Origin of the sequence: Mycobacterium sp. 852002-51057_SCH5723018, from assembly GCF_001667035.1 — a bacterium.
In the GTDB taxonomy this organism is placed as follows: Bacteria; Actinomycetota; Actinomycetes; order Mycobacteriales; family Mycobacteriaceae; genus Mycobacterium.
In genome coordinates this window covers 1-56,033 of sequence record NZ_LZIR01000113.1, presented here as the reverse complement: position 1 = coordinate 56,033, position 56,033 = coordinate 1, and the positions used below count along the sequence as shown (strand labels likewise).

Here is a 56,033-nt window from a genome sequence, read left to right as displayed (position 1 = left end):
TATGTTCTTCGCTCTCCGGTGCTGATAGCTTCATCGTCGGTGAAGCGCACAACCCTGCTGGTACCCGACGATGGCCTGCCACGCGGTGTTTGCGGTGCCGCCGATCCCCATTTCGCCAACGTCGTCAGCATCTTCTCGCGGCTGTTTCCCGGCCGCCGGTTTGGCGGGGGAGCCCTGTGCGTCTACATCGACGGCGCGCCCGTCGTCGACGTCTGGACGGGCTGGTCGGACCGGGCCGGCACCGAACGTTGGGCCGCCGACACCGCCGCGATGGTGTTCTCCGCGACCAAGGGTCTCGCCTCGACGGTGATTCATCGGCTGGCCGACCGGGGCCTGTTGTCCTACGACGATCCGGTCGCCGACTACTGGCCGGCCTTCGCCGCCAACGGGAAGGCCGACATCACGGTTCGCGACGTGCTGCGGCATCGATCGGGGTTGTCGCACCTGCGCGGCGTCACCAAGGCGGAGTTGATGGACCACCTGGTCATGGAGGAACGCCTGGCCGCCGCGCCCGTCGACCATCTGCGCGGCGTGCAGGCCTATCACGCGCTGACTTACGGGTGGCTGCTCTCCGGCCTGGCCCGGGCGGTGACCGGAAAAGGCATGCGCGAGCTGATCCGCCAGGAGGTCGCGCGCCCGCTCAACACCGACGGCTTACACCTGGGCCGCCCGCCCCAAGGCGCACCCACCAGGACCGCGCAGGTCCTGATGCCGCAGGGCAGACTGCGCGCCCCGGTGTTCAACTTCATCGCACCGAAACTGGCCGGCCTACCCTTCTCCGGCGCCTTGGGCGCGATGTACTTCCCCGGCATCATCTCTTTGATCAAGGGCGACACCGGATTCCTGGACGGTGAGGTGCCCGCGGCCAACGGGGTGGTGACCGGGCGCGGCCTGGCCAAGATGTACGCCGTGCTGGCCAACGACGGCCGCATCGACGGCAAGAAATATCTGTCCAAGGAGTTGGTGCGCGGACTGACCGGGGAGCCGCGACGGAAGTGGCCCGACGCAAACATGGTGGTACCCATGCCATTCCACTTGGGTTACCACGAAACGCCGGTTCCCGGCCTGCTGGCCGGGTTCGGTCATGTCGGCCTGGGCGGAACCCTGGGGTGGGCCGATCCCGCATCGGGCAGCGCGTTTGCCTTTGTGCACAACCGGCTGTTGACGCCGCTGCTGTTCGACATGGGGTCGTTCGCGGGCCTGGCCGGTCCGCTGCGCAACGCCATCGAGAACGCCCGCCACCACGGCCCGCTGCAGGTGCCCCAGCTCGGCGCGCCCTACGCCAAGCCCGCCCGTCGACAGGCGGCGGTGGCGGCGGGCGACCGTTAGTTTTGCGGCGCTACACCTTTGCGTGGCCGCGCGGAAGCGTTAGCGGCAGATCGGTATAGGTGACGATGCCCGGCGGCGCGGCGACGACGGCCGGGATCGCGTTGATGGCCGGCATCGCCGTCATGATGTGGCCGAGCGCCATGAAGTCGGCGATCGTCTCGGCCTGGAAGTACGGCGGCGGCAGGAAGCCGACCTTGGTTGTCACCGTTGGCTGCCCGTCGACCTGGATGACCCAGCCGTCCTGGTCGATCTTCCAGTCGGGCTCGAGTGTCTGTCCCTTGCGCCAGCGGACGTTGAGGTCGATCAACGTCTTGCCGCCGACGATGCCCTGCCAGCTCGCGTAGACGCCCGCCACGCATCCCGCGGGTATGGTCCAGGACCCGAGGTCGAGATCGGCTGTGGTTTGGGCGTATTCGGCCACGCAGCGCACGTCGTCGAGCTCGACGCCCAGGGCGTCGGCAACCAGGCGGACCGCCTCGCCGAAGATGGCCGTGCCGTGCTCGGTCATCGCCTGCAGGTCGGGGTGGTCGATCGGCTGGCCGAAGCCCACCGGCTTCTCGGTGGCCGGCGAATCGTAGAACGTGGTGTCGGCGGCTTCGATGACGCTGACCTTGTCGACCCGGTTGCATACCATCGCCGACACGATGGCCAGCAGCTCGGCGAAGCCGGGGCTGACGCCGGATCCGAAGATCGTCGAGCCGCCTTTTTGGCAGGCTTCGACGATCCGGTCCCGACCCTCGCCGAGGTTGGCCCCGGTGATGAACGACGCCGTCGTCACCACGTTGACGCCGGCCGACAGGATGCGGACCAGCTCGTCGCTGTCGATCCACATGGGGTTGTAGACCACGCAGTCGGGCTTTTGGGCAAGCAGCGCGTCGACGTCGTTGGTGGCCGCTACGCCCAGCGGCGCTATGCCGACCAGTTCGCCGGCGTCGCGGCCGACCTTCTCCGGCGACCAGGCATAGCAGCCCACCAGCTCGAGCGCGGGATTGCCGGCGATGGACTGCAGCGAGCTCTTGCCGACGTTTCCGGTGTTCCATTGAACGACCCGATAGTTATTTGGCACTCGCTCAGCATAGGGAATGACGGACGCCGGGCGACAGTGGATTCGCGGGTTGCCGCGAACGTCAGTAGTCGGATTCGGCGGCCAGAACCTCGGCCAGGAAGGCGTCGTCGGCCGGCCGGTCCAACCGGGCCCGCGCCCATCGGCGAGCCCGCTCGCGCGTTTCGCGGGCCTCCGACACCTCGGCGCCGACGATCACCGAGGTCGCCGACCAATCGTGGTCCCAGGCCGCCGATTCGGTGACCGGCCGCTGGCCGTCGACGAGGGGCAGGGTCGCGCGGCCTTCGGCGTCCATCGCGCCGCTGCCGGTGATGGCTCCGGACCGAAGCCGCACGTCGATGCCGCTGGCCAGGGCCGGTCCGATGACGGCCGCGCGCACGACGGCGACCACCGACGCAGCGGCGGACTCGACGCTCCAGTCGACGGTGTTTTCGCCTGCGTCGAAGATGCCGGGAGGCACCGCGGCCCAGTTGATGGAGGCGACGCCCCGGGCGATCGGCACCGCACCGCGCGGGCCCGTTCCGGCGCCGGCTGCTAGCGCGTAGTCGTCGCGACGCCCGCTCGGCATCGCGACGATTGACCCCGAATCGTCCAGGGCCGCATGCAGTTCCGGCCATCCACGGTCGTCGATGCCGACGTCGTCGGCGAGCCCGGCGCCGGCGCGCACCAGATCGAGCACCCGCGGATCGCCATCGCTCACGTGGTTGATCAGGGCCGGGGCGTGCGGTGTCAGCAGCTCGACAACATCGGAATCCAACGTGTCATCCAGGAAGTAGGCCTGGGCGCCGGACGTCAGCAAGGCGACCTCGACGTCGAGCAGCGCGCGGTCCAGCCCGGCGATGCCGTCCTGGCGGCTGGCGGGCCACCAGCGCCGCAGCCAGTGGCCGACGGCCAGCCTGCGCAGCGGCTCCAGCGATCCGGGGACGATGTCGACGCCGGCGAGCTCGATGGTGTGCGCTTCGTTTGCCTTGGGAGCGCCCGGCCCTAGGGCCGACGTGACGGCGACGTGCCCGGATTCGCCCAGGACGCGCCAAAGCCAGTCGGCGCGCGACAAATCGGTGAAGGTGATCCGCGTCGCCGCATCGGCGGGTGGATCGTCGATGGTCCAGGACAGCAGCGCGCCACTGACCTCCAGCACCGCGACGAGCGGTGGCTCGACGGTGATGGGCCCGGTGCTACTCCAAAGGCCGGTATCGGCAACCAATCTCACCCGGCCACCTGCAATTCCAGCATCGCCTTGATCCGTTGCCGGTGATCCAGGCTCACCGACCGGGCGACCCCCTCCAGCAGGGACCGGACCTCGTCGACGTCGTCGCAGGGCTCCTGCCAGACGTCGCGGCCGTGCAGGCGCGCCCACAGCCGGCTCAGGTACGGCTGTGCGTAGGCGGTGAGGTCGTCGACCACTTGCCGTTGGCGCGGATGGATTGGGCCGCCCTCGGCCAGATAGCGCCGGGCGTGCAGCACGTATGCCTCCTTGCGCAGCCGGGCCTGGATTTGCGCAGCCAACGCGTAGCGGTTGGCGACGGTCGGGTCCAGCGGTGACAGCTCGACCGCCACCTCGATGCCGGCCACCAGCGTGGCCTGTTTGTCTTCGGACAGCAGCCCCCACGGCGCGCAGGCCCGGTCGACTTCCTCCTCGCACAGCAGCGGGATATCGGGCAACGCGTCGCGGTCCAGCGCGCGCCGCAGCGTCGCACGCACCCGGTCAACCACGCTGCGGTCGAGCGGACGATCGCTGTCCGTGCCACCGGAGATCTTCGGCGCACGTTGCGGCTCAACCGAACTCAGGCCGAGCGCGACGATCGACCAGGGCAGCTCGGCGGTTTCGATGCGGGCCAGAGCGCCCAGGTTGTACGGTGTCGCATCGGCGATCACGGCCTTCCACGTTCGCTGCCGGGCTTCCGACGCGCGATGGCTGCTGGCGGGCCCGAGCACCGTGCCGAGCTCGGCCATGAACGGGCCGCTGACGGCTTCGTCCGGCCGCACGTCGCCCCAGCTGCGGTCGAGCTGATCGGCGAGCCCGGCGACGACGTCGGGGTCCGCCACGTATCGGTGCAGCACCTCGATCGCGGTGCGGTCGCGGCCCTGGTGAATATCGGCGAGCACCGCCGCCGCGGTCTCGCGATCCTGCGGCGCCGGTGGGCCTTTCGTCACGGCAAGCTCGAAGCACACCGGGAAGTACAGTTCCTGCGCGTTCCCGCTGCGAATCCGCTGTCTGCGGCGCTCGAGCTTCAGCGTCTCGAACCACGTCGCGGCGGAACGCAATTCGTGCGCATTTGCGACGATAAGTTCGTGCATTGCGGCCGCCGTTTCGGCTGCGACGACGGGCGCCGAATACTGCGGGTTGGATCGCAGCCGCAGCACCAACGGGTCGATGATGCGTTTGACGGTGCGGCTGAGCGGGCCGCCGTCGTCGCTGCTGAGCACCTCGACGCCGGGGCCGATCGCCCGCCACGCCGCCTCGATCACCGACCGGCGTGGGTGGCCCACGACGGCGACGGTCGCGACCTGCGAATCCGCGCTCATCTGGACAGGATAGGGGCATTGGAAAAATATCGGCAGCCGAAAAGTTGGGTTCGGTAGCCGGCCGGGGACGAGAGCCTGGTGGCATGAAGAAGCTAATCGGGCAGCTGTCGCGGGCCGGCCGGTCCGCGTTGAACCGGCGTCGGAACGCGGTGGGACGTACCGTCGGGGTCGGCACCGTCCGCACGGCCGCCGAGCGTCAGATTTTCATCGAGGTCGTGGCGGTATCGGGTGAGACGTTCATCGGCAAGTTGGCGCCCTGTGACGGCGAGACAGACGTGGCGATGCTGCGCCCGGGCCTGGTCGTCCTGGTGGCGTTCGATCCCGCTGCCCGCGAAGAGCTTTCGCTGCCCGACGATGTGCTCGCCGTCCACGCGTCCTGGCTGGCGTCGGTCTGAGCGCTACCTGGCGCCGTCCACGGCGAAAGTAACGAGCGCGCCCCAATATAGCGGGCTCGCGGTGACGTCGCCATCGCGCCAGCGCCGCATCTGCGCTCGCTGCCATCGATTCACCGCGCACCCCGCGTCGGCGGCTTCGTGCGCGCGATCCACGGCGATGACGAGATCGGCCATCGGGTCGGGCGGCGCGTCGGTCGCCGCCGCGAACTGCCGGTAGGCCGCCGTGGTGGGCAGCGACCACAAGGTCGCGGTCACCACCTGCGCGCCGCCCAGAATCATCGCTGCCACCAGACCGGTCGCCTCGTCGAACCGATAGTCCCCGCCCGATCCGCAGGCCAGCAGGGCCGCCCGCGGCGGCATCGGCAATTGCAGCGACATCAGGTCCGACGCGGTCAACGGGCGGTGCTCCCCGATCGCGTCCGCACCTCCCGGGATCGTCGCCGGGCAGGCCAGGTGAAGGGCCGCCCCGTCGGCCGAATGGCCCTCTGCCGAGCTGGCGTGTCCGACGTACATCAGCCGGCTCGGCTTTTGTGCGAGGAGCTTGGCCAGCCAGATGCGATCGGCGTCCTGGCGGCGGAACAACTCAACCGCCGCGTTGACACGGGGCAGCACCGGGCGGCCCTGCATCAGCTCGGCGAAGTGTTGCGCCAGTGGGTTTTCCGGTAAGGGCCGGCCGAGCACCGAGCCGAGCGCGGAGTCGGGCCGCTGGCCGGGCACCCGGGGGTCGAGGACGAGCGCGGGCGGGCCGTCGCACCTGTCATCCCAGCCGGCCGGCGCCCTCGGCGAATGGACGATGTTGGGCGGCACCGCCATCAGCACGTCGACCAATTCCATCAACCGATGGCCATCGGTGTGGTCGTTGATATCCGTTAGTTGCCAGGGGATCCGGGCGGCCGTCCTACCGCTCGTCGTGATGGCCTCCTGGCGGGCGCGCACTAATTCTTCTTTGCTTGGCCCCGACTTCGGCACTGCCAGCAACCCCCACGGGACGCGTGCGAGCCGAGCGCTGGGGGACACGAACAGCGTTGCACGCGGTGATGTTACGCACTCCTGCAGCAGCTGCCATCCAACTGGACCGATCAGCAGCACGCCCAGGATGTAGGCGAGCGTGAGTTCGGTATTGGCGGCCGCGAAAGGTCCCGTGGCCAGCGCCCGCTCGATGGCGTCGCGCCGGCTCTCGGTGCCGTGCGGCTCGGGTAAGGCGTCGGTCAGCTCTTGCAAGGCCGCGAGCAGGATCGGTTCCTCCACCACCCAGGTGGCGGTCCTCGACGGCTGACCGACGATCCGCAGGCTGCCGTAGGTGGCGATCCCGACGTCGGCGAACCGCAGGACCAGGGTAAGCCGGGCCGGCTCGCTCATGGCCAAGTCGACCAGGCCGGCTCTGCGGCGGTGACGTCGCGGCCGTAGCGCTGCAAAGCCAGTGCGCGATAGTGACTCATGATCGGCGGGCTGTCGGGCTGCATCTGTAACGGTGGCAATGGCCCGAGCCGCGTCAGGGAGGGGCCGGCACCCGCCGACGGCCCGGCCGCGGCCAGCGCCGTGACCGGTTCCGCGTTGGTGTCGATGAGCACGGTGGAGGTACCCGTGGACGCCCATTCGCCGATCTGAGGCCGCTGCGTATCCTTGTCGAAAGTACCTCGTGCGCTGTGGTATTCGACCAACTCGCTGACCAGTGGGGTATTCTCCCATTCCCAGGCGACGGCGAAGGCGCCGGCCAGCATGGGTGCCGAAATGCTTGTCGCCCACCGTGATCTCGCTTCAGCGTCGGCGATCGAATACCGCACCGAGTCGACCGCCAGCGCGGCCGGCACCTTGAGCTCGGCGGCCTGTTCGAGCTTGGCCATACCGCGCCAGTACTGCGGCGTGCCGACCTCCCCGTGCAGGATGCCGAGTCCTTCGGCCTGGCGCGCCTCGGTTTCCTGCAGCGTCTCGTCGGGATCGCCCGAACTGTCAAACCCTAGGTCCGCCAAGGCGTCGGCGCGCCAGACGGTGCCAAGGTGATTGTCGAGCCGCGCGTACTGCAGCCAGCTGCTGCGTGGCGAGGAATCGAGTAGTTCCCGAGCCTGGGCGATCAGCTCGACCGCGTCGTCGAAGCGGCTCCAAAAAATTGCAACCCAGCTGCGCTGCAACAAGATACGGTGCAGGTGCAATGGCTTTCCCAAGTCACGCCAGTGCCGCTCGGCGTGCTCCCAGCACTCGTCGGCGGCCTCCAGTGCACCGGATGCCAGGCGGGTGAGCCCCATGTACAGCCAGCAGCGTGCCACGTCGTGCGCCCGGTCGTATCGAGCGATGACGGGATAGGCCGCCGAGGTCAGTTGCTCGGTTGTCGCATGGTCACCCACCAACCAGGAAGCTGCCGCGCGCTCCAATTGCGTTCTGGCGGCGGCCAGCTCCCATTTATTCGCCTGTGCGCGGGCCTCCGCGCGGCGCAACCAGGGCTCGGCTTCGGACAATCGGCCGGTCTCCACGCAGAACCTGCCGTATGCGGTGGCCGCTTCTACCAAGAGGTGGTCGGCGAACGGGCTGCCGTTTCGGTGATGGTCCATTCCGTCGAGCACCCGCTCCCACAGCGGAACCGATTCCATGTGCAAGTCGTCGTCGCAAAGCGCGGCGGCGCACAGTGTTTCGGCATAGGTGCGCAGGTATGCGTGTTCGTCGGCGAGCTCTGCGTCGTCCTCTTCACCGCGTCCGTCACACAACGCCGCCAGCTTCACCGCGGCATCCTCGTGATCACCCAAGGCCGCGGCCAGCCCGGCCTCCAGGAACTGCGCTCGTCGCGTATAGCGGCGGATCATGTGCGCTACCTCGGCGCCGGAAATGCGCACCTGTTCGGCGGCTTGCGGCATCGTGCCGGCGGCGATCGCCGAATAGCTGGCCAGGCAGTCGCGGATGCGCCGGATGGACTCGCGCACCCCGTCATTCGCGCCGCGGGCGAGGTAGATCTCGCCGAGCTGCGCAAGCACCTCCAGCATCAAGTCGTCTCGATCTTCGCGCTCGATTGCCGGCACCAGGGACAGCAGCAAGTCCCGAGCCCGCATTTCGTCGGCGGCAAACGCCAACCGGCGGGCGTTCTCCAATTCGCCGGGGATCGACACGGCTGCATCATAAGTCCGCCCCCGGGGACGTGGCGAGCAGCCGCGGCCCGGAGCGGCGGACGCGTGGGTGAGGGGGCGTCCGCCGCCCGGCGTCCGGTCGATCAGCCGCACGTCACCTTGATGTTGAAATCTTTGGTGACCATTCCGGCCATCGGGTTCTTCATGTCGGCGCCCTGAGCCTGACCGGTGATGGTGTAGGTCTTGCCGTCCACCGCCACGTTGGCCGAGCCGACCTTCCCGCCCATGCCGTTCGCGACCGATAAGGCGTTGCCGTCGACAACCATCGCCAGCGACTCGACCTTCGGGGTGGGCTCGTCGGTCATCACGACGGCGAGCGCCTGCCGGCCACCGGCGGCCGATCCGCTGCCGATGTCGATCTTGCCGCCGGTCCGGACGCAGGTCACCGAGGCCGGGTCCAGGCCCGCCAGGTCGGCGCCTGCCACCTTTACTTGCGCCCCGCCGCCGTTGGCGACGCTGGGCGCCCCGCTCGACGCCGGGCCGGCCGTGTGGCCGCCGCTAGAGCAGCCCACCAGCACCGATGCGGCGCCCAGGGTTCCAATCGCAGCCGCGAGAAGACGTTTCACAGCAGTTCCTTCCGTCATGCGCCGCCCCAGTGGCGTCGCCATGGCGCAAGTACAGACGTGTCCGGCCGCTACCGATCCCAATTTCGGCGTCGACCCGGTAGGCTGCGTCGACATCGGCCCAGGAAGGGAGATGCGCGATGACAGGCGTGACGTGGTTGGAAAAGCCTGAGGCCCACGACTTTCCAGCGGCCGCCGACTACCTTGCTTTGCTCGCGAACGCGAAGTCCGTCGCCAAGTTGACGAAGAAGTTGAAGACCGGCGCGATCAAGTACAAGAAGGCCAAAGACATTCTGCGGGCGGCGCAGCTGAGCCTGTTGCCCGTCGACAACCCTCACGTCGCGGCGGATCTGTCCAAGATCGAAAAGGGCCAACCGCTGTCCCCGATCCTGCTGGTGCGCGGCGACTTCACCACGGGTGTCCCGCTGCAGGTCGCCGACGGCTACCACCGGGTGTGCGCGAGCTATCACACCGATGAGAACACCGACATCCCCGTCGTTATCGTGTCATCGTGATTGAGATCGAGTCCGTCGCGCCGGTGCGGGTGCTGACCCTTTCGTCGGGGCGCGTCAACGCCCTCGACGTCGAGCTGCTGGAAGAGCTGGCGGGCGCGCTCGGCGAGCTGCGGCACTCCGGCGGAGACGCACTCGTTGTGACCGGCACCGGGAAGGTATTCAGCGCCGGGGTCGACCTCAACCGGGTGGTCGACGGCGGCGCGGACTACACCGACCGCCTGGTCCCGGCGCTATCCGAGGCGCTCGAGGCGATGTTCTGCTACCCGGGGCCGACAGTGGCCGCGATCAACGGCGCCGCCATCGCGGGCGGGTGCGTCCTGGCCTGCGCCTGCGACCGCCGGCTGATCAGCCCCGAGGCGCAGATCGGGGCGTCCGAGGTCCGCGTCGGGGTGCCGTTCCCGGTCGCCGCGCTCGAGGTGATGCGCTACGCGTGCGGAGACCGCGCCGAGGACGCATTGCTCGGCGGCCGCGTGTACCGGGGGGCCGACGCCGTCGCCAACGGGCTGGCCCACCGCGTCGTCGCCGAGGATCTCATCGAGGCGGCGGTGGCGGAGGCGTCCGAGCTCGGCGAGATCCCCGTCGACGCCTACCGCCACACGAAGGCCCAGCTGCGGGCCCCCACTCTGGCGCGGATGCGCGAGGCCGGCCCGGTCGACGCCGAGGTCCGCCAGCTGTGGGGCGCCGACGAGACCCAGCAGCGCCTCGCGACGTACGTCGAGGGCCTGCGGCGCCGCTGAGGCTGGCTTATTCGTCGAGCGCGACGCCGCCGCGGGTGCGCCTGCGCCGCATCCGGTGCGAGCCCTTGCCCGTCGGTCGGCGGTTGCGCAGGCCGCCCCCAGCCTCTTCGGCGGCCTTGGTGTCTTGCTCCTCGGGGGTTTGCTCAGCTTCCTTGGCGACCGGTTCGGCTTCCGCCACGGGCTCGACGGCGGTTTCGGTAGGTTCTTCCTCCTGCTCCGGCTCTTGGGCTTCTTCGGTCTCCGGTTCGCCGGCGTCTTCGGACTCTTCGGCCTCGGCGGCTTCGGTGTCCTCGGCTTCGGTGGCTTCGGCGTCTTCGGCTTCGGCGTCTTCGGTCTCTTCGGCGGTTGCCTCGTCGGCGTTCTTGCGGCGCAGACGTCGCCGCTTGGGCTTCTTGGCCTTGATCGGTTTCGGCGGTGGCGGCGGCAACTCGGCGACAAACGACAGATAAAACGCGAAGAAACCGAGCACACCGATCGCGGCGGCGGCGCCGTAAATCGCAAACAACCAGCGGCCGGCGGCATCCAGGCTGAACCAGATCTCGCTGATCGCGGTGCCGACGATCAGCACGCCGGCCAGCACGTGCGCCACGATTGACCAGACCCTGATGGTCAGCGCCAGCTGCGGCGTGCCCAGCTCCGGCTTGCGGGTGCGCAGCTGGGTGAACACCACCGGCAGCGCGGCCAGCCCCACCAGCGCACCTGTAACGATCCGAAGCGTCGTCCCCAACGAATGCGTGGTGTCGCCCATCAGCTCAGGCCAGCGGGGCAGCACGAAAAAGAAGTACAGGAAGCCGGCAGCGATCGAAAACAGCGCGTGCCACGGTATGGCGACCTTGCGCCCCATACGCCTCCTCATGCTGCTGGTGAGCCTCGTTGGCTGGTAAGCCAGCCTAAAGGCCGGTCACAGCGATTCCAAACAACCCCCGTGCGTGGTCGCGCCCCAACCGAGTACGACCGATGGCGGAGGATGCGGGATTTGAACCCGCGAGGGCTATTAACCCAACCCGCGTTCCAGGCGAGCGCCATAGGCCACTAGGCGAATCCTCCGTGGGCCATCGTAACCGAGTGCGCGGTGCCCTCTGAAAGGCCGCGGCTAGTCGCTTCCGGCCAGGTATTAGACTCGCCGCAGGACCCCGCGCGGCGTCTATCCTGTGAACTCCCCCAGGGCCGGAAGGCAGCAAGGGTCAATGGGCTCTGTCGGGTGCGCGGGGTCCCCTATGTTCGATGAGTGGCGACCCGCTTCGCCCGGCTGCGCCGCGCTTGCGGTCGCCACTTGTCCCCACCCCGGTTGGACGGCGAAAGGGCCCGCAATAGCTATGGTGTCGTTCGATTCCCTCAGCCCTGCGGAGCTCGCCGCCGCGCACGCCCGCAACCAGCAGGATTACGCGGAGCTGCAGGCCAAGAAGCTGTCTTTGGACCTGACCCGCGGCAAACCGTCTCCGGAGCAGCTCGACCTGTCCAGCCAGCTGCTCAGCCTGCCCGGCGACGACTACCGCGACGCCGAGGGCACCGACACCCGCAATTACGGCGGCCTGCACGGCCTGCCGGAACTGCGCGCCATCTTCGGGGAGCTGCTCGGCATCCCGGTGCAAAACCTGATCGCCGGTAACAACTCCAGCCTGGAGTTGATGCACGATCTCGTCGCCTTCTCGCTGCTGTACGGCGGGGTGGACTCGCCGCGGCCTTGGATCAAGGAGCAGGACGGCATCAAGTTCTTGTGCCCCGTCCCCGGCTACGACCGGCACTTCGCCATCACCGAGACGATGGGCATCGAGATGATCCCGGTCCCGATGCTGCACGACGGCCCCGACGTCGACCTGATCGAGGAGCTCGTCGCCGTCGACTCCGCGATCAAGGGGATGTGGACGGTGCCGGTGTTCGGCAACCCCACCGGCATCACCTACTCCTGGGAGACGGTCCGCCGGCTCGTCCAGATGCGGACCGCGGCGCCCGACTTCCGGCTGTTCTGGGACAACGCGTACGCGGTGCACACCCTGACCCACGACTTCATCCGCCAGGTCGACGTGCTCGGGCTGGCGGCCAAGGCCGGCAACCCACACCGGCCCTACGTCTTCGCGTCCACCTCCAAGATCACCTTCGCCGGCGCCGGGGTCAGCTTCCTGGGTGGATCGCTGGGAAACATCGCCTGGTATCTGCAATACGCGGGCAAGAAGTCGATCGGCCCCGACAAGGTCAACCAGCTGCGGCACCTGCGCTTCTTCGGCGACGCCGACGGGGTGCGCCTGCAGATGCTGCGCCACCAGCAGATCCTTGCGCCGAAGTTCGCCTTGGCTCTGGAAATCCTGGACAAGCGGCTGAGCGATTCCAAGATCGCCTCGTGGACCGACCCCAAGGGCGGCTACTTCATCAGCCTCGACGTACTGCCCGGCACGGCACGGCGTACCGTCGCGCTGGCCAAAGACGCCGGGATCGCCGTGACCGAGGCCGGCGCGTCGTTCCCGTACCGGAAAGACCCGGACGACAAGAACATCCGCATCGCGCCCACCTTCCCGTCGCTGCCGGACCTGCGCGACGCGGTTGACGGGCTGGCGACGTGCGCGCTGCTGGCGGCGTCCGAGTCGCTGCTCGTCGCCGCGGCATCCAGTGTGAGCTGACGGCGACGACACGCCGAGCGAGTCGACCGTAGGTTCACACCGAAAGCCACTGATGCACACCCGATGCCAGCCGCGCTCCAGTCGGCCGGCGCCGGTAGCCTGCTGACCGTGGCCCTCTACCGCAAATATCGACCGGCAACCTTCGCCGAAGTGGTGGGTCAGGAGCACGTCACCGAGCCGCTGTCGATTGCCCTGGAAGCCGGCCGGATCAACCACGCGTACCTGTTCTCCGGGCCGCGCGGCTGCGGAAAGACCTCGTCGGCGCGCATTTTGGCCCGGTCGCTCAACTGCGCGCAGGGGCCGACGGCCACGCCCTGCGGGGTTTGCGAGTCTTGCGTGGCGCTGGCGCCGAACGCGCCCGGCAGCATCGACGTGGTGGAGCTCGACGCGGCCAGCCACGGCGGCGTGGACGACACGCGTGAGCTGCGTGACCGCGCCTTCTACGCTCCGGCGCAGTCGCGCTACCGGGTGTTCATCGTCGACGAGGCGCACATGGTGACCACCGCCGGCTTCAACGCGCTGCTCAAGATCGTGGAGGAGCCGCCCGAGCACCTCATCTTCATCTTCGCCACCACCGAGCCGGAGAAGGTGCTGCCGACGATCCGTTCGCGCACCCATCACTACCCGTTCCGGCTCTTGCCGCCGAAGACCATGCGAGCGTTGATCGGGCGGATCTGCGAGCAGGAGAGCGTCCTCGTCGACGATGCGGTGTACCCGCTGGTGATCCGCGCCGGCGGCGGTTCGCCGCGCGACACCCTGTCGGTGCTCGATCAGCTGGTGGCCGGCGCCGAGGACAACCACGTCACCTACCAGAGGGCACTGGGGCTGCTGGGCGCCACCGACGTCGCGCTGATCGACGACGCCGTCGATGCGCTGGCGGCCGGGGATGCCGCCGCGTTGTTCGGCGCGGTCGAATCGGTAATCGACGCCGGTCATGACCCACGCCGCTTCGCCACCGACCTAATGGACCGGTTCCGCGATCTCATTGTGCTGCAAGCGGTTCCGGACGCGGCCAGCCGTGGCGTGGTGGACGGGCCGGAGGACGTGCTGGACCGGATGCGCGACCAGGCGGCCCGCATCGGCCCGGCGACGCTGACCCGGTATGCCGAGGTGGTGCAGGCCGGGCTGGGCGAGATGCGAGGTGCGACGGCGCCGCGCCTCCTGCTCGAAGTGGTCTGCGCGCGACTGCTTTTGCCATCGGCCAGCGACGCCGAGTCGGCGCTTCTGCAGCGGGTCGAGCGGATCGAGACCCGGATGGGCATGTCCATCCCCGCCGCCGAGAGCGCGGCGCCGCCGCCTCAGCCCGCGGCCGCGCCCGTCCGGCCCCGCAGGCCGGCCCCTCGAGCCGCCGAAGAGCCCACCCCCAAGCCCGAGCCGCAGCCCAAGCCTCCGCCTGAGCCGGCTCCGGCGCCGCAGCCCGAACCCGAAATCGCTTCCGCCCCTGGCGAACTCAACGCCGCCGCGGTGCGTACCATGTGGCCGACGGTGCGCGACAAGGTGCGCCAGCGCAGTCGCACCACAGAGGTGATGCTGGCCGGCGCGACCGTTCGCGCGCTCGAGGGCAACACGCTGGTGTTGACCCACGCGTCGGCTCCGCTGGCCAAGCGGCTCTGCGAACAGCGCAACGCCGACGTCATCGCCGAGGCGCTCAAGGACGCGCTGGGGGTGAGCTGGCGGGTCCGCTGTGAGGCCGGTGATGGGGAGCCCGCATCAAACCCGTTGCCCCCCAAGGTGGAAGAGGTCGCCCCCGCTGCAGATCCCGTGGAATCCGCCGGGCGGGACGACGACGAGGAACACATGCTCGCCGAGGCGGGCCGCAGCGAGCCGTCGGCACCGCGACGCGATCCCGAAGAGGTCGCGCTCGAGTTGCTGCAGAACGAGCTGGGCGCGCGCCGGATCGACGGGGGCTAGTGGGGACCGTAAGCGCGGCGTAGCCGGGCGGCGTAGCCGGGCGCAACGGGTCGCCACCATCGAACTAAGCCTCAGGGTTGCCACCATGGGCGCAGCGGCAGGTCGTCGTCGCCGCGGGCGTCGACATTGGCCGCCAGCACGTGGTGCAGCTGAAGGTTGTTCTGTTCGAAGGCGACTCGTGAGGCCGCCATGTAGAGGCCCCACACTTTGGCGGTCGCCAGGCCCACCTCTTCAACCGCGTCGTCCCAGTGCTCGACCAGATTGCGGCACCAATCGCGCAGGGTCATCGCGTAGTGGTGCCGGAAGTTCTCCTCGTGCAACACCTCGAAACCGGCGTCCTGGACGTCGGTGATGATGCGCCCCGAGCCGGTCAGCTCGCCGTCCGGGAAGACGTAGCGGTCGGTGAATCCGCCGGCGAAAGACGTCGATTTGTTGTCGTGGCGGGTGATGCAGTGATTGAGCAGCAGCCCGCCGGTGCGCAGCTTCGACTTCAAGAAACCGAAGTAGGCCGGGTAGTTCTTGACACCGATGTGCTCGGTCAGCCCGATGGACGACACCGCGTCGAACCCGGCCTCGCCCACGTCGCGGTAGTCGGAGTGGCGCACTTCGGCCAGCTCCGCCAGCCCCTCGTCCTCGATTGCCTTTTGCGCCCACTTGGCCTGCTCGGCCGACAGCGTGGCGCCGATCGCGCGCACACCGCGGCGGGCGGCGTAGCGCACCATGCCGCCCCAGCCGCAGCCCACGTCGAGCAACCGGTTGCCCGGCTGCAGCCGCAGCTTCTCGAAAATCAGCCGGTACTTGTTGTCCTGCGCTTCTTCCAGCGTCGCCTCGGCGTGCGGATAGACCGCGCAGGTGTAAGTCATCGACGGGCCGAGCACCCACTCGTAGAAGGTGTTGGAGACGTCGTAGTGGTGGTGGATGGCCTCGGCGTCGCGGGTCTTGCTATGCATCACGCCGGCGGCGACCAGCACCCACCGCGGTGGGGCTTCCTCCGGCGGCGGGGCGACGGGCAACAGACATTCGACCCCGATGGAACGGACTATGTTGGCCAGCACCCGCGCCGGCGGCCGCTTGAATTGGACCCGGTCGGTCAACGTCTTGAGCAGGTCGTACGGGTCGCCGGGGTGCACGCCATACGTCTGCAGGTCACCGGAGACGTAGGCGCGGGCGAGGCCCAGCTCACCCGGGGCCGTGGCCAGGTAGGTGGCGCCCCGGGGCGTGCGAAGGTCCAGGCCCAGCCTGGCCTCCTCGCTGCCCGCGGTGCTGCCGTCGTACGCGGTGAACTTCAGCGGATGACGCCCGGTCGCGGCGAAGATCTCCAGGATCTCCGCCATGGTGAATTTGGCCCCAAGGTGGTGGCTGGTGGGGTCGGGCTCCTTGGTCTCGCTAGTCGCTGTCATCGCCGTTGCACCGCCTTTGCGTAGAGGTCGAGGAGACGAGCGTCGGGATCGTACGTCTTCTTGACCGTCTTGTAGGCCTCGCCTCCGTAGAGTTCGTCGAACTCCTCGCGGGTGTAGAAGGAGTCGGAGTACAGCGACTTGTGCCCGTCGAGCGCGCTGACCTTCGCCTCGATGGCCCGGTTGGTCGCGCCTTGGGTGGGGCCGGCCGGCACCGACGACCAGAACCCGAGGTTGACGTAGGTGTGATCCGGTCGCATCGGATACAGCGGCCAGCCGTCGTGGTCGCGTAGCCGCAGCGGGCACAGCCAGATCGGCGTGATGGGCACGTTGTCGAGGAACCACTCCAGGAATTCGACGCTGCGCTCAACCGGCACCTCGACGTCCTGCACCACCCGCTCGCGCGGGGGGCGGCCGTTGCGTTTCTCGATCCGGTCGGCGATGCCGAAGCGCTGGTCGAGGGCGACCAGTTTCCAATAGAAGCTGCTGCGCCGGTAGCGGCGCGGCCACCAGCGCCGCACCCGCGGGTTTTGCACGCCGAACGCACGCGAGCACCAAAACCAGTCGGTGTCCCAGCGCCAGAGATAGTCGTGAATCGTCAGCCGGTCGTCCTTGGTGGCTTCCACACCAGCGCAGTCGTGCCGAATCGATTGGTAGTAAATGTCTTTTCCGGTGTAATCACTGACCGGCCCCGGAGTGGTGGTGCGCCGGCCGACGCAGAGATAGCTTTCGTCGGCGCTGAAAACCACGCCATCCAGATAGTCCACCGGGGTGCCGCCCTGCCCGCCGGTGTCGATGATGCGTTCCATGGCCGCGACCATGTCGGGAAGCGAGCGGAATCGGATGTGCCGCAGCGCCACGAACGGCGCGACGGGCTCCAGCTCGATCCGCAGCCTGGTCGAATATCCCAGCGTCCCATAGGAATTGGGGAAGGCGCGGAACAGATCGGGGTGCCGGCTGCGGGATGCGGTGAGCAATTCGCCAGCGCCGGTGAGGATGTCCATCTCCAGCACCGACTCGTGGGGCAACCCGTTGCGAAACGACGCCGACTCGATGCCCAGGCCGCTGACCGCCCCGCCGAGGGTGATGGTCTTCAATTGCGGGACTACCAGTGGCGAAAGGCCGTACGGCAGGGTCGCGGCCACCAGGTCCTGATAGGTGCACATGCCGGCCACGTCGGCGGTGCGGGTTTCGGGATCGACACCAAGCACGCCGGTCAGCCCGGACGTGTCCAGCCCGTGCGCATCGCGTTTGCTGCGGGCGCGGAACAGGTTTGAGGTGGGCTTGGCGAGCCGGACGGCGGATGTCGCCGGGATGGATCGATAACTCGCCATCAACCGGTCGACGCCCGCTGTGTGAGCCGAGAGTGCAGATCCAGGGACAGGCACCACATATACCCTAGTCTTCGACCACAGCCCGTGCACCCGTGCGCGGTCGTCATCACAGGACACCAAAAGACATACGAGGGGGTAGCGCCTGATGGGACAGGTCAGCGCAGACAGCACCATCTTGATCAATGCCGAACCGTCGGCCACCCTTGCCGCGGTCGCGGACTACCAGAACGTGCGCCCGAAGATCCTCTCCCCGCAGTACAGCGAGTATCAGGTGCTGCAGGGCGGCCAGGGAGCGGGCACGGTCGCCAAGTGGAAGCTGCAGGCGACCAAATCACGGGTGCGTGACGTGCAGGTCAACGTCGATGTCGCCGGGCACACCGTCATCGAGAAGGACGCGAACTCGTCGATGATCATCAACTGGACGGTGGCCCCCGCCGGACCGGGATCCAGCGTAACGGTCAAGACCACCTGGGACGGCGCGGGCGGCGTCAAGGGCTTCTTCGAAAAGACCTTTGCGCCCTTGGGGCTGAAGAGGATTCAGGGCGAGGTGCTCGCCAATCTGAAGAAAGAACTAGAGAAGAGCTAGCGCGCTTGGCCCTGGGTGGCCAGGAAGCCCGCGACGCCGCGCACCATCGCATCGGCGTACTTCTGCCGGCCCTCGGGTGACTCCAACAGCGCGGAATCCGCGGGATTCTTCATGTTGCCGCACTCGACCAGAATCGACGGATACTGCGCCAAGTTCAGGCCGGTCAGATCCGAGCGACCGTACAGGCCGTCCTGGCCGATGTAGTTAGAAGGTGGAATACCCGAGGCCTGCAACTGGTCGCGCATGATGCGGGCGTACTGCACCGAGGGTCCGGCCTGCACTTGGTTGAGCGGCGGGGCCGAGTAATTGACGTGGAACCCGCGGCCGGACGGCGGGCCGCCGTCGGCGTGGATGCTCAGGACCGCGTTGGGGCGCAACGAGTTGGCCATGTTGGCGCGCGCATCGACGCACGGTGCCAGCGCAGTGTCGTTGCTGCGCGACATGGCCGTCCGGACGCCCAGCGCGTTCAACCCGGCGCGAACCCGCAGCGCGGTGTCCCAGTTGAACGTGTGCTCCTGATAGCCGGCGTTCGTCGAGGTTCCGCTGGTCTGGCAGTCCTTGGTGCCGCCACGACCGGTGGGCACCTGATGGGTGATGGAAGCGTCGTTGGAGCCGTTGTGGCCGGGGTCGATGAAAACGACCATGCCGGCGATATTGGACGGGACTGCGGTCGCGGTCGGGATGATCGCCGCCGACGCAGCAATCAGCACACCGACCGCCAGTTTGATTCCGACACGCCTGCTCACTCGTACGTCCACGGCGCAAAGGTAGCGTCGCGCGGTCTACGCTGGGTGTTTCGAATCGCCCGACATCCACAGGCGAAACCAACTCGAGACCAAGATGCGAGGGGATTGTCATGCAACCCGGAGGCGATATGTCGCAGCTGCTCGCCCAGGCGCAGCAGATGCAGCAAAAGCTGCTGGAAGCCCAGCAACAGCTGGCGAACGCCGAGGTGCACGGGCAAGCCGGCGGGGGCCTGGTCGAGGTCGTGGTCAAAGGCAGCGGCGAGGTGGTCGCGGTGAAGATCGACCCGAAGGTCGTCGACCCCGGCGACATCGAGACCCTGCAGGACCTGATCGTCGGCGCCATGGGTGACGCTTCCAGCCAGGTCACCAAGATGGCGCAGGAGCGGCTGGGCGCCCTGGCCGGAGGGATGGGCGTGCCGGCGAAACCGCCGGCGCCGCCGACCGCGCCGCCGACTCAGATGGGGCTGTAGACGCCACACCGACATGTTTGAGGGACCGGTCCAGGATCTGATCGACGAGCTCGGCAAGCTGCCGGGCATCGGGCCTAAAAGCGCGCAGCGGATCGCCTTCCACCTGTTGTCGGTGGAGCCGCCGGAGATCGACCGGCTGACCGCGGTGCTGGCGAAGGTCCGCGAAGGGGTTCGGTTCTGCGCGGTGTGCGGCAACGTCTCCGACGACGAGCGTTGCCGCATCTGCTCGGACCCGCGCCGCGACGGCTCTTTGGTGTGCGTGGTCGAGGAGCCCAAGGACGTCCAGGCCGTCGAGCGCACCCGCGAGTTCCGCGGCCGCTACCACGTGCTGGGCGGCGCGCTTGATCCGCTGTCCGGGGTGGGCCCCGATCAGCTGCGGATCCGCGAGCTGCTGACCCGCATCGGTGAGCGCGTCGACGACGTCGACATCACCGAGGTGATCATCGCCACCGACCCCAACACCGAGGGCGAGGCGACCGCCACCTACCTGGTCCGGATGCTGCGCGACATCCCCGGCCTGACCGTGACGCGGATCGCGTCGGGCCTGCCGATGGGCGGTGACTTGGAGTTCGCCGACGAGCTGACGCTAGGCCGCGCGCTCACCGGCCGCCGGGCGATGGTCTGACGCGGGCATTTACCTGGTGACGACGGCGAAGTTGTCGCTGGTGTTCCACGCCGCTTCGAAGGTGGCGATGGAAACCTGTTCATCGCGGCCGGCTTTGACGCCGCTGTCGTTGAGGTGCACCACACCGGCGCCGGCGTCGATGCCGGTGACGACCACGAAGTGATTTTCCTCGGCGCGGTTGCCGCCTTCGTCCCAGAGGATCTTGTTGTTGACTCCGGCAATCACCTTGCGCCCTTGGTCCAGGTCGTGCTCCAGCGCGTCGATAGTCGTATGGACCGACGCGGCCTGGACGCCGTAGTGCGCGAGTAATACCGCCAGGTCTCCGTTGCTGGTTCTGCTGCCGGGGCGATAGATCGGTCCGGGGTGGCTGCCGCTCGGGATGTTTTCAGCCGCGGCGTTGACCGCGTCCTCGCTGGGCTGGCGGCCGGTGATCTCGCCGACCACGTCGGCCACCGCCATCTCGCCGCAGTCGCGATCCTGTTGCTGGTAGCGCCAATAGTTCGCGGCGGCGGCCGGGTTGCCGTGCATCCCGCCGCTGCGCGGAGAGGGCGCGGCGTCGGCCGCACCCGCGAACCCAACCGCCGCGCCGGCGGCCGCGCTCAACACGGCCGCGAGCCCGACGATCCGCGCCGCGCGGGCGACCGTGGTGCATCTGAGGGTCATGGCCCAAACGCTGGCCGAGCGCCCTGCAAGGATCCTTGGCGAATTCTTGGAGCGCAGCTGGGCAGGCCACCAGACATAACGTATTGCGACGCGCGCCGGCGTGTCGTCGCAGCCGTTTATGTGTCGAGCGACGGGTGGCGCAGCTGGCCGCGGTCAGCGGGCCGCCAGCCGCTCGCGGCGCAACAACTCCACCTCGGGCAGCTCGAGCGGCGGCAGCTCACCCACCACCTTGCTCAGCAGCAGGTCGGCCAGCTCCGGGTTGCGGGCCAGGCAGGGTCCGTGCATGTAGGTCGCGACCACGCTGCCCTGCACCACGCCGTCGAAGCCGTCACCGACCCGGTTGCCCGCGCCCTTGATTACGGCGGCCAGCGGCGACGCCGCGGGACCCAGGACGGTGCCGCCGCGGTGGTTTTCGAAGCCGGTGAGCCGCTGGGTCAGTCCGGCCAGCACCGGCTTGCCGACCAGCTCGCCGATGGTGCGTACCTCCTGCGGCGAGGTTGTCGCGTCCAGCATGCCGACGCCGTCGACCCGTTCCCCCGCCGACGTCTCATACCAGTGCCCCAGCACCTGGACCGCCGCGCAGATCGCTAGCACGGGCGCGCCGCGGTCCGCCGCGCGCTGCAGGCCGGGATAGCGAAGCAGGTGGCGGGTGGCCAGCCGCTGCGCGTAGTCCTCGGCGCCGCCCAGGGTGTACAGGTCCAAGGACTCCGGCACTGGGTCGGCCAGCGTGATCTCGATGATCTCGGCGGCGATGCCGCGCAGTCGCAGCCGTTGGCGCAGCACCAGCGCGTTGCCGCCGTCGCCGTAGGTGCCCATCACGTCGGGCAGCACCAGCCCGACCCGCACGACAGATGTAGAAGTGTCGCTAGCCATGGCGCGCCAACGCTCGCTGCAGCTGGAGGAACGCGGTGTAGTTGGCGACGACCTCGACCCGCCCCGGCGGGCAGGACTTGATGGCCGCCACGGTGTCGTGTACCAGGGTGTGCTCGACGCCGGCATACCCGAGGCGCACCGCCAGGTCGGTTCCGCGTTCCCCGGCGGCGACGACTGTCCCTTTGAAGTCCTTCCCTACGTGCTCGAATTGCACATCCCACAGCCAGGACAAGTCCTCGCCGTCGGGGACCTGCCCGTTGACCGAGATGACCACCCCGGCCGCGTGCTTGTCGACCATCGCCAGCGCCTCCTGCCAGCCGGCCGGGTTCTTGGCCAGCAGCACCCGCGCCTCGTGCGCGCCGACGCGGAAGGTCCGGTAGCGACCGGCGACCTCGTCGACGCCGGAGGCGGCGGCGACGGCCGCCGCGGGATCGGCGCCCAGCGCGACGGCGGCGGCCACGGCCTGCGCGGCGTTGCCCCGGTTCACCGCGCCCGGCAGCGCCAACCGCATCGGCAGGGCCAGCCCGTCGGGCCCGTACAGGGTGTGCTCGTCGAACCACCACTGCGGGCTGGGCCGCTTGAAGTCGGCGCCGGTCGAGTACCAGTGGCCCTGCTCGCGGACGATGACCTCGCCGCTGCGCGGGCAGCTGACCGAGTCGTTGGCCCAGGAGCCACCGGCGGCCACCCATACGACGTTGGGGCTGTCGTAGGCCGCGGAGGTCATCAGCACGTCGTCGCAGTTGGCGACAACGACGGCCTTCGCGTGCCGCGCCAGGCCGGCCCGCAGCGTGCGTTCGATCACGTTGATCTCGCCGACCCGGTCCAGCTGGTCGCGCGACAGGTTGAGCAGCACGATGACGCTGGGCTCGACGGCGTCGGACACGTGCGGCACGTGCATCTCGTCGACTTCCAGGGCCGCCAGCCGTGCGTTTCGGTCGGCGGCCAGCGCAGCGACTAAGCCGGCGTCCATGTTGGCGCCCTCCGCGTTGGTGGCGACGGTGCCGATCGTCCCCAACGCCGCGGCCGTCATCCGGGTGGTGGTCGACTTGCCGTTGGTGCCGGTGACGACGACGGTGCGCCGCCCCGCCCCGAGCTGGCGCAGCACCGTGCGGTCCAGGGTCATCGCGACCAGGCCGCCGATCATCGCCCCGGCCCCGCGCCCGGTGACCCGCGACGCCCATCGCGCGCTCGCTCCCGCGGCGAGCGCCAGGCGTGCACGGGTGGTAACCACCCGCGCAGTTTAAGGGGTCGCGATGATCAACTTTCAGGGCCGACACGACCGCGCAGCGACCGGGCGATGTCGGTCGGACGTGCCATCCTCAGTGCATGAACCGGGTGTCCTGGGGGCGGCCGGCCAGCGAGCCGGGCAGGGGCTGGGCCGTCATTGACGTCGAGACCTCGGGCTTCCGGCCCGGTCAGGCGCGGATCATCAGTGTCGCCGCCCTTGGCCTGGACGTCGACGGGCGGGCGGAGCAGTCCGTGGTCAGTCTGCTCAACCCCGGGGTCGATCCGGGCCCCACGCACGTGCACGGCTTGACCGCCGCCATGCTCGAGGACCAGCCGCAGTTCGCCGACATCGTCGGCGACCTGGTCGAGGTGCTGCGCGGTCGCACGCTGGTGGCACACAACGTCGCGTTCGACTATGCCTTCCTGGCCGCGGAGGCCGAACTCGCCGAGGCCGAGCTTCCCGTCGACGACGTCATGTGCACGGTCGAGCTGGCGCGTCGGCTGGACCTCGGACTCGACAATCTGCGGCTCGAGACGCTCGCGGCGCACTGGGGCGTCATCCAGGAGCGGCCGCACGATGCCTTCGACGACGCGTTGGTGCTGACCGGCGTGCTGGCGTCGTCGCTGGAGCGCGCGCGACAACGCGACGTCTGGCTGCCGGTGCGTCCGGTGACCCGGCGCGTGTGGCCGAACGGGCGGGTGACCCACGACGAGTTGCGGCCGCTGAAGGTCCTGGCATCGCGGATGCCGTGCCCGTATCTCAACCCGGGGCCCTACGTGCGGGGCAGGCCGCTCGTCCAGGGCATGCGCGTGGCCCTGGCCGCCGAGGTGGCCCGCACCCACGAGGAACTCGTCGAGCGGATCCTGCACTCCGGGCTGGCCTACAGCGACGCCGTGGACCGGGAAACCTCGCTGGTCGTCTGCAACGACGCCGCCCCCGAGCAGGGCAAGGGCTATCTCGCCCGTCAGCTGGGGGTGCCGGTGGTGTGCGACGCCCAGTTCATGGACGGTGTCCGTGCTGTCGCCGGCGGCACCAGCATGGAGGAATTCACCGACGCCACCGTGGTCGATCAGCAGCTCGCACTGTTCTGAGCGAACCCTTGCGCCACTACATCTGTAGTAGTAGCCTGCGAGCATGACATCCACTACGCCTGTAGTACACCAGGGGTCCCGGTGGGCGGCGTACCGCCGGCACGGCTACTTCTTTCGCCAGGCGGCCATGCTGACCATCTCGCTCGGCGTCCTCATCCACGTCTACCGGGTGATCTTCGGCGACGACCTCACCCTGAAATACGCGCTGACCCTGACGACCGACCGGATCTTGCTCGTCCCAATGACGTATGCGGCGATCACGGGCATCGCGGTATGGCGCCGGGTGAGGTTCGCCAACAAGCGGCATCGGGCCTTTTTCACCGCCTCGGTCGTCTACATCGCCGGCAGCGTGCCGCTCCATGTCTGGTGCTCGTATGTCACCAAAGACCTGTCCGTCTATATGTGGTTTCCGATGTGGTTCAGCTACCTGTTGCTGATCGTGGTCTATCCGGCTTTCCTGATCATGTTCTGGCGCCTGCGCTACAAAAGCTGATGCCGCCCAACCCCGAGCGCCGCGCGCAGATGCTGGACGCCGCGATCGGCATCCTCGCCGACGTGGGTATCGGCGGCCTGACCCATCGCCAGGTCGACGAGCGGGCGGGTCTGCCCGCCGGCACCACATCGAACTACTTCCGCACGCGGCAGGCCCTGCTCGAGGCCACCGCCGCCCGCACCGTCGATCTGCATTGGCAGCGCGTCGAGGCGCTGCGGGCCGGGATCGCACCGCTCACGCGTGAGGGCGTCGAGGCGCTGATCACGCAAATGCTCTCCGCACCCGACGAGCGGAGGCGCCGTTACACGCTGGCCCGGTTCGAGCTTTTCATGGAGGGAACGCGTCGGCCCGAGCTGCGACCGTTTCTCCAGGACCTCCAGGCGGCGGCCGTGAAGTCCGCCACGCTCATCTTGGAGGCGGCCGGCTTCACCCCGACGCCCCAGCAGATGGACGAGCTCAGCCGCCTGCTCAACGGCTATGCGTTCAGCAACCTCACCCTGCCCGGCGCCGATGATCCGGGCGGGGTGGTCGACCGGCTGTTGACCGCGTTCTTCGAGGCCTAGCGGCACGCGCGGTTGACCGCCGACACCACCGCGCGCAGGGACGCCGTGGTGATCGACGGCGCGATGCCCACACCCCACACCGTCCGGCCGCCGACGGGGCCCGATGGGTGCCGACCCGCTTCGCCCGGCTGCGCCGCGCTCGCGATCGACACGCCCGATGGGTGCCGACCCGCTTCGCCCGGCTGCGCCGCGCTCGCGATCGACACCGAAGCTTCGACATACGCCGCCGCCTGCGCGTCCTCCCCGGCGCTCATGGCGTGCTCCGAGTAATCCAGGACGGCCACGTCGAACCCGACGGTGCCCAGCGCGTCGACGAACGCGGCCAGCGGGCCATTGCCGGCGCCGCTGATCTCGGTCTCGACCCCGTTGATCTTGACGGTCGCGGTGATGGTGGTCGGGCCGCTGTCCTCCTCCGAGGCGCCGACCCGCTGTCTGATGCGCTCCAGCGGCAGCACCGGCGCGAGGTACTCCTCGGAGAACGCGTCCCACATCTCCTTCGGCGAGACCTCGCCGCCCTCGCCCGCGCTGCCGCCCTCGGCGATCTGTTGGATCACGCGGGAGAACTCGATCTGCAGCCGCCGCGGCAGCGCCAGGCCGTGATCGGCCTTCATGATGTAGGCCACCCCGCCCTTGCCGGACTGCGAGTTGACCCGGATCACCGCCTCGTAGGTGCGCCCGACGTCCTTGGGGTCGATCGGCAGGTACGGCACCTGCCAGAGCACGTCCTCGACGTCGGTGTCGGCGGCGTCGGCGTCGACCTTCATCTGGTCGAGGCCCTTGTTGATGGCGTCCTGATGGCTGCCGGAGAACGCGGTGTAGACCAGGTCGCCGCCGTAGGGGTGACGCTCGTGCACTGGCAGCTGGTTGCAGTACTCGACCGTGCGTCGGATCTCGTCGATGTTCGAGAAGTCGATCTGCGGGTCCACACCGCGGGAGAACAGGTTGAGCCCCAGCGTCACCAGGCACACGTTGCCGGTGCGCTCGCCGTTGCCGAACAGGCAGCCCTCGATGCGGTCGGCGCCGGCCTGGTAGCCCAATTCGGCTGCGGCAACGGCGGTTCCGCGGTCGTTGTGGGGATGCAGGCTCAGGATGACGGAGTCGCGGCGAGCCAGGTTGCGGCTCATCCACTCGATCGAATCTGCGTAGACGTTGGGCGTGGCCATCTCCACGGTGGCGGGCAGGTTGAAGATGATCGGGTTGTCCGGCGTCGGCGCGATAATGTCGCCGACGGCGTCGCACACTTGCTTGGCGTACTCCAGCTCGGTGCCCGTGTAGGACTCCGGCGAGTACTCGAACCGCCACTGCGTGCCCGGATACTTGACCGCCTCCTCGACGCACTTGCGGGCGCCGTCGGTCGCGATGGCCTGCACCGCCGCCCGGTCGGCGCGGAAGACCACCCGCCGCTGCAGGATCGACGTGGAGTTGTAGAAGTGCACGATGGCCCGCGGCGCACCCTCGCACGCCAGGAACGTGCGCTCGATCAACTCCGGTCGGCACTGGGTGAGCACCTGGATGGTGACGTCGTCGGGGATGGCGCCGTCGGTGATGATCTCGCGGACGAAGTCGAAGTCGGTCTGGCTGGCCGACGGGAAGCCGACCTCGATCTCCTTGTAGCCCATGCGCACCAGCAGGTCGAACATGCGGCGCTTGCGGGCCGGGCTCATCGGGTCGATCAGCGCCTGGTTGCCGTCGCGCAGATCCACCGCGCACCACAGCGGGGCGCGGGTGATGACCCGGTCGGGCCAGGTGCGGTCGGCCAGGCGGATCGGCTCGACTTCCTCGGCGAACGGCCGGTACCGGTTGACCGGCATCGACGAGCCGCGCTGCGGATTCCAGTTGGGCTGGTCGGGGCCGGTGGGCCCGGCGGGTTTGACGATGGTCCTCGCGGACGCGTACGCGTCCTGGCCAAATGACTCGGGGTTGTTGGTCACGGTAGTTGCTCCGGGATGTGAGAAGGAACCTCAGACCGGCGCATCGCGAACTCCCGCGACGGGAAGCCGGTCTGGATCAGACCCCGTCGCGGCGTCCGAGGAGGAGCACCCGCTGCACGTCCTGCACTCTACCGTGCCCGAGCCGGGCGCCAAAACCGATTCACTTTCGTCCGTGCGGCCGCCGGGGTGTCGTCATCTTTGTCGTGTCCTTCAGCGTCACCCTGAACTGCATCACCCGGTACGGCCAGCCCGTCGTCGTGTTCCACTGGGACACCACCAGCCCGACGCCGCCCGGAGCGTCCAGCCGTGAGCCCGGCAGAACGTATCCGCCGTACAGCTGGGCGACTCGGTTGTTGGCCAGGTCCTGGGCGTCCCAGGTGGTGCCGACCACCGGCGTCTGGACCTCGGCCTCGTAAAGGTTCGCGGTGGGGGAGTCGATCGTGCGGTACCCCAGCGCATATTCCGAGGACAGGAAGCCGCCCAGGATCCACGTGCCGGTGTCCAGCCGGCGCAATGTCAGCTCACCCCAGGTTTCGCCGGGCGGGGTGATGGGCGTGGGTGCGTTGCCCCACGCCCACTGATCGTTGGCCCAGCCCCAGCCCGAGTACTTGGCCTTGCGGCCGATATCGCCGGGGCGTACGCGTCGCAGGATGATGCCCTTGTCGCGCTGAAACCCGGTGGAGACGACGTACACCCAGCCGTCGTCGGGGTCGTAGTCCCAGGACCACAGCTGCGCGTGGCCGTCGTGCAACGACGCGGGAAACCTTGCCTTGGAGCCCATCTGGCGCCAGCTGACACCGTTGTCGGTGGAGGCCCAGATCCCGGTCGAGAGGACGTTTCCGAAGCTGCGGTTGACGATGGCATGCAGGTACATCGTGTTCCCGATAACCAGCACGTCGGAGGGAATGACGGTGCTGATGCCGCCCCGGTTCCAGGGTGGACCGTCGTGGACGTAGGGCCACAGCTGCTGCGCATAGTCGGGATCCGCTCCACCCGAGCTCTCATAGCGGATCTGGTTCATGGTGTCCCCGGTACCGATCAGGGCGACCGGGGCCCGCCAGTCGCCGTGCCCGACGCCCGGGCCGGAGAAGGTGTCTCCGAACACCGACACCAGCTTGCCGTTGGGTGCCACCGCGCAAACGCCCAGGTCGGTGGCGGTCACTCCCCACTTGTCGGTGAGTCCCGGGCCGGTGATGTCACCCACGTAGCCGTCGACCGGCGCCGTCGACCCGGCCCGGCGTTCCGGGACCGGAGTTGTTGCCCCATAAGAACTTTCGCGCTTCCATCGATACACCGTCGAGCGGCTGATGCCGCAATCGGCCGCAATCGCGGCGGCCGGCTCACCGGAGCGCAGCCTCCGCAGCACCCGTGCGCGCAACGTCGCCGCAAAAGCGTTCGTCACGTTTTCTTCCTTTCCGGCTATGGCGGCCAGAACCGGATCTCCTCAGAACAACAATGCTCGGCGACGCCGGGGCCCGCATGAGTAATGCGCTACCTGTACGCAGGCCTACCCGCCGAGAAAACAGGTGGTCCACTACGCATGCCAAGCCGCGGTTGCCGCCCTACGGTCGACGCACCACCGAAGACCAGGAGGATGCGATGACCGTTTTGAAAGAGCCCAGCCGCGTCAACGGCGACGAGGAAGCACAGGACTGGAGCCACGTGCGTGGTTTCGGCTGGCGCCCACAGCTACCGGATGCCCGCGACATGCTGTACATGGCCAGGCTCAAGGACATGCCGCCCGCCGAGTACGACCTGCGCCCATCGATGCCGCCCGTCTACGACCAGGGTCAGCTCGGGTCGTGCACCGGAAACGCCATCGCCGCCGCGATGGAGTACGAGCGGGACCGGCAGGGGCTTTCCGACTTCATTCCTTCGCGGTTGTTCATCTACTACAACGAACGAGCGCTCGAAGGTACCGTGTCCAGCGACTCCGGCGCCGTCATCAGGGACGGCATCAAGGTGGTCAACTTGGACGGCGTGTGCCCGGAGACGTTGTGGCCCTACGACATCGGCGTCTTCACGGTGAAGCCGCCGAAGCGCTGCTATGTGGCCGCGAAGAAAGACAAGGCGGTGCAGTACGAGGCGATCAAGACGCTGGGGGACCTCAAGGACGCGATCGCCTCGAATCTCGCGGTGGTGTTCGGGTTCACCGTGTACCAGAGTTTCGAATCGCAGGCCGTCGCCCAAACCGGCGTGCTGCCGTTGCCCAAACCAGGTGAGGCCACGGTCGGCGGCCACGCTGTTCTCGCTGTCGGCTACTCAAACCCTAAGGGCCACTTGATTATTCGGAACTCGTGGGGATCGTCGTGGGGCGACCACGGCTACTTCTACATGCCTTACGAGTATGTGACGGGATCCAAGTCCAGCCCGGACAGCTCGCCGATCAACGGGGCGCACCTAGCCAGCGACTTCTGGGCGATCCAGATGGTTTCGTCCTAGCACCCACCGCAGACCACCCGGATGTGGCGCGCGTCTGCCCACGCAATCGCGCCACATCCGGCGGCGCTGACCTTCGGCGCGGCGCGGGGCGGTGTGGAAACCGTGGACACTTCGGCTTCGCCAACACCGACGACTCGTTCGGGATCGCCCGCAACTACCCCGACGCCCGAACCGAGGAAATGGACGACGCCACGCTGCCGCTGGCGCTGGCCGACGTTGCGGACCCGCCGCAGTGGTGCTCGATTCGCAACGCCAGCGACCCGCGGGTCTCGACCGATGTCGGCGACCTGGAAGCCCAGGCCCGCTGGGCCAACGAGATCTACAAACGCTACGGCTACTGGACGTCGCTCGGGTCGGCCATCGCCACGTGGGCCGTCGTCGCCAACCTCAACTCAACAGGTCGGCGGCGGCGAGCGCGACGCGCCGTCACACGTATTCTGTTGTGGACCTACACCCCACCGGAAGAACAACAGTGGCGCTCGTCGTGCAGAAATACGGCGGATCCTCGGTGTCTGACGCCGACCGGATCCGCCGCGTTGCCGAGCGCATCGTCGCCGCCAAGAAGCAGGGCAACGACGTCGTCGTGGTGGTGTCGGCGATGGGCGACATCACCGACGACCTGCTGGACCTGGCCCAGCAGGTGTGCCCGGCACCGCCGCCTCGCGAACTCGACATGCTGCTGACGGCCGGCGAACGCATCTCCAACGCGTTGGTGGCCATGGCGATTGAATCGCTGGGCGCGCAGGCCCGCTCGTTCACCGGTTCGCAGGCCGGCGTGATCACCACCGGCACCCACGGCAACGCCAAGATCATCGAGGTCACCCCGGGACGGCTGCAAACCGCGCTGGACGAGGGATTCATTGTGTTGGTCGCGGGCTTCCAGGGGGTCAGCCAGGACACCCGGGACGTCACCACGCTGGGTCGCGGCGGCTCGGACACCACCGCGGTCGCGCTGGCCGCGGCGCTGGGCGCCGACGTTTGCGAGATTTACACCGACGTCGATGGCATCTTCAGCGCGGACCCGCGGATCGTGCACAACGCCCGCAAGCTTGACGCCGTGACGTTCGAGGAGATGCTCGAAATGGCGGCCTGCGGCGCCAAGGTGCTCATGCTGCGCTGCGTGGAATACGCTCGCCGCTACAACATTCCGGTGCACGTCCGGTCGTCGTATTCGGACAAAACGGGCACCGTCGTCAAGGGATCGATCAAGGACAACACACCCATGGAAGACCCCATTCTGACCGGCGTCGCGCACGATCGCAGCGAGGCCAAGGTGACCATCGTCGGGATCCCCGACATCCCCGGCTATGCGGCCAAGGTGTTCCGGGCCGTCGCCGACGCCGACGTCAACATCGACATGGTGTTGCAGAACGTCTCCAAGGTCGAGGACGGCAAGACCGACATCACCTTCACCTGCTCGCGCGACAGCGGACCCACCGCGGTGGAAAAGCTCGACTCGCTCAAGGGCGAGATCGGGTTCACCCAGCTGCTCTACGACGACCACATCGGCAAGGTGTCGCTGGTCGGGGCGGGCATGCGCAGCCATCCCGGGGTCACCGCGACGTTCTGTGAGGCGCTGGCCGCGGTGGGCGTCAACATCGAGCTGATCTCCACCTCCGAGATCCGCATCTCGGTGCTGTGCCGCGACACCGAACTAGACAAGGCGGTCGTGGCGTTACACGAGGCGTTCGGGCTCGGCGGCGAGGAGTCGGCGACCGTGTATGCGGGGACGGGGCGGTAATGGTTTCGATTGGCTTGTCAATAGGGGTCGTGGGCGCCACCGGTCAGGTGGGCCAGGTGATGCGGACGCTGCTCGAGGAGCGAGACTTCCCGGCGCGGGAGAGTGGCGGGTCCGTGCGGTTCTTCGCGTCGGCGCGCTCGCAGGGTCGCAAGCTGGAATTCCGCGGCCAGGAGATCGAGGTCGAAGACGCGGAGACGGCCGACCCGACCGGCCTGGACATCGCGCTGTTCTCCGCTGGCAAGACGACGTCGCTGGTGCAGGCGCCGCGGTTCGCTGCCGCCGGTGTGACGGTGATCGACAACTCGTCGGCCTGGCGCAAGGACCCCGAGGTCCCGTTGGTGGTCTCCGAGGTCAACTACAACAGGGATGTGCGCGACGCCCTCCCTCTACCCAAGGGCATCATCGCCAACCCGAACTGCACCACCATGGCCGCGATGCCGGTGCTCAAGGTGCTGCACGACGAGGCCCAGCTGGTGCGCCTGGTGGCCTCGACCTACCAGGCGGTGTCGGGCAGCGGGCTGGCCGGGGTGGCCGAGCTGGCCGAGCAGGCGCGCGCCGTCGCCGGCGACGCCGAGCGGTTGGTGTACGACGGCGGCGCGCTCGACTTCCCGCCGCCGAAGACCTACGTGGCGCCGATCGCGTTCAACGTGGTGCCGCTGGCCGGGTCGCTGGTCGACGACGAGTCCGGGGAAACCGACGAGGACCAGAAGCTGCGTCACGAGAGCCGCAAGATCCTCGGCATCCCCGACCTGCTGGTGAGCGGGACCTGCGTGCGGGTCCCGGTGTTTACCGGGCACTCGCTCTCGATCAACGCCGAATTCGCCCGGCCGCTCTCGCCCGAGCGCGCCCGTGAGCTGCTCGACGGGGCGCCGGGCGTCAAGGTGGCCGACGTGCCGACGCCGCTGGCCGCCGCCGGCGTCGACGAATCGCTGGTGGGCCGGATCCGGCAGGACCCGGGTGTGCCCGACGGGCGCGGCCTGGCGTTGTTCGTCTCGGGGGACAACCTGCGCAAGGGGGCGGCGCTGAACACCATCCAGATCGCCGAGCTGCTGGCCGCTCGGTTGTGAATCCGCGGGTGAGCTCCGCGACGCGGTGCTCGCTGCTCATATTGGCATTGCTTGCGCCGCAATGCTTTTGGGGTGTTTCCTGGACTGACGTCGCGCGTGCCGATCCGCCGGCCCCGACCCCCGAACCGATCCTGCAGCCGCTGGCACCCGGTCAGGTGTTGCGGATCGGCCCGACGGCCGGGACCGGGACCCCCACCGGCGATTACGGCATCGGGGCCACGGACCTGTGCGAGTTCGTCGAGTTCCCCGCCGAGCTGTTGCAGGTGTGCGGGGACAGTTTCGCGGGCCAGGGTGTCGGGTTCGGCGGCTGGTATTCGCCGGTCGCGCTGCACGTCGACACCGCGTCGGTCGACGACCCCGCCGGGGTGCGCTACACCGGCGTCACCGGCATCGGAAAGCCGTTGCTCGCCGACCCCACGCCGCCGGGGGCTTCGCAACTGCCCGCCGGGGTGGTGCAGATCAACCGACGCAACTACCTGATGGTCACCACCACGAAAAACCTCGAGCCGCAGAACTCGCGGCTGGTGACGGCCGAGCCGGCGCGCGGCGGTTGGCAGACCGTCCCGGGATCCCGCCGCGACGGCACCTATCAAGGCGGCTCGCAGAGCCAGATCAGCGGGTATTACGACCCGATCCCCACTGCCGATTCCCCCAGCGGCTGGGTGTACATCGTGGCCAACGGCTTCACCCGCAGGGCGTCGGTGTTGCTGTACCGGGCCACGCCGCAATCGTTCACCGACCGGTCCCGCTGGCAGGGCTGGTCGGCCGAGGGGGGGTGGAACAAGCCCCCGACGCCGCTGTGGCCCGACCAGGTGGGCGAGATGAGCATCAGGCAGATCGACGGCAAGGCCGTGCTGTCGTATTTCAACGCCAGCACCGGCAACATGGAGGTCCGCGTCGCCAACGACCCGACGTCGCTGGGCGCCGCGCCGGTGACGACCGTGGTGCAGCACGACGAGTGGCCCGATCCGGCGGAAAGCCTGCCGCCCCCGTACGACAACCGGCTGGCGCAGCCGTACGGCGGCTATATCTCGCCCGGATCCACCCTCGATGAGCTGCGGATATTCGTAAGCCAGTGGGACACCCGGGCCCGGTCGAGCGCCCCGTACCGCGTGATCCAGTTCGCGGTCAACCCGTTCAAGCCCGATTAGAGTCCTATTTTCCGCCCTCCGTCCTGCTTGGACTGTGCGATCTAAATGGAACTCGGCCGAAACCAGAGATGAACGGCTGGTTGAACTTTGGATTTGCCGATCAGAAACCCCGATCGCAGGGAAACACACGACGTAGTGGGAACTCGACGCGCTGCTTCGGGTGCCCTGTCTCGTTCCGGCGTGATGTGAGCGTTGAAAGTGGGTGGAGAAAATGACAAAGAAGATGTGTGAGTGCATGCTCGGCGCCGTAATGGCCCTGATGCTGGTGCCCGCGGCGGTCGCCAGCGCCGACAACAAGGACGCAGAATTTACCAACTACCTGGCGTCGAACGGCATCCACCTTGGTACTACGTCCCAGACCGGGAATATGGGGCGCACGATGTGCCAAGATCTTGATGCCGGGTACACCCAGGACGATGAGATGGACCAATTGAAACTACGGATGGACCAGGCTCAAGCCAAGCTATTCGTCCTCGCTGCCATCGCGGAATACTGCCCAGACAAGCACAAAAAGGCCTAGAGCCAGCCGGTTGGGCCCGCCTGAGGCATAGACGCCGCTGTCACTCCGAGCCGCTTACTCGCAGGCTGACTACCTGGCCGCAGTTCCTTAATCGCAGCCTCGATGTGCTCCTCGGTCGTACGGATGTGGCGGCCCGCCTCGACGTAGTCAGTAATGCGGTCCGGATGGGCGAGATAACTACGGTGCACGCCTTATTCGGTGCCGTCGACATCGCCGCAAGGCCGCGGCGGACGAGCGCTGAGGAGACTGGCCTGACCAGCGCTTACTCGCGCAACCGCCGCAGCTTGAGTCAGCCAGCGCGCAGTGCCAGTTCGCGGTCAACCCGTTCAAGCCCGATTAGCCGCCCGTACACGGTTTGGCCAGGTGAGAGCGATTTCGGCTCATAGCTGCTACTTAAGTAGCGCATAGCGGGATCCACTGTTAACCCCCGCATCATTTGTCTCATGAGTGAAACATCTGACACCCCCACTGTGCGGACGTCGTCCGCAGCTGCACCGGCGGCCGCAGCCGCGGCCGAGGCAGCGCCAATCCGGACCTTCTGGGTCTTCAAAATCGCGGCCTGGGTCGCGATCGTCGCCGGGATCGTGTTCATCATCGCGGTCATCTTCTTCACCGGCTTCATCCTCGGCAGGCACGCCGGTCACCACGGCGGCGGCCACCACCACAAGCACCACGCGGCGTTCATGCACCCGCACCGCTTCGGCGGACCCGGAGGCCAGGGTGGCCAGGGTGGTCCGGGTGGCGGCCCCGGGGCGGTCCAGGGTGGCGCACCCGCATCGGCGACCCCCGGTGCCCCGGGACCCAGCCAGATCCCGTCGTCGGTCGTTCCGTCGAGGACGCCGTAGCGACCCGGCGGGTTCATAGCCCACAACTAGCAGCCCGGCGCTCACGTAGCGCCGGGCTGCGCGTCGTTTGACAACCGATAGGGCAATTCACAGCAACAATTGCCGCGCGAGCCTGTTGTCCCGGTTGCGGGCAAGGGCAGTATTCAAGTCATGACCGAAACACCCGAACCGTCAACGCACCCGACTTCCGGCGCCGCGGCCACGCCGCGCCCGCTGGCCCACGAGCCGCTCAGGCTCCCCAGGCTTTATCTGGCCGCGGCGTGGGTGGTGATCGTCGCGGGAATCGTCTTCATCCTCTCGACCGTCTTCTTCGCCGGCGCCATGGTGTTCGGGATCGGCCATCACTGCTACCACCGCTCCCACCACGACATGATGTACAAGCCCGGCGGTCCGTGGGGCCCGGGCGGCGGACCCTGGCAGTACGGGGGTCCCGGCGGCCCCGGCATGGCGCCGTACGGTCCACCGCCGGGCTTCGGTCCGGGCGGCCCGCCGCCCGGTTACGGTCCTGGCGGGCCCGGCGGCCCGGGCGGACCCAGCCAGTCGCCGACGACCAGCGCCCCGGCGCCGGCCCCGAACACGCCGGGCACGCCGCGCCCGTAGCGCCGCCCGATAGGGCGTCGAAATCCCTTGCCGCAGGGCCCTGACTGCCGAACGGCGTCCCTGGCATGATCGACGTTCATGACCATTGAAGTCGTTTACACCACGGAATCCACGGCGACGGGCGGTGGCCGCGACGGCCACGTGAAGTCGGCCGATGGCCGCATCGACCTGGACACCCGGCCGCCGCAGGCGATGGGCGGCAGCGGCGAAGGCACCAACCCCGAGCAGTTGTTTTCCGCCGGGTACGCGGCGTGCTTCCTGGGCGCGCTGCGCCTGGTGGCCGGCAAGGCGAAGGCCAAGCTCGATGACGCCACCAACGTGACCGTGCAGATCGGGTTCGGCAAGGACTCGGCCGGCGGATTCGGGCTCACCGGCAAGATCGTCGGCTACCTGCCCGGCCTGGAACAGGGCGTGGCCGACGACCTGGTGCAGCAGGCCCATCAGGTCTGCCCGTATTCCAAGGCCACCCGCGGCAACGTCGACGTCGAAGTCTCGGCCAAGGTTTAGCCGTCACGATGCGTATCTCCGCCGCGCTGGTGGCCGTCGGTGTGGCCGTCGGTGGAGCGCTGGCGATTCCGGTCGCGGGCGCGCACCCGTCGGAGCCGGGGGTGGTGAATTACGCCGTCCTCGGCAAGGGATCGGTCGGCAACATCGTCGGCGGGCCGATGGGCTGGGAGTCGACGTTCACGCAGCCGTTCCAGGGCTACTCCGTGGATGCGCCGGTGTGCAACAACTGGGCCGACATCGGTCTGCCTGAGGTCTATGGCGACCCGGACCTGGCCTCGTTCAACGGGGCGACCACCCAGACGTCGGCCGGCGACCAGGCTCACTACGTCAAGCAGGCGGTCGGGGTGTTCGCCACCAACGACGCCGCGGGACGGGCCTTTCATCGCGTGGTGGACCGGACCGTCGGTTGCTCGGGCCAGACCACCGCGATGCACCTGGACAACGGGATCACCCAGGTGTGGTCGTTCGATGGCGGGCCGGCGACGGGCACCGATGCGAACTGGACGAAGCAGGAGGCCGGCACCGACCGGCGCTGCTTCGATCAAACCAGGCTGCGTGAAAACGTGTTGTTGCAGGCGAAAGTCTGCCAGTCTGGCAACGCGGGTCCCGCGGTCAACGTGCTGGCCGGGGCCATGCAGAATGCGCTGGGTCAATAGCGTGAACCCGGGCAGGCCGCGCGTGGAGATTCCGCGGGGACGGGAATATGTCGGTGCGATCTGCAAGATGAAGTAGTGGCAATTATCTTTCCGTCAGCTGCGCAACAAGCGGTCCGCGACTTCGGCCCGGGCCCGAAGGGATCGTGATATGGCCTTCGCCGCTGTCAGCGCCGCCCGAGCGGAAATGGCCGACTCCGCCGCCGCAGCGAAGTACATCGCCGACGGCTGCCTGGCCGACGGCCCGCTACGCTACGTCGGCCTCGAGCTGGAAGGGCATTGCCACGATCCGGCCGACCCGCACCGCAGGCCGCGCTGGGGCGAAATATCCGACGTCCTTAAGCAGCTCCCTAAGCTCTCCGGCGGCAGCGCCGTCACCGTCGAACCCGGCGGCGCCGTCGAACTCTCGGGGCCGCCCGTCGACGGTGTGGCGGCCGCGATCGACGCGATGCGCCGCGACCAGGCCGTACTGCGGTCGGCGTTCGCGGACGCCGGGCTGGGCCTGGTTTTCCTCGGGGCGGACCCGCTGCGCCCGCCCAAGCGCATCAACCCGGGCGCCCGCTACCGCGCCATGGAGGAGTTCTTCGGCGCCAGCCACTCCGGGGAGGCGGGCGCGGCGATGATGACGTCGACGGCGTCGATTCAGGTCAACGTGGACGCCGGGCCGCAAGACGGATGGGCGGCGCGGGTGCGGCTGGCGCACGCGCTGGGACCGACGATGATCGCCATTGCCGCCAACTCCCCGATGCTGGGCGGCGAGTTCACCGGTTGGGCCTCGAGCCGGCAGCGGGTGTGGGGGCGGATGGACTCGGCGCGCTGCGGTCCCATCCTGGGTGCCAGCGGCGACGATCCCGGCACGGACTGGGCGCGCTATGCGCTCAAGGCTCCCGTGATGATGGTGCACAATCCCGACGACGCCGTGGCGGTCACGCGGTGGGTGCCGTTCGCCGACTGGGTGGACGGGCGGGTGTTGCTCGGCGATCGCCGCCCCACCACCGCCGACCTGGAATACCACCTGACCACGCTGTTCCCGCCGGTGCGTCCCAGGCGGTGGCTGGAGATCCGCTATCTCGACGCCCTGCCGGACGCCTTCTGGCCGGCCGTGGTGTTCACGCTAGTGACCTTGCTCGACGACCCGGTGGCCGCCGACATCGCGGCTCGGGCCGTCGAACCCGTGGCCACGGCGTGGGATGTCGCGGCCCGGGCCGGCCTGCGTGACCGGCGGCTGTACGAGGCGGCCAACGCGTGCGTCGCCGTCGCCGCCGACCGGGCTCCCGCCGAGCTCGCCGACGCGATGCAGCGGCTGGTCCACACCGTCGAGCAGGGCCGATGTCCCGGCGACGACTTCTCCGACCAGGTGATCGAACACGGGATCGCGGCGACGGTCTCGCAGGCCGCGACGTTGACCCAAGGGGGGTCGTGACTTCACGGGAGAGGCTCGCCGACGATCTGGCGCGGGCGCGGGCGCGGACGCTGCGGCTCGTCGAGTTCGACGACGCTGAGCTGTGCCGCCAGTACGACCCGTTGATGAGCCCGCTGGTATGGGACCTGGCGCACATCGGTCAGCAAGAAGAGTTCTGGCTGTTGCGCGGTGGCGATCCGGCCCGGCCCGGGATGCTTTCGCCGGCGGTCGAGGCCCTCTACGACGCCTTCGAACACTCCCGCGCCAGCCGCGTCGAGCTGCCGCTGCTGTCCCCCGACCGCGCGCGATCGTACTGCCGGACGGTGCGGTCCGCGGCCCTGGACGCCCTCGATGCGCTGCCCGATGAGGCCAGCACCTTCGCCTACGGAATGATGGCCAGCCACGAAAACCAGCACGACGAGACGATGCTGCAGGCGCTGAACCTGCGCACCGGCGCTCCGCTGCTGCGCGACGCCGCCGTGCCCCCGGGCCGGCCCGGACTGACCGGGACGTCGGTGCTGATCCCGGGCGGCCCCTTCGTGCTGGGTGTGGACGCCGCGACCGAGCCGTACTCGCTGGATAACGAACGTCCGGCGCACGTCGTCGACGTCCCGTCGTTCCGGATCGGCCGGGTCCCCGTCACCAACGGCGAATGGCGAGCGTTCATCGACGACGGCGGCTACCACGACGCGCGGTGGTGGTCCGAGCGCGGCTGGGAGCATCGCCAGGCCGCGGGACTGACCGCGCCGCAGTTCTGGAGCGCCGACGGTCAAACGCGCGTCCGATTCGGCTACATCGAGGACATTCCGGCCGACGAGCCGGTGCAGCACGTCACCTACTTCGAGGCCGAGGCATATGCGGCCTGGGCCGGCGCACGGCTGCCCACCGAAATCGAATGGGAGAAGGCCTGCGCGTGGGATCCGTCGACCGACACCCGGCGCCGGTATCCGTGGGGGGCCCAGGAGCCGTCTGCCGCACTGGCGAATCTCGGGGGCACCGCGCTGCGTCCGGCGCCCGTCGGCGCCTACCCGGCCGGTGCCTCGGCCTACGGGGTGGAGCAGATGCTGGGCGACGTCTGGGAATGGACCACCTCGCCGCTGCGTCCATGGCCGGGGTTCGTCCCGATGATCTACGAGCGCTACTCGCAACCGTTCTTCGACGGTGACTACCGGGTGCTGCGCGGCGGCTCGTGGGCCGTCGAGTCCGCCATCCTGCGGCCCAGCTTCCGCAACTGGGATCATCCGATCCGCCGGCAGATCTTCTCCGGCGTCCGCCTGGCGTGGGACGTGGCGGAGGATCGCCCCTGATGTGTCGTCACCTCGGCTGGCTGGGCGCCGACGTCGCGGTCTCCTCGCTGGTGCTCGACCCGCCCCATGGCCTGCGGGTGCAGTCCTACGCGCCGCGCCGGCAGAAGCACGGCCTGATGAACGCCGACGGCTGGGGCGTCGGGTTTTTCGACCGCGACCTGCCGAGGCGGTGGCGCAGCCAGGCGCCGCTGTGGGGTGAGGTGTCCTTCGACTCCGTCGCGCCGGCGCTGCACAGCCACTGCATCGTGGCCGCGGTGCGGTCGGCGACCGTCGGCATGCCGATCGAGGCCAGCGCGTCGGCGCCGTTCACCGACGGCCGGTGGCTGTTGTCGCACAACGGAATTGTCGACCGCGCCGTGCTGCCGCCCACGTCGTCGGCCGAATCGGTCTGCGACAGCGCCATTCTGGCGGCCACCATCTTCGACCGTGGGCTCGACACCTTGGGCGACACCATCGCCGAAATAGGAATGGCCGACCCGCTCGCGCGCCTAAATATATTGGCCGCCAATGGCTCTCGTCTCCTGGCTACGGTCTGGGGCGACACCTTGTCCATCCTGCGCCGCGACGACGGGGTGGTGCTGGCCAGCGAGCCGTACGACGACGCGCCCGACTGGGACGACGTGCCGGACCGCCACCTCGTCGAGGTCACCGCGCAAGGGGTCACGTTGACGCCGCTCACTCACCCGAAAGGATCTCGACGATGACGCTGACGCTGTCCAACCACCTCGCCGCCGACTCGGCGTATCACGCGTTGCGTCGCGACGTGCTCGACGGCCTGCGCCAGACACCGAAGTGCTTGCCGCCCAAGTGGTTCTACGACTCGGTGGGCAGCGACCTGTTCGATCAGATCACCCGGTTACCCGAGTACTATCCGACCCGCGCCGAGGCCGAGATCCTGCGCGCCCGCTCCGCCGAGATCGCGTCGGCCAGCGAGGCCGACACCTTGGTCGAATTGGGCGCCGGGACATCGGAGAAGACGCGGCGGCTGCTGGATGCGCTGCGCGACCGCGGATCGTTGCGCGGATTCGTGCCGTTCGACGTCGACGCCAGCGTGCTGTCCGCGACCGCGGCCGCCATCCAGCGCGAGTACCCGGGCGTCGAAATCAACGCGGTCTGTGGGGACTTCGAGGAACACCTGACCGAGATTCCCGACGGCGGGCGACGGTTGTTCGTGTTCTTGGGGTCGACCATCGGCAATCTCACGCCCGAGCCGCGCGCGGAATTCCTCTCGACGTTGGCCGCGGTGATGCGGCCGGGCGACAGCCTGCTGCTGGGCACCGACCTGGTCAAGGACACCGGCCGGCTGGTGCGTGCCTACGACGACGCCGCCGGGGTGACGGCCCGCTTCAACCGCAACGTGCTCGCAGTGATCAACCGGCAGCTCGACGCCGATTTCGACGTCGAGGCCTACCGGCATGTCGCCCGCTGGAACGGCGACGAGGAACGGATCGAGATGTGGCTGCGCGCCGACAGCCCCCAGCGGGTGCGCGTCGGTGCGCTCGACCTGACCGTCGACTTCGCCGCCGGCGAGGAAATGCTCACCGAGGTGTCATCCAAGTTCCGGCCAGACGGGGTGAGCGCCGAGTTGGCCGGCGCCGGGCTGCGGAGGATCCGGTGGTGGACCGACGAAGCCGGTGACTTCGGGCTGTCGTTGGCGCTGAAGTGACCCAAGATTCGCTGGCCGACCGATGGCAAGCGGCCCGCCCGCCGGTGGCCGGGCTGCACCTGGACAGTGCCGCCTGCTCGCGGCAAAGCCTCGCGGTCATCGATGCCACCGCCCGCCACGCGCGCAACGAGGCCGAGATCGGTGGCTATGTCGCGGCCGAGGCGGCCGTCCCGGTGCTGGACGCCGGGCGAGCGGCGGTCGCCGCGCTGTGCGGCATGCCCGACGCCGAGGTGGTGTTCACCACCGGCTCGCTGAACGCGCTGGACCTCCTGTTGGGAAGCTGGCCGGCAGAACGCCGCCGGGTGGCCTGCCTGCTGGGCGAGTACGGTCCCAACCTGGCGATGATGGCGGCCCACGGATTCGACCGCCGTCTGTTGCCGACCCTCGAGGATGGCCGGGTTGCCCTCGACGACGCCGCACTGGCGCTGGAAGAAGACCCGCCCGACCTGGTGCATCTGACGGCGGTCGCCAGCCACAGCGGTGTGGTGCAACCGCTTTCGATGGTCGCGCAACTTTGCGTCGAATTGGGGCTGCCACTGGTGGTGGACGCCGCCCAGGCACTAGGCCAGGTGGACTGCGCGGTGGGCGCCGACGTGACCTATGCGTCGTCGCGAAAGTGGATCGCCGGCCCCCGCGGGGTGGGCTGTCTGGCGGTGCGCCCGGATCTGATGGAGCGGTTGCACCCGCGGCTGGCGGCACCGGAGTGGATGTCCTCGGTGCCGGTGGCCCAGCAGCTTGACTTCGGCGAAGCCAACATCGCTGCGCGCGTGGGGTTTTCGCTGGCGCTGGGGGAGCATCTGGCGTGCGGACCGCAGGTCGTTCGGGCGGGTCTGGCGAAGGTCGGTGGCATCAGCAGGGCGGCGCTGGCCGACGTGCCGGGGTGGGCGGTGGTCGAAGAGGTCGAGGAGCCGAGCGCCATCACGACGCTGGCCCCGGTCGACGGCGCCGACCCGCTGGCGGTGCGGTCATGGTTGCTCACCGAGCGGCGGATCCTGACGACTTTCGTCGGAGTGCAGCGGGCGCCGCTGGAGCTGAGTGCGCCCCTGCTGAGGATTTCGCCGCACGTCGACACCACGGCCGACGAGCTGGAGACCTTCGCCGAGGCGCTGATCGCGGCCACCGCGGCGACCGGCACCTAGCCGAAAAGCGACCGGAGAGGCAGCTCTGCGGTGAAAATCAGTATTCTCACGAAAATCCTGGTGCTTATTCAGCGCACGTGCTGTAACTTCTGCCATAGCGTCCGCCGAGATTAGGGGTGTGGGGACTCCGCGGCACGCCGATGCAAAGTCGGTGAAAGGGATGCGAAGTGAACTGCTCTGTGCTGCCCCCACAATTGAACTCCCTCCGAAGATTCGGGGCCGCCGGGCCGGCTCGGATATTGGAGGCTGCAGCGGCCTGGGATGGCCTAGCTGGTGAATTAGCCTCGACCGCAACCTCATTCAACGCGGTCACCTCAGGGCTGGTGAGCGCTTCCTGGCAAGGTGCGGCATCACATGTGATGGCCGCCGCCACCGCGCCCGTTGTTAGTACTTCTCGCTAAATTACTCGGCCGTTTGCCGCATTCGTGAAGGGAGCTGGAAATGTCATTTGTAACCACCGTGCCGGAAGCCGTGCAGGCTGCAGCGCAGAACCTGGCAGGCATCCGTGCCTCGCTGGCCGAGGCCGTTGCGGCCGCGGGCCCCACCACCGGGCTAGCGGCCGCCGCTCAAGACGAGGTATCGATCGCGATCGCTTCGCTATTCGGCAGCGCCGGCCAGCAGTTTCAATCTCTCAGCGCCCAAGCGCAGGCGTTCCACGCCGAGTTCGAAAGCCTGTTGGGTGCTGGCGCGGCGGCATATGCCAGCGCCGAGGCTGCTAACGCAGCGCAGACTGTGGGCAACGGGGTAGCGGCGCTGGCCGGCGGTGGGCAGGCGGCCGCCGCAGCGGCTCCCGCCGCGGCCACACAAACGTTCAGCTTGCTCGGCGGCTTCCTCAACGTCGAAGTCGAAGCGTCGGGTGGCATATTATTCACATTCGGCACACCGGGGCTCAACCTGCCGCCAGTGCACATACCTCCGGTAAACCTTGCCGCTTTCAATCTGCCGCAAATAACTATTCCGCCCATCAGCATTCCGGCCGGGACGACGCCCCCGAATGTAATGCTGAGTCCGTTTAACTTGCCGCAAATCACGCTACCGTCGATCAATATCCCAGCTGGGCAGACTCCCCCCGGCATAACTGTGGGTTCATTCAACCTGCCGCAGATATCCACTCCCACCATAACGGTGCCGGCGTTCAACCTGCCCGCGGTGACGGTACAGGGCTTCGACTTGCCTTCGATAAGTGTTCCCCGGATTGGTTTTCCCCAGATACAATTCCCGGATCTCTTTGTTGGAGGGGGCAATCAAACGCTAGTCACGATTGGCGGCCCTTTGATCCCCGGTGGCATAGCTGTTAACCTTCAGGATTTTGATATCGTAGCTTCGCTCGGCTTCAACACCCCAGGCTTTATTAACCCATTCACCATCCCCCCCATCACCCTTGGGGGATTTACCGTGCCGCCCATCGGCCTTTCCACCTTCAATATCCCGCCCGTCACCGTTCCGCCCATCAACCTCGGCCAATTCACGCTGCCGCAGATCAGCTGGCCGGGATTCGCCACGGCTCCGCTGACCATCCCGCCGATCGGAATCGGCAACTTCACGCTGCCGCAGCTGAGTTGGCCAGGCTTCTCCACGGCGAACCTGACCATCCCACCCATCGGCCTTGGCGCCTTCAGCCTGCCCGACATCCAGGTGCCGAGCATCGTCGTTGGCTCCGTGGTGCTGGGCCAGTTCGAGATCCCGCCAGTGACCGGCGCGCTCAACGGCCTGGTCGCCGATGTGAACGGCTTTGTTTTGGCGTTGGAGAACATCGGGAACGCCCTCATATAAGTGGGCTGCTTGAGCGTGACGCCAGCGTGACGCTCGAGAATGTCAGTCGGTCTTGTGCGCCGTCAGCAGGTAGGCCGGCAACTTCATCCGACCCTTCTCATCGCGGTCGTGCGGCGGAAACTCGAACGGCGCGTTCGAGACCGCAGGGATGTTGGCGTGGATGTAGGCCGGCCCGATCTCGTCGATCTCCCAGTACTTGCTCACGGCGGCGCGCAGCTCGTCCTCGTCGACCTCGTTGGGCTTCGGTTCCATCTCGGCGGGGAAGGCGCCCTTGGCGAAGACGAGCACGAAATAGCTGGCGCGCGGGGCCGCCGCGCGGTGCACCGAGCGCAGGTAGCCGTCGCGGCCCTCGACGGGCAGCGAGTGGAACAGCGTGCTGTCGACCACCGTGTTGAAGCGCCCGTCATAGCCGGTGAACGAGGTGATGTCGGCCTGCTCGAAGCTGGCGGTGCTCAGGCCGCGCTCGGCGGCCGCCTTGGTGGCCGCCGCGACGGCGGTCGGGGTGAGGTCGATGCCGACCACGGTGTAGCCCTGCGCGGCCAGCGCCAGCGACAGTTCGGCGAACCCGCAACCGGCGTCCAGCACGTCGCTGCGGAACTTGCCGGCCGCGATCAGCGTCGCCAACTCCGGCTGCGGCTCGCCGATGTTCCACGGCGGCGGCCCCTCGAAATCGCCCTCCTCGCGGTAGGCACCGTCCCAGTCCATGATTTCGGACGACATGGTTCCCCCTTCACGTTTACGGACTCCAGGTGTGCACCGGCTCGTTGCCGTGCATGTGTTCGCAGTACCGCCGGAGCATCTCGGCCAGTGCCGCGGGCCGGCTCATGCCGCCGTCCTCCAGCCTACGCACGGTGGACACCTGCCAGCTGGCCCCGTTGCGGCCGGTCTTGGCGCGGCCCTCGATGACGCCTAGGAACCGGTCGCGCACCTCGGCGTCGACGCCCCAGCGGCGCAGGCCTTCGTGGGCGAGCGGCAGCAACGTGTCAAGCACCAGCTCGCGCGCCGTCACGTCACCCACGCCGGGCCAGTGCACCCGGGCCTCGATGCCGTTGCGCGCCGCCGTGAGGAAATTCGCTTCTGCCACAGGAAAACCCATCCTGTTCCACAGCGGATCCTCGTCCTCGGACAGGCTGCGCAGCACGCCGTAGTAGAAGGCCGAATTCCCCAGCATGTCGATCACGGTCGGCCCGGCGGGCAGCACCCGGTTCTCCAGCCGCAGGTGCGGGCGCCCGTCGACAACGTCGTACACCGGCCGGTTCCACCGGTACACGGTGCCGTTGTGCAGTCGCAACTCGGCGAGCTGGGGCGTGCGTCCGGCGGCCAGCTCGGCGACCGGGTCTTCATCGGAGAGCTCGGGCAAGAGCGACGGGAAGTATTGGACGTTCTCCTTGAAAAGGTCCAGGACGGAGTCGATCCAGCGCTCGCCAAACCACACCCGCGGCCGCACGCCCTGCGTCTTGAGCTCCTCGGGGCGGGTATCGGTGGATTGCGCGAACACCTCGATGCGGGTCTCGGCCCACAGCTGGTGGCCGAAGAAGTAGGGCGAGTTGGCGGCTAGCGACAGCTGCGGACCCGCGAGCACCTGCGCCGCGTTCCAGTTGGCCGCGAAATCGGCGGGCGACAGCTGCAGATGCAATTGCATGCTGGTGCAAGCCGATTCGGGCGCAATCGAGGCGGCCCGCCAGCTCAGCGGCTCGGGACCGTCGATGTTGATCGGGATGTCCTCGCCGCGGGCGGAAAAGATCGAGTCATTGAGCGCCGCGTACCGCGCCGACTCGCTCATCCAGCCGTCGTCGAGGTGCTCGGGCATCAGCGTGGGCAGGATGCCGATCATCACGATGTGCGCCCCGCCGGAGTTGGCCTTGGCTTCGGCGTCGTTCAGGCTGGCCCGCACCTCGGCCTCCAGATCCAGCCCGGTGTGTCCGGGCAGTGGCCGGGGCGGCACGTTGAATTCGATGTTGTAGGCGCCTAATTCGGTCTGGTAAGCCGGATCGGCGATGGCGTCCAGCACGTACCTGTTCGACATGGCCGGCTGGTAGTCGGCGTCGACGAGGTTGCACTCGATCTCCATGCCGGTGAGCGGCCGGTCACAACAGTCGAAGCGCGACTGCGCAAGCATCGTCTCGAAGACGTCCAGGCACAGGCGCACCTTGCGCCGGTATTCCGACCGATGTGCGCGGTCATACGCGGTGCGCTTGACCTCTTCGCCCACACCGCCGATGCAACAGGTTTACCGGCGGTAGCGCAAGGGCGACGGGTTGACCTGCGCTGTCGTCTCCCTGGCCGATGCACCATGATGGACCTGACATGATGTGTCTCGGTTCACACGGAGGAGGGCAGTTGGCCGAGTCCGCCGAATTCATAGCCGCCATCGACCAGGGCACCACCAGCACCCGCTGCATGATTTTCGACCACGACGGCGCCGAAGTCGCCCGCCACCAACTCGAACACGAACAGATCCTGCCCCGCGCCGGCTGGGTCGAGCACGACCCCGTCGAAATCTGGGAGCGCACGTCGTCGGTGCTGATGTCGGTGTTGAACCGCGCGAAGTTGGCACCCGAAGCCCTTGTGGCGGTGGGTATTACCAACCAGCGCGAGACCACCCTGGTGTGGAATTGGCGCACCGGGCGCCCCTACTACAACGCGATCGTGTGGCAGGACACCCGCACCGACCGGATCGCGTCGGCGCTGGACCGGGACGGCCGCGGCGAGGTGATCCGGCGCAAGGCGGGCCTGCCGCCGGCGGCCTACTTCTCCGGCGGCAAGCTGCAATGGATCCTGGAAAACGTCGACGGGGTGCGCGAGGCCGCCGAGAGCGGTGACGCCCTTTTCGGCACCGCCGACACCTGGGTGTTGTGGAACCTGACCGGCGGCCCGCGGGGCGGCGTGCACGTCACCGACGTCACCAACGCCAGCAGGACCATGCTGATGAACCTGGAGACGCTGGACTGGGACGACGAGCTGCTGTCCTTCTTCTCGATCCCGCGTGCGATGCTGCCGGCGATCACGTCGTCGTCGCCGGTGCAGCCCTACGGTGTGACGGCCGAGGCCGGCCCGCTCGGTGGCGAGGTGCCGATCACCGGCGTGCTCGGCGATCAGCACGCGGCGATGGTGGGTCAGGTGTGCCTGGCCGAGGGCGAGGCGAAAAACACCTACGGCACGGGTAATTTCCTGCTGCTCAACACCGGCGAGACGATCGTGCGCTCCGACAACGGCCTGCTGACCACCGTGTGCTACCAGTTCGGCGACGCCAAACCCGTTTACGCCCTTGAGGGTTCGATCGCGGTCACCGGCTCGGCGGTGCAGTGGTTGCGCGACCAGCTGGGCATCATCAGTGGCGCCGCGCAGAGCGAGTCGCTGGCCCGGCAGGTCGCCGACAACGGCGGGGTGTATTTCGTCCCGGCGTTTTCCGGGTTGTTCGCTCCCTACTGGCGATCCGATGCCCGCGGCGCGATCGTCGGCCTGTCGCGGTTCAACACCAACGCCCACCTGGCTCGCGCGACGCTGGAGGCGATCTGCTACCAGAGCCGCGATGTGGTGGACGCGATGGAGGCGGATTCCGGTGTGCGCCTTGAGGTGCTGAAGGTCGACGGCGGCATCACGCAAAACGAGCTGTGCATGCAGATCCAGGCCGACGTGCTGGGCGTGGACGTGGTGCGGCCGGTGGTCGCCGAGACCACCGCGCTGGGTGCCGCCTACGCCGCGGGGTTGTCGGCCGGGTTCTGGGCTGATCCGTCAGAGCTGCGCGCCAACTGGCAAGAAGACAAGCGCTGGACGCCGGCGTGGAGTGACGACGAGCGCGCCGCCGGGTACGACGGTTGGCGCAAGGCGGTGCAGCGGACCCTGGATTGGGTTGATGTGACTTAACCTTCCGCCGCGAGCGTGCGCGTTTGTACGGCGACACGCAGGTGCGGCGGGGATTCTGCGCACGCTCGCGGCGGGAAAAGGGTTCGGTCAGTCCTCGCCGAGGATCCCGTAGATCTCGCGTCGGGCATTGTTGAGGATCTCAACGATGCGCTGCTGTTGCTCGGCGGTGGCGGTGTGCGCGGATTGCGCCACCGCGCCGAACAACTGGCCCATGGCCGCGCGCAGGTTGACTTGGCCGGGGTCGGCGCCCTCGGCGATCTCGTCCCACGGCAGGGTCTCGACCTTCTCGGCGGCCGCGCGGCCCTCGTCGGTCAGCTCGAAAAGCTTTTTGCTGCCGTCGCTTTCGCTCGCGGTGATCAGGCCCTCGTCGTCCAGCAACTGCAGCGTCGGGTACACCGACCCGGGGCTGGGCCGCCAGATGCCGTTGCTGCGTTCGGCGATCTGCTGGATCATCTCGTAGCCGTGCATCGGCCGCTCGGCCAACAGCGCCAGGATGGCCGCCCGCACGTCACCGCGGCGTCCGCGGCCGGGGCCGCCACGGCGAAATCCGCCGCGCCGGCCGCCGGGGCCAAAGCCGAATCCCGGGCCAAAGCCCGGCCCGAAACCGGGGCCGAAGTTCGGCCCGAAGCCCGGGCCGAAACCGGCGCCGCCAGCCTGCTCGCGGATGTGTTCGCGGAAGTCCCGTCGGGCCTGGCGCCTGGCCTCGTGCAGGGCGCGCCGTTGCGTTGGGTCGGGGGCGGAGCCGAAGCCGAATCCCGGACGGCCGGCGAACGGTCCTTCGGGGGGAGTGAATGGATTGCTCACGTTGGTTCCTTACGTCTTGTGGAGAACGCGCGGTCGCGCGCTTCGGAGTATCACGATATATCGTAAACTATCGTGACGCAACGAGATATTCTCCGACAGCTCGCCGCGGCGGCACCAGGCTTGGCTTGACCTGCGGGAATATAGTCATGCGCGTTTTAAACCTGGCGCCGCGGCGTGGTTTGCATCCGGCAAAGCGCGGGTAGGAACTGAGGGATGAACGCAAACAACAACCTGGCCATCGGCGGCGGAGCTCAGAGCGCGGCCGAACCGGCGCGGGGGGATGTGGGCCGCGACCGCAACGTGCGGCCGTGGGTCAACTGGGCGCTGGCGCTGGCAACCGTGCCGGCCGCCGCCATTGTGATGCTCTTCGCCCTCGGTGCCGTGATGAGCACCGATGGCTGCAGCGACCGCAGCTGCGCCAACCTGGGCCGCGGCGGAATCGATTTCGGCGTCGCGTTCTATGGCGCGCCCGTGGTGGCCTTCGTCGTCCTCGTCATCTCGTTCTTCACGGCAAAGCGCCGCGGCGGCATCGCGGTTCCGCTGTGCGGTTGGGCGCTGTTGGTCGCCGACGTGGTCCTGATGGCGGCAGCGGTCTCGAGCTAGCGCGTCGATTCAGTGCGGCGGTGAGAATCCGCCGGTTGCTTCCTGCTGTGGCCGGGCAACGGGCGTATTCGGCTGAGGCTCGGGCCATGGGACTGCCTGCTGTGGGGGCCAGGGCGCGGTCGCCGGCGGCGCGGGCTGCCAGCCTGGCGGCGCCGGTTGTTGCGGCCCCCGCGATGGCCAGGGCGCGGGGCCCATCGAGGGACGCAGTCGCGCCAGTTCGCGGCGGTGACGTTCGGCCAGCACGGCGGCGAGCACCAGTTCCGGCGGGGCGCCGGGCGGGGGCGGCGGGGCGATGTGCGATACCACGTCTCCGGCGATCCGGTAGGCCATCTGTTGACGTAGCTGGTGATCGAGTTGCGCTGCGCGGGAAAGGAATTGGCGCGCGACCTCGGCTTGGCCGGCATTCAGTCCCGAAAGCTGCAGCGACGACGCCCACCATGCCAGCGAAGGTGGCATCACCGGTGGTGGCCCCAGGCGGGGTCCGCGTTCGCTGACCACGACGGTGCCGGCGAAGATGTCGCCGATCCGCTTTCCCTTCGGGGACAACATGCTGCAGATGACGGCGGGGCTGCCGGCGAGCATCCAAATTTCGACCACCGACGCCAGCGCACGAAACAGCGCCTGCCGGAAGCGTTCCGGGCCACCGTCGTCGGACACCACGCGCAGGCCCATCGCGATCTTGCCCACCGATCGCCCCCGCGTGGCCGTTTCGAAGGCCAGGGGATACCCGACGACCACCAGCACGGTGAAGATGAGCAGGATGGCGGCGCTCAGCGCGGAGTCGAACTGGGTCAGGGTGACCGCCCACAACAGCAGGCCCAGGATGTAGCCGACGAAAATCACCGCGATGTCGATGAGCGCACCGACCGCGCGGACCGGCAACTGGGCGATCTGCACGTCGAGCACCACGGCATCCCCGGTCACCACCTCGGACATAACACCGAACGCTACAGGTGCGATTAGGCTCCGCAAGGTGGACGTCGATGCATTCGTGCTGACCCATCGCGGTACGTGGGACCGGCTTGACCAGTTGGTCAAGCGGCGCCGATCACTGACCGGCGACGAAGTCGACGAACTGGTCGAGCTCTACCAGCGGGTGTCGACTCACCTGTCGATGCTGCGGTCGGCCTCCTCGGATTCTTTGCTCACCGGGCGGCTCTCCAGCCTGGTCGCGCGCGCCCGCTCGGTGGTGACGAGTGCCCACGCGCCGCTGAGCAGCACGTTCGCCCGGTTCTGGACGGTGTCGTTCCCGGTGGTCGCCTACCGCACCTGGCGGTGGTGGTTGGGCACGGCGGTGGCGTTTTTCGCCGTCGTCGTGGTGATCGCGCTATGGGTGGCCGCCAACCCGGAGGTGCAGTCCGCCATCGGAACGCCAAGTGACATCGACGAATTGGTCAACCACGACGTCGCCTCGTATTACAGCGAGCACCCCGCCGCGGCGTTCGCCTTGCAGGTGTGGGTGAACAACTCCTGGGTTTCCGCGCAGTGCATCGCGATGTCGGTGGTGCTCGGGCTGCCGATCCCAATCATCCTGTTCAACAACGCCGCCAACCTGGGATTGATCGCCGGGCTGATGTTCCAGGCCGGCAAGGGCGGCATCCTGCTGGGCCTGCTGGCCCCGCACGGACTGCTGGAGCTGACGGCGGTATTCCTCGCCGGCGCAACGGGGATGCGGCTGGGGTGGTCGGTGATATCGCCCGGCGACCGCCCGCGCGGGCAGGTGCTCGCCGAGCAAGGCCGCGGCGTGGTCGCGGTCGCAGTGGGCCTGGTGGGTGTCTTGCTGGTGTCCGGGCTCATCGAGGCGTTGGTGACGCCGTCGCCATTGCCGACGTTCGTTCGGGTCGGCATCGGCATCATCGCCGAGGCCGCGTTCCTGTCCTACATCGTGTACTTCGGCCGTCGCGCGGTGAAGGCCGGCGAGACCGGCGACATCGAGGACGCGCCCGACGTGGTCCCGACCGGGTGAGCGGGCAGGCCGAAAACTAAAGCCGTCCGGTCGCTTTCATCGCCAGGTAGCGGTCGGCAAGCGCGGGCGCCAGTTCCGTGGGTGGGGCCTCGACGACCTCGACCCCGCCGCGGCGCAGCCGCGTGGCGATCGCACGGCGGTCGTTGCGGGAACGTTCGGCGGCCGCCGCGTCGTACACCGCAGCCGCGTCCGAACGGCCGGCCGCCATCTCGTCTACGCGCGGGTCGGCGACCGCGGCGATCAGCATATGGTGCTTGGCCGACAGCTGCGGCAGGACGGGCAGCAGCCCCTCGTCGAGCGCGGTGGCGTTGAGGTCGGTCAGCAGCACGACCAGCGACCGTCGCCGCGTCCGCCGCAAAACCGCGGCAACCATTGCGCGCCAGTCTGGTTCGACCAACGCCGGTTCCAGCGGCGCCATCGCCTCGACGAGCTGGGCGAGCAGTTCGGTGCGCGACGCCCCGAACACGCCGGCCCGGCTCACTCGGTCGTGGGCCAGGAAGTCGACATGGTCGCCGGCCCGCGACGCGAGCGCCGCGAGCAGCAGCGCGGCGTCCATCGACCAGTCCAGCCGGGGCCACCCCGCGGGGTCGGCTTCTGCTCGAACGGAAGTCGGATCGACGCCGACGCGACCCGCCGCCGTGCGCCCGGTGTCGAGGACGATCACCACGCGCCGGTCGCGTTCGGGCCGCCAGGTGCGCACGACGACGTCGGCGCGACGCGCGGTCGCACGCCAGTCGATCGAGCGAACGTCGTCGCCGACGACATACTCACGCAGGGAATCGAATTCGGTGCCCTGCCCGCGGATCAGCGTCGGCAGCAGCCCGTCTATCTCGCGCAGCTTGGCCAGCCGCGACGGCAGGTGCTTGCGCGACAGGAACGGCGGCAGCACCCGGACCTGACCGGGCACCACCTGTGAACCCTGCCGCCCGGCCAGCCCCAGCGGCCCGATCGATCGGGCCGTGACCACCGCCGCGCGCTGGTCCCCGCGGCGCACCGGCCGCAGCTGCACCTGGAGGTGGTGTTGTTGGCCGGCGGCGACGTTGACGGTGTGAATGCGCGGCTCGGCGCGGGCGCTGGGCGGCCAGGCGTCGCGGATGTGGCCGCGGAACCGGCGGCGGCCGTCGTTGTGGATCAGCAGGCCCACCTTCACCTGCTGGGCCAGCCGGGCCGAGGTGTCCGGTGACCGGGTGTAGCGCAATCCGCGAGTGTTGGCCGCCAGCGCGGCGTCAACCACCACCGCCGCCACCAGCGCCACCAGCAGAGCCACGAAAGTCCTTGCGGGCCACGGCGATGCCGCGAGGGGCAGCACGCAGATCAGCGCCACCAGCCCGGTGCGTCCGGTCAGGATCATTTACCGGGGCACCGGTACCGAGGCCAGGATTCCGTCGAGCACACCGTCGGGCGTGGCCCCTTCGAGCTCGGCCTCGGGGCGCAGCATCACCCGGTGCCGCAGCGTCGGACGCGCCATCGCCTTGACGTCGTCGGGCGTGACGTAGTTGCGGCCGGACAGCCAGGCCCAGGAGCGGGCGGTGCCCAGCAGCGCCGTCGCCCCGCGCGGCGACACACCCAGCTGCAGGGCGGGGGAGGAGCGGGTGGCGCCGGCGATGTCGACGATGTAGCCCAGCACCTCGTCGGCGACCAGCACCTGTTGCACCGCTCGCCGGCCGGCGGCGAGTTCGGCGGCCCCGGCCACGGGGTTGATCGCGGACAGGTCGCGCGGATCGAAGCCGTGCGCGTGCCGGCCCAGGATGGCGATCTCGGAGTCCCGCGACGGCAACGTCACATTCAGCTTGAGCAGAAAGCGGTCCAGCTGGGCTTCGGGCAACTGGTAGGTGCCCTCGTATTCGATCGGGTTTTGGGTCGCGGCCACGATGAACGGGTCGGGCAGCGGCTTCGCCTCGCCTTCGACGCTGACCTGGCGCTCCTCCATCGCCTCGAGCAGCGCGGCCTGGGTCTTGGGTGGGGTGCGGTTGATCTCGTCGGCCAGCAGCAGGTTGGTGAACACCGGGCCGCGCCGGAACTCGAACGCGGCGGTGCGCGTGTCGTACACCAGCGAACCCGTGACGTCGCCGGGCATCAGGTCGGGGGTGAACTGCACCCGCTTGAACTCGAGCTGCAGCGCGGCCGACAGCGACCGGACCAGCAGCGTCTTCGCCACTCCCGGAACGCCTTCCAGCAGCACGTGGCCGCGGCACAGCAGCGCGATCACCAGGCCGCTGACGACGCCCTCCTGTCCGACGACGGCCTTGGCGAGCTCGGCGCGCAACGCCAGCAGCGCGTCTCGCGCCGCTTCAGCGGTAGGAGTCTGGGCGGTAGGGGACTGTGTCACGTGTTGGTGACCTGCCTTTCGATTTCGTCGAGCGCACGGGCGAGTTGTAATAGGTCGTTGTCGGTGGCCGGGGGCGGCCCGAACAGGTGGTGTGAGACGAAGCCGGGGTCGGCCCCGCTGCGCTGGGCCACGGTGGTGATCACTGCGGGCGGCGGCGCGCCCGGCCCGAGGCCGAGGCGGGGCAGCAGCCGCTGCACGGTCGCGGTGCGCAGTGCGGCGGCGGCGCGATCGCGGGCCCGTCGGGACCGGTAGAGCCGGCCGCGGCCCTCGACGGTCTCCGATGCGCGCACCACGACGGGCAACTGCTCGGCCACCAGGGGGCCGGGCCGGCGGCCCTTCCACAGGGCGACCAGCAGCACGACCAGGCACAGCTGCCAGACGATCCACGTCGCGTTCTCCGGGATCAAGTCGGAAATCGATGCCGGAGTTGACGTTTCGCCCTCGACGCGGTGGGGCGCGTACCAGATCAGCCGGGGCCGATCGCCCGCGAGGTTCATCGCCAACGCGGCGTTGCCCGCCTGCAACAGACCGTCATTGGTCATGAAGTCGGTGCTGCCGACAGCGGTGACGCTCCGCCCGCCGTCCCGGAACCGGATCAGCACCCCGTCGTAGCAGCTGGTCAGCGTCCGGCCATCCTTGGCGCGGTAGGCGTGGCTCGGGCCGAAGCGAACCGGCCCGGCTCGATTGGCCTCACGCAGAGCGCAATTCGGGTCGCTGTCGAATGCGGTGGCGGCCGGCGATGTGCGTACCCCGGGCATCAGTGCCTCGCGGGTTCGCGCCGTCGGTTCGACCAACAGCAGGTCGCCGGGGGCCTTGGCCAGGCGGTCCAGCAGCGCGTCGTCGGTCAGGTACTGGGTCTGTGCCACCAGGATCAACGTGCCCGGGCGCGCCGCCCGTTCGACGTCGGCGATGCGGTTAGCAACCACCACCTGGACGCCGAAGTCGCCCAGCAGCGTCACCAGCGCGTGAGCACCGTCGGGTCCCGTCGATTCCGGGTCCATCCGGGCGCCGGGCCGCGGCGTGGTCAGGTAGGCGCTGATGCCTGCGATTACCGCGAGCAACACCAGCGTGAGGACCACCCAGCGCCATGACCGTCGGCGCTGCGCCGCCGGGCGCGTCCCGAACGTCGCCGTCACCGGACCTGCGCCCAGGACTCGATCGCGGCGGGCTGCCCCGGCCCCGCCGCGGCGGCCGGTGATCGCGACCGCAGGTGGTCGTCCAGGTCAACGATCATCTGATAGGCGGTCTGGGTTCCGGGCCGCTCGCCGTAGGTGACGTCGTTGAATGCCGTTGCCGCCTGGGACAATTCGTCTCCGAGATGGGGTAGCGCCGCGCCGGCGTCGCGGGCCAGCTCGTTGGCGGTGCGGCCGGGGGCCGGTTCCAGCACGCCGGTCTCCTCCAGCTGGCGGGCGACGGCCCGCAACCGGTGCCTGATCGCGGCCGCCCAGTCTCCTTGCGACGCATAGCTTTCCGCGGTAGCACGGTGCTGGGCGGCGGTGAGCTGGGCGGCTTCGAACAACAGGTAGTCGCCACCGCGGCTGGTGCGCATGGTGCGCCGCACGACGCGGACCGCGACCGCCACCGCGATCGCCAGCAGGATCACCAGCACGGTGACCGTCAGCCAGCCGCCCGGTATCGAGGCGGTCTTTTCCAGCAGCCGGTACAACAGTTCGTTGAGCCACTCGGCGAATTGCCGCGCCGCAGAACCCTTGGAATAGATCGGCTTGCCCAGCTCGGTTTGTGCGGCCTGCTGCGCGGCATCGCGGTCGATGTCGATGGAAGGCACTGTCAGCTACGTCCTCGCTCCGGCGTCACCAGGGCCGGGTCAGCCAGAGGTTGTCGGTGGACGCGACGGCATAGGGGCCACCGGCGGCGCCGCTCTGCAGCACCAGGTCGAACGCCTCGGCGCGCATCCGGCGGTCGGTGTAGAGCAGGACGATGACCCCGGCGTTGAACGGCGCGGTGATGATCTGGCCGATAGCCGACCCGACGGACGCCAGCGCGGTGCCCAGCAGCAGGCCTGCGGTGGACGGGCTCCCGGCCGCCATGATCTGGCCGACGATGCTGAACGGTAGCGCGACGGCGTTGGCGATGACCCCCACTACGATGAACGTCAGCGCCCGGATACCGAGCACCCGCCAGAAGCTGGTGCGGACCAGCGCGAACGACCGCGTGATCGCGTCCATGACCGGCAGCCTCTCCAGCACGATCAGCACGGGCGCGAACAACACCACGGTGTACAGGTAGACCAGCAGCGCGATGACGGCGAGCATCAGCGGGAAGCCCAACAGGATCGCCACCGCGCCATTGCCGATGGCCGCGAACAGCGCGATGACGACCGCCACCAGCCCGAAGAGCGCCGCGACCACGATGGCTTCCAGCAGCGCCAGTCCGAGCAAGGGCAGCAGCCGCCCACGGATTTTGGCCCAGGTTTCGCCGATGGTGATCGGCGAGCCGAACACCGCGCGCCCGACGATGACGGTGAGCATGCCGGACAGCAGCATGCCGCCGAGCCAGGTGACCAGCATGCCGGCCGCCATCGACGCCATCCACGCGCCGACCGCCCCCAAGCTCAGCTCGCTGGACCGTTCGGTCGAGATCCCGCCGACGGCGGCCAGCGGGCCGACCGTCGCGAGCAGCGAGATGATCTGCATGACCACGACCACCATCGCGGTCAGCCCCAGCGTCGCCTTGGGATTGGCGCGGATGTAGCCGACGGCCCCGTTGAAGATGTCGCTCAGGGTCAGGGGACGCAGCGGGATGATCCCGGGCTTGGCCGCCCCCGGCACGACCGGGGACGAACCATACGGCGGGGGGCCATAGAACGAGCCGGGTGGGAGCCCATAGCCCGGTGGGGGGCCATAGCCCGGCGGGGGGCCATAGC

Annotated in this window: 54 protein-coding genes, 1 tRNA gene, 1 other RNA gene and 1 pseudogene; 32 read left to right on the top strand and 25 right to left on the bottom strand. The window is 68.7% G+C overall.

Going from position 1 to position 56,033, the window contains the following annotated elements; genetic code table 11:
- Positions 1 to 39 precede the first annotated feature (39 nt).
- Positions 40 to 1,329 carry a serine hydrolase domain-containing protein gene (locus tag A5764_RS23540; protein WP_067118010.1) on the top strand — a complete coding sequence of 430 codons (1,290 nt, stop codon included), beginning with the start codon at positions 40 to 42 and terminating at the stop codon, positions 1,327 to 1,329.
- A 10-nt stretch (positions 1,330 to 1,339) separates the two neighbouring features.
- Here the strand turns inward: A5764_RS23540 and A5764_RS23535 are convergent, their stop codons facing one another.
- The 3 genes from A5764_RS23535 to A5764_RS23525 all read right to left on the bottom strand — a co-directional run bounded on the left by A5764_RS23535 (position 1,340) and on the right by A5764_RS23525 (position 4,918).
- Entirely contained in the window at positions 1,340 to 2,395 is a 1,056-nt protein-coding gene (locus A5764_RS23535; RefSeq protein WP_067118007.1) for a dihydrodipicolinate reductase, read from the bottom strand.
- Between the two features lie 61 nt (positions 2,396 to 2,456).
- Positions 2,457 to 3,602: a hypothetical protein gene (locus A5764_RS23530; protein WP_067118004.1), complete on the bottom strand. Its 1,146-nt coding sequence runs from the start codon at positions 3,600 to 3,602 to the stop codon at positions 2,457 to 2,459.
- On the bottom strand, positions 3,599 to 4,918 hold the full coding sequence (locus A5764_RS23525; protein ID WP_067118001.1) for a hypothetical protein: 1,320 nt from the start codon (positions 4,916 to 4,918) through the stop codon (positions 3,599 to 3,601). Before A5764_RS23525 ends, A5764_RS23530 begins: the two co-directional genes overlap by 4 nt.
- Before the next feature lie 44 nt (positions 4,919 to 4,962).
- On the opposite strand from A5764_RS23525, the gene A5764_RS23520 reads away from it, so the two are divergent.
- Entirely contained in the window at positions 4,963 to 5,313 is a 351-nt protein-coding gene (locus A5764_RS23520) for a hypothetical protein (protein WP_067117998.1), read from the top strand.
- Between the two features lie 3 nt (positions 5,314 to 5,316).
- On the opposite strand, the gene A5764_RS23515 is transcribed toward A5764_RS23520, so the two are convergent.
- From A5764_RS23515 to A5764_RS23505, 3 genes are all read right to left on the bottom strand, one after another.
- Positions 5,317 to 6,672 carry a CHAT domain-containing protein gene (locus tag A5764_RS23515; protein WP_067117995.1) on the bottom strand — a complete coding sequence of 452 codons (1,356 nt, stop codon included), beginning with the start codon at positions 6,670 to 6,672 and terminating at the stop codon, positions 5,317 to 5,319.
- Positions 6,669 to 8,408 carry a hypothetical protein gene (locus A5764_RS23510; RefSeq protein WP_067117992.1) on the bottom strand — a complete coding sequence of 580 codons (1,740 nt, stop codon included), beginning with the start codon at positions 8,406 to 8,408 and terminating at the stop codon, positions 6,669 to 6,671. Before A5764_RS23510 ends, A5764_RS23515 begins: the two co-directional genes overlap by 4 nt.
- 101 nt (positions 8,409 to 8,509) lie before the next feature.
- Positions 8,510 to 9,010 (bottom strand): lipoprotein LpqH, encoded by a 501-nt coding sequence (locus tag A5764_RS23505; RefSeq protein ID WP_369807362.1) that lies wholly within the window; start codon positions 9,008 to 9,010, stop codon positions 8,510 to 8,512.
- Positions 9,011 to 9,129: 119 nt separating this feature from the next.
- On the opposite strand from A5764_RS23505, the gene A5764_RS23500 reads away from it, so the two are divergent.
- Positions 9,130 to 9,504 (top strand): hypothetical protein, encoded by a 375-nt coding sequence (locus A5764_RS23500; protein ID WP_067117987.1) that lies wholly within the window; start codon positions 9,130 to 9,132, stop codon positions 9,502 to 9,504.
- Positions 9,501 to 10,241, top strand: coding sequence for an enoyl-CoA hydratase/isomerase family protein (locus tag A5764_RS23495; RefSeq protein WP_067117984.1), 741 nt, complete (start codon positions 9,501 to 9,503; stop codon positions 10,239 to 10,241). The genes A5764_RS23500 and A5764_RS23495 overlap by 4 nt, the downstream gene beginning before the upstream one ends.
- 7 nt (positions 10,242 to 10,248) lie before the next feature.
- Here the strand turns inward: A5764_RS23495 and A5764_RS23490 are convergent, their stop codons facing one another.
- Complete coding sequence (locus A5764_RS23490; RefSeq protein WP_067117981.1) at positions 10,249 to 11,085, bottom strand: hypothetical protein; 837 nt, start codon at positions 11,083 to 11,085, stop codon at positions 10,249 to 10,251.
- Between the two features lie 114 nt (positions 11,086 to 11,199).
- Positions 11,200 to 11,288, bottom strand: a tRNA-Ser gene (locus tag A5764_RS23485).
- Between the two features lie 77 nt (positions 11,289 to 11,365).
- Here A5764_RS23485 and ffs point away from each other — a divergent pair.
- The 3 genes from ffs to A5764_RS23470 all read left to right on the top strand — a co-directional run bounded on the left by ffs (position 11,366) and on the right by A5764_RS23470 (position 14,767).
- An RNA gene (ffs, locus tag A5764_RS23480) (signal recognition particle sRNA small type) lies at positions 11,366 to 11,462 on the top strand.
- 98 nt (positions 11,463 to 11,560) lie between these two features.
- Positions 11,561 to 12,856, top strand: a complete 1,296-nt coding sequence (locus tag A5764_RS23475) for an aminotransferase class I/II-fold pyridoxal phosphate-dependent enzyme (RefSeq protein ID WP_156664833.1) — start codon at positions 11,561 to 11,563, stop codon at positions 12,854 to 12,856.
- A 108-nt stretch (positions 12,857 to 12,964) separates the two neighbouring features.
- The gene (locus A5764_RS23470) at positions 12,965 to 14,767 is read left to right on the top strand and encodes a DNA polymerase III subunits gamma/tau (RefSeq protein ID WP_067118033.1); all 1,803 of its coding nucleotides are present in this window, start codon (positions 12,965 to 12,967) and stop codon (positions 14,765 to 14,767) included.
- 71 nt (positions 14,768 to 14,838) lie between these two features.
- Here A5764_RS23470 and A5764_RS23465 read toward each other — a convergent pair whose 3' ends face one another.
- Positions 14,839 to 16,167: a class I SAM-dependent methyltransferase gene (locus tag A5764_RS23465; protein WP_197501697.1), complete on the bottom strand. Its 1,329-nt coding sequence runs from the start codon at positions 16,165 to 16,167 to the stop codon at positions 14,839 to 14,841.
- The gene (locus A5764_RS23460) at positions 16,164 to 17,555 is read right to left on the bottom strand and encodes an FAD-binding oxidoreductase (protein WP_067117975.1); all 1,392 of its coding nucleotides are present in this window, start codon (positions 17,553 to 17,555) and stop codon (positions 16,164 to 16,166) included. Before A5764_RS23460 ends, A5764_RS23465 begins: the two co-directional genes overlap by 4 nt.
- An 88-nt stretch (positions 17,556 to 17,643) precedes the next feature.
- On the opposite strand from A5764_RS23460, the gene A5764_RS23455 reads away from it, so the two are divergent.
- Complete coding sequence (locus A5764_RS23455) at positions 17,644 to 18,084, top strand: SRPBCC family protein (RefSeq protein WP_067117972.1); 441 nt, start codon at positions 17,644 to 17,646, stop codon at positions 18,082 to 18,084.
- On the opposite strand, the gene A5764_RS23450 is transcribed toward A5764_RS23455, so the two are convergent.
- Positions 18,081 to 18,842 (bottom strand): Rv3717 family N-acetylmuramoyl-L-alanine amidase, encoded by a 762-nt coding sequence (locus A5764_RS23450; protein WP_197501693.1) that lies wholly within the window; start codon positions 18,840 to 18,842, stop codon positions 18,081 to 18,083. The two genes, A5764_RS23455 and A5764_RS23450, sit on opposite strands and share 4 nt — an antisense overlap.
- A gap of 98 nt (positions 18,843 to 18,940) precedes the next feature.
- Between A5764_RS23450 and A5764_RS23445 the strand changes: the two genes are divergently transcribed.
- Together A5764_RS23445 and recR are read left to right on the top strand one after the other, a co-directional pair.
- On the top strand, positions 18,941 to 19,300 hold the full coding sequence (locus A5764_RS23445; protein ID WP_067117969.1) for a YbaB/EbfC family nucleoid-associated protein: 360 nt from the start codon (positions 18,941 to 18,943) through the stop codon (positions 19,298 to 19,300).
- 13 nt (positions 19,301 to 19,313) lie between these two features.
- A complete protein-coding gene (recR, locus tag A5764_RS23440; RefSeq protein WP_067117966.1) occupies positions 19,314 to 19,925 on the top strand; it encodes a recombination mediator RecR in 612 nt (203 codons plus the stop codon).
- 9 nt (positions 19,926 to 19,934) lie between these two features.
- Here the strand turns inward: recR and A5764_RS23435 are convergent, their stop codons facing one another.
- From A5764_RS23435 to A5764_RS23425, 3 genes are all read right to left on the bottom strand, one after another.
- Positions 19,935 to 20,588 carry a C39 family peptidase gene (locus A5764_RS23435; RefSeq protein ID WP_082951863.1) on the bottom strand — a complete coding sequence of 218 codons (654 nt, stop codon included), beginning with the start codon at positions 20,586 to 20,588 and terminating at the stop codon, positions 19,935 to 19,937.
- Between the two features lie 153 nt (positions 20,589 to 20,741).
- Positions 20,742 to 21,461 carry a type 1 glutamine amidotransferase gene (locus A5764_RS23430; RefSeq protein WP_067117963.1) on the bottom strand — a complete coding sequence of 240 codons (720 nt, stop codon included), beginning with the start codon at positions 21,459 to 21,461 and terminating at the stop codon, positions 20,742 to 20,744.
- On the bottom strand, positions 21,454 to 22,692 hold the full coding sequence (locus A5764_RS23425; RefSeq protein ID WP_067117960.1) for a Mur ligase family protein: 1,239 nt from the start codon (positions 22,690 to 22,692) through the stop codon (positions 21,454 to 21,456). Before A5764_RS23425 ends, A5764_RS23430 begins: the two co-directional genes overlap by 8 nt.
- Positions 22,693 to 22,787: 95 nt before the next feature.
- Here A5764_RS23425 and A5764_RS23420 point away from each other — a divergent pair, with 95 nt between their 5' ends.
- The 3 genes from A5764_RS23420 to A5764_RS23410 are packed head-to-tail and all read left to right on the top strand — an operon-like array spanning position 22,788 to position 24,836.
- Positions 22,788 to 23,780 (top strand): DEDDh family exonuclease, encoded by a 993-nt coding sequence (locus A5764_RS23420; protein ID WP_067117957.1) that lies wholly within the window; start codon positions 22,788 to 22,790, stop codon positions 23,778 to 23,780.
- Between the two features lie 43 nt (positions 23,781 to 23,823).
- A complete protein-coding gene (locus A5764_RS23415) occupies positions 23,824 to 24,273 on the top strand; it encodes a hypothetical protein (protein ID WP_067117954.1) in 450 nt (149 codons plus the stop codon).
- Entirely contained in the window at positions 24,273 to 24,836 is a 564-nt protein-coding gene (locus tag A5764_RS23410) for a TetR/AcrR family transcriptional regulator (protein WP_067117951.1), read from the top strand. Before A5764_RS23415 ends, A5764_RS23410 begins: the two co-directional genes overlap by 1 nt.
- Here A5764_RS23410 and leuA read toward each other — a convergent pair.
- Positions 24,833 to 26,767: a 2-isopropylmalate synthase gene (leuA, locus tag A5764_RS23405; RefSeq protein ID WP_067117948.1), complete on the bottom strand. Its 1,935-nt coding sequence runs from the start codon at positions 26,765 to 26,767 to the stop codon at positions 24,833 to 24,835. The genes A5764_RS23410 and leuA overlap by 4 nt on opposite strands.
- 160 nt (positions 26,768 to 26,927) lie before the next feature.
- Positions 26,928 to 28,169: a DUF4185 domain-containing protein gene (locus A5764_RS23400; RefSeq protein ID WP_156664832.1), complete on the bottom strand. Its 1,242-nt coding sequence runs from the start codon at positions 28,167 to 28,169 to the stop codon at positions 26,928 to 26,930.
- A gap of 197 nt (positions 28,170 to 28,366) precedes the next feature.
- Here A5764_RS23400 and A5764_RS23395 point away from each other — a divergent pair, with 197 nt between their 5' ends.
- From A5764_RS23395 to A5764_RS29905, 16 genes and pseudogenes are all read left to right on the top strand, one after another.
- A complete protein-coding gene (locus A5764_RS23395) occupies positions 28,367 to 29,209 on the top strand; it encodes a C1 family peptidase (protein ID WP_082951861.1) in 843 nt (280 codons plus the stop codon).
- Positions 29,210 to 29,681: 472 nt separating this feature from the next.
- Positions 29,682 to 30,950, top strand: coding sequence for an aspartate kinase (locus A5764_RS23390; RefSeq protein ID WP_067117945.1), 1,269 nt, complete (start codon positions 29,682 to 29,684; stop codon positions 30,948 to 30,950).
- Between the two features lie 8 nt (positions 30,951 to 30,958).
- Entirely contained in the window at positions 30,959 to 32,017 is a 1,059-nt protein-coding gene (locus A5764_RS23385) for an aspartate-semialdehyde dehydrogenase (RefSeq protein WP_156664838.1), read from the top strand.
- A complete protein-coding gene (locus A5764_RS23380) occupies positions 32,014 to 33,168 on the top strand; it encodes a DUF4185 domain-containing protein (RefSeq protein ID WP_067117940.1) in 1,155 nt (384 codons plus the stop codon). The genes A5764_RS23385 and A5764_RS23380 overlap by 4 nt, the downstream gene beginning before the upstream one ends.
- A gap of 211 nt (positions 33,169 to 33,379) precedes the next feature.
- Positions 33,380 to 33,688, top strand: a complete 309-nt coding sequence (locus tag A5764_RS23375; RefSeq protein WP_067117936.1) for a DUF732 domain-containing protein — start codon at positions 33,380 to 33,382, stop codon at positions 33,686 to 33,688.
- Positions 33,689 to 34,131: 443 nt separating this feature from the next.
- The gene (locus A5764_RS23370) at positions 34,132 to 34,533 is read left to right on the top strand and encodes a hypothetical protein (RefSeq protein WP_067117933.1); all 402 of its coding nucleotides are present in this window, start codon (positions 34,132 to 34,134) and stop codon (positions 34,531 to 34,533) included.
- 150 nt (positions 34,534 to 34,683) lie between these two features.
- Positions 34,684 to 35,133, top strand: a complete 450-nt coding sequence (locus tag A5764_RS23365; protein WP_067117928.1) for a hypothetical protein — start codon at positions 34,684 to 34,686, stop codon at positions 35,131 to 35,133.
- Between the two features lie 78 nt (positions 35,134 to 35,211).
- Positions 35,212 to 35,640 carry an organic hydroperoxide resistance protein gene (locus A5764_RS23360; protein WP_067117925.1) on the top strand — a complete coding sequence of 143 codons (429 nt, stop codon included), beginning with the start codon at positions 35,212 to 35,214 and terminating at the stop codon, positions 35,638 to 35,640.
- 8 nt (positions 35,641 to 35,648) lie between these two features.
- Positions 35,649 to 36,296, top strand: a complete 648-nt coding sequence (locus A5764_RS23355) for a sensor domain-containing protein (protein ID WP_067117922.1) — start codon at positions 35,649 to 35,651, stop codon at positions 36,294 to 36,296.
- 148 nt (positions 36,297 to 36,444) lie between these two features.
- Positions 36,445 to 37,716, top strand: a complete 1,272-nt coding sequence (gene egtA, locus A5764_RS23350; RefSeq protein ID WP_067117919.1) for an ergothioneine biosynthesis glutamate--cysteine ligase EgtA — start codon at positions 36,445 to 36,447, stop codon at positions 37,714 to 37,716.
- On the top strand, positions 37,713 to 39,002 hold the full coding sequence (egtB, locus tag A5764_RS23345) for an ergothioneine biosynthesis protein EgtB (RefSeq protein ID WP_067117916.1): 1,290 nt from the start codon (positions 37,713 to 37,715) through the stop codon (positions 39,000 to 39,002). The genes egtA and egtB overlap by 4 nt, the downstream gene beginning before the upstream one ends.
- A complete protein-coding gene (gene egtC / locus A5764_RS23340; RefSeq protein ID WP_067117913.1) occupies positions 39,002 to 39,706 on the top strand; it encodes an ergothioneine biosynthesis protein EgtC in 705 nt (234 codons plus the stop codon). Before egtB ends, egtC begins: the two co-directional genes overlap by 1 nt.
- On the top strand, positions 39,703 to 40,668 hold the full coding sequence (egtD, locus tag A5764_RS23335; protein ID WP_067117910.1) for an L-histidine N(alpha)-methyltransferase: 966 nt from the start codon (positions 39,703 to 39,705) through the stop codon (positions 40,666 to 40,668). The genes egtC and egtD overlap by 4 nt, the downstream gene beginning before the upstream one ends.
- Entirely contained in the window at positions 40,665 to 41,807 is a 1,143-nt protein-coding gene (egtE, locus tag A5764_RS23330; protein ID WP_067117907.1) for an ergothioneine biosynthesis PLP-dependent enzyme EgtE, read from the top strand. The genes egtD and egtE overlap by 4 nt, the downstream gene beginning before the upstream one ends.
- 167 nt (positions 41,808 to 41,974) lie before the next feature.
- Positions 41,975 to 42,187 (top strand): annotated as a pseudogene (locus A5764_RS27815) (PPE domain-containing protein); the annotation flags it as partial.
- A 61-nt stretch (positions 42,188 to 42,248) separates the two neighbouring features.
- Positions 42,249 to 43,580, top strand: a complete 1,332-nt coding sequence (locus A5764_RS29905) for a PE family protein (protein WP_067117905.1) — start codon at positions 42,249 to 42,251, stop codon at positions 43,578 to 43,580.
- A 42-nt stretch (positions 43,581 to 43,622) separates the two neighbouring features.
- Here A5764_RS29905 and A5764_RS23320 read toward each other — a convergent pair whose 3' ends face one another.
- Positions 43,623 to 44,300: a class I SAM-dependent methyltransferase gene (locus A5764_RS23320; protein WP_067117902.1), complete on the bottom strand. Its 678-nt coding sequence runs from the start codon at positions 44,298 to 44,300 to the stop codon at positions 43,623 to 43,625.
- Positions 44,301 to 44,316: 16 nt separating this feature from the next.
- Positions 44,317 to 45,792 (bottom strand): glutamate--cysteine ligase, encoded by a 1,476-nt coding sequence (locus tag A5764_RS23315; protein WP_067117899.1) that lies wholly within the window; start codon positions 45,790 to 45,792, stop codon positions 44,317 to 44,319.
- Between the two features lie 98 nt (positions 45,793 to 45,890).
- On the opposite strand from A5764_RS23315, the gene glpK reads away from it, so the two are divergent.
- The gene (gene glpK / locus A5764_RS23310) at positions 45,891 to 47,447 is read left to right on the top strand and encodes a glycerol kinase GlpK (RefSeq protein WP_156664836.1); all 1,557 of its coding nucleotides are present in this window, start codon (positions 45,891 to 45,893) and stop codon (positions 47,445 to 47,447) included.
- Positions 47,448 to 47,534: 87 nt separating this feature from the next.
- Here glpK and A5764_RS23305 read toward each other — a convergent pair whose 3' ends face one another.
- Positions 47,535 to 48,251 carry a PadR family transcriptional regulator gene (locus A5764_RS23305; RefSeq protein ID WP_067117893.1) on the bottom strand — a complete coding sequence of 239 codons (717 nt, stop codon included), beginning with the start codon at positions 48,249 to 48,251 and terminating at the stop codon, positions 47,535 to 47,537.
- Between the two features lie 213 nt (positions 48,252 to 48,464).
- On the opposite strand from A5764_RS23305, the gene A5764_RS23300 reads away from it, so the two are divergent.
- Positions 48,465 to 48,854, top strand: a complete 390-nt coding sequence (locus tag A5764_RS23300; protein WP_067117890.1) for a hypothetical protein — start codon at positions 48,465 to 48,467, stop codon at positions 48,852 to 48,854.
- A gap of 9 nt (positions 48,855 to 48,863) precedes the next feature.
- Here A5764_RS23300 and A5764_RS23295 read toward each other — a convergent pair whose 3' ends face one another.
- Positions 48,864 to 49,790, bottom strand: a complete 927-nt coding sequence (locus tag A5764_RS23295) for an RDD family protein (RefSeq protein ID WP_067117887.1) — start codon at positions 49,788 to 49,790, stop codon at positions 48,864 to 48,866.
- A gap of 37 nt (positions 49,791 to 49,827) precedes the next feature.
- On the opposite strand from A5764_RS23295, the gene A5764_RS23290 reads away from it, so the two are divergent.
- The gene (locus tag A5764_RS23290; protein WP_067117884.1) at positions 49,828 to 50,820 is read left to right on the top strand and encodes a stage II sporulation protein M; all 993 of its coding nucleotides are present in this window, start codon (positions 49,828 to 49,830) and stop codon (positions 50,818 to 50,820) included.
- Between the two features lie 16 nt (positions 50,821 to 50,836).
- Here A5764_RS23290 and A5764_RS23285 read toward each other — a convergent pair whose 3' ends face one another.
- The 5 genes from A5764_RS23285 to A5764_RS23265 all read right to left on the bottom strand — a co-directional run.
- The gene (locus tag A5764_RS23285) at positions 50,837 to 52,171 is read right to left on the bottom strand and encodes a DUF58 domain-containing protein (RefSeq protein WP_067117881.1); all 1,335 of its coding nucleotides are present in this window, start codon (positions 52,169 to 52,171) and stop codon (positions 50,837 to 50,839) included.
- Positions 52,172 to 53,149, bottom strand: a complete 978-nt coding sequence (locus tag A5764_RS23280; protein ID WP_067117878.1) for a MoxR family ATPase — start codon at positions 53,147 to 53,149, stop codon at positions 52,172 to 52,174. It abuts the gene before it with no gap.
- The gene (locus A5764_RS23275; RefSeq protein ID WP_067117875.1) at positions 53,146 to 54,300 is read right to left on the bottom strand and encodes a DUF4350 domain-containing protein; all 1,155 of its coding nucleotides are present in this window, start codon (positions 54,298 to 54,300) and stop codon (positions 53,146 to 53,148) included. The genes A5764_RS23280 and A5764_RS23275 overlap by 4 nt, the downstream gene beginning before the upstream one ends.
- A complete protein-coding gene (locus tag A5764_RS23270; protein WP_067117871.1) occupies positions 54,282 to 54,935 on the bottom strand; it encodes a DUF4129 domain-containing protein in 654 nt (217 codons plus the stop codon). The genes A5764_RS23275 and A5764_RS23270 overlap by 19 nt, the downstream gene beginning before the upstream one ends.
- A gap of 25 nt (positions 54,936 to 54,960) precedes the next feature.
- Positions 54,961 to 56,033, bottom strand: a 1,073-nt coding sequence (locus A5764_RS23265) for a hypothetical protein (protein ID WP_067118016.1), incomplete at its 5' end; no start/stop codon positions are given.

What these genes read in the sequence shown, in the direction of transcription:
- A5764_RS23435 (WP_082951863.1), bottom strand. Translation starts at nt 20,588, where the DNA reads ATGACCCTCAGATGCACCACGGTCGCCCGCGCGGCGCGGATCGTCGGG.
- A5764_RS23465 (WP_197501697.1), bottom strand. Translation starts at nt 16,167, where the DNA reads ATGACAGCGACTAGCGAGACCAAGGAGCCCGACCCCACCAGCCACCAC.
- A5764_RS23500 (WP_067117987.1), top strand. Translation starts at nt 9,130, where the DNA reads ATGACAGGCGTGACGTGGTTGGAAAAGCCTGAGGCCCACGACTTTCCA.
- A5764_RS29905 (WP_067117905.1), top strand. Translation starts at nt 42,249, where the DNA reads ATGTCATTTGTAACCACCGTGCCGGAAGCCGTGCAGGCTGCAGCGCAG.
- egtD (WP_067117910.1), top strand. Translation starts at nt 39,703, where the DNA reads ATGACGCTGACGCTGTCCAACCACCTCGCCGCCGACTCGGCGTATCAC.
- A5764_RS23295 (WP_067117887.1), bottom strand. Translation starts at nt 49,790, where the DNA reads ATGTCCGAGGTGGTGACCGGGGATGCCGTGGTGCTCGACGTGCAGATC.
- A5764_RS23420 (WP_067117957.1), top strand. Translation starts at nt 22,788, where the DNA reads ATGAACCGGGTGTCCTGGGGGCGGCCGGCCAGCGAGCCGGGCAGGGGC.
- A5764_RS23505 (WP_369807362.1), bottom strand. Translation starts at nt 9,010, where the DNA reads ATGACGGAAGGAACTGCTGTGAAACGTCTTCTCGCGGCTGCGATTGGA.
- A5764_RS23410 (WP_067117951.1), top strand. Translation starts at nt 24,273, where the DNA reads ATGCCGCCCAACCCCGAGCGCCGCGCGCAGATGCTGGACGCCGCGATC.
- A5764_RS23365 (WP_067117928.1), top strand. Translation starts at nt 34,684, where the DNA reads ATGACCGAAACACCCGAACCGTCAACGCACCCGACTTCCGGCGCCGCG.
- A5764_RS23320 (WP_067117902.1), bottom strand. Translation starts at nt 44,300, where the DNA reads ATGTCGTCCGAAATCATGGACTGGGACGGTGCCTACCGCGAGGAGGGC.
- glpK (WP_156664836.1), top strand. Translation starts at nt 45,891, where the DNA reads ATGTGTCTCGGTTCACACGGAGGAGGGCAGTTGGCCGAGTCCGCCGAA.
- A5764_RS23490 (WP_067117981.1), bottom strand. Translation starts at nt 11,085, where the DNA reads ATGGGGCGCAAGGTCGCCATACCGTGGCACGCGCTGTTTTCGATCGCT.
- A5764_RS23355 (WP_067117922.1), top strand. Translation starts at nt 35,649, where the DNA reads ATGCGTATCTCCGCCGCGCTGGTGGCCGTCGGTGTGGCCGTCGGTGGA.
- A5764_RS23300 (WP_067117890.1), top strand. Translation starts at nt 48,465, where the DNA reads ATGAACGCAAACAACAACCTGGCCATCGGCGGCGGAGCTCAGAGCGCG.
- A5764_RS23415 (WP_067117954.1), top strand. Translation starts at nt 23,824, where the DNA reads ATGACATCCACTACGCCTGTAGTACACCAGGGGTCCCGGTGGGCGGCG.
- A5764_RS23525 (WP_067118001.1), bottom strand. Translation starts at nt 4,918, where the DNA reads ATGAGCGCGGATTCGCAGGTCGCGACCGTCGCCGTCGTGGGCCACCCA.
- A5764_RS23395 (WP_082951861.1), top strand. Translation starts at nt 28,367, where the DNA reads ATGACCGTTTTGAAAGAGCCCAGCCGCGTCAACGGCGACGAGGAAGCA.
- egtA (WP_067117919.1), top strand. Translation starts at nt 36,445, where the DNA reads ATGGCCTTCGCCGCTGTCAGCGCCGCCCGAGCGGAAATGGCCGACTCC.
- A5764_RS23455 (WP_067117972.1), top strand. Translation starts at nt 17,644, where the DNA reads ATGGGACAGGTCAGCGCAGACAGCACCATCTTGATCAATGCCGAACCG.
- A5764_RS23375 (WP_067117936.1), top strand. Translation starts at nt 33,380, where the DNA reads ATGACAAAGAAGATGTGTGAGTGCATGCTCGGCGCCGTAATGGCCCTG.
- A5764_RS23360 (WP_067117925.1), top strand. Translation starts at nt 35,212, where the DNA reads ATGACCATTGAAGTCGTTTACACCACGGAATCCACGGCGACGGGCGGT.
- A5764_RS23430 (WP_067117963.1), bottom strand. Translation starts at nt 21,461, where the DNA reads ATGGCTAGCGACACTTCTACATCTGTCGTGCGGGTCGGGCTGGTGCTG.
- A5764_RS23370 (WP_067117933.1), top strand. Translation starts at nt 34,132, where the DNA reads ATGAGTGAAACATCTGACACCCCCACTGTGCGGACGTCGTCCGCAGCT.
- A5764_RS23285 (WP_067117881.1), bottom strand. Translation starts at nt 52,171, where the DNA reads ATGATCCTGACCGGACGCACCGGGCTGGTGGCGCTGATCTGCGTGCTG.
- A5764_RS23515 (WP_067117995.1), bottom strand. Translation starts at nt 6,672, where the DNA reads ATGAGCGAGCCGGCCCGGCTTACCCTGGTCCTGCGGTTCGCCGACGTC.
- egtC (WP_067117913.1), top strand. Translation starts at nt 39,002, where the DNA reads ATGTGTCGTCACCTCGGCTGGCTGGGCGCCGACGTCGCGGTCTCCTCG.
- recR (WP_067117966.1), top strand. Translation starts at nt 19,314, where the DNA reads ATGTTTGAGGGACCGGTCCAGGATCTGATCGACGAGCTCGGCAAGCTG.
- A5764_RS23445 (WP_067117969.1), top strand. Translation starts at nt 18,941, where the DNA reads ATGCAACCCGGAGGCGATATGTCGCAGCTGCTCGCCCAGGCGCAGCAG.